Source organism: Kitasatospora phosalacinea (assembly GCF_000717185.1).
GTDB lineage: Bacteria > Actinomycetota > Actinomycetes > Streptomycetales > Streptomycetaceae > Kitasatospora > Kitasatospora phosalacinea_A.
Genome location: NZ_JNYE01000021.1, coordinates 1 through 55,716, shown reverse-complemented (window position 1 = coordinate 55,716; position 55,716 = coordinate 1). Strand labels below are relative to the sequence as shown.

Below are 55,716 nucleotides of genomic sequence, written 5' to 3'. Positions count from 1 at the left end.
ACCCGTACTGGGACGAGCACGGCGTCACCGTGCGCGACCCGGACGGCTACCGCCTGGTGCTGTGCTCGCGCAGCTGGGCATGACCGGAGGAACGAGGAACGGGAACGACATGGACGACGTGAAGACGCACGCCAACTCCTTCGGCCCGGTGGCCGCGCAGTACCAGGCCGCCCGGCCGTCCTACCCGGCGGAGCTGTTCGACGAGCTGGAGCGGCTGTCCGGCCGCCCGCTGGACGGCGCCGACGTGCTGGACGTGGGCGCGGGCACCGGCATCGCGACCAGGCTGCTGGCCGGGCGCGGCGCCCGGGTGGTCGCGGTCGAGCCGAGCGGGGGGATGGCGGCGGTGCTGCGCGAGGTCAGCCCCGAGCTGCCGGTGGTGAAGGCCACCGGCGACGAACTGCCCTTCCACGACGCCTCGGTGGACTTCGTGACGTACGCCCAGGCGTTCCACTGGACCGAGCCGGGGCGCTCGATCCCGGAGGCGCTGCGGGTGCTGCGCCCGGGCGGCGCGCTCGCGGTGTGGTGGAACGTGAAGGACTACGAGGTGCCGTGGCTGGCCGCGCAGCAGGCGCGGATGGTCGCGGCCCTGCCGACCTACCACCACTACGGCGGGGTGAACGTCCGGCACCGGGACCTGACGGAGTCGGGCCTGGAGGTGCGCACCGCGCAGCTGCGCTGGGAGCGGTGCGTCCCGGTGGAACAGGTGATCGACGACCTGACCTCCCGCTCGTACTTCGCGGTGCTGGAACCCGAGCAGCGGGCCCCGGTGCTGGCCGCGGAGCGGGAGGCGCTGCTCGCGGAGTTCCCGGACGGGCAGGTGGTCGAGCCGTACCGGCTGGACGTCCTCGTGGCGCCGAAACCGTAGCCGGGGCGTCCGCCGGACGCGCCCGCACTGACCGCATCGCGGACACCGGGTCCGGAAGCGGCCGGTGCGGGCGTAGGCTCGACGGATCCCGAAAGTCTCCTGAAGGAGCGGCAACGATGCCCCAGCTGAGGTCCAACACGGTCACCCAGGGTCGCAACATGGCGGGCGCGCGCGCCCTTCTGCGCGCCGCGGGCGTAGCCCGCGAGGACTTCGGCAAGCCGATCGTCGCGGTCGCCAACTCCTTCACCGAGTTCGTCCCGGGCCACACCCACCTGCAGCCGGTCGGCCGGATCGTCTCCGAGGCGATCAAGCAGGCGGGCGGCATCCCGCGCGAGTTCAACACCATCGCGGTCGACGACGGCATCGCGATGGGCCACGACGGCATGCTGTACTCGCTGCCCTCGCGCGACCTGATCGCCGACTCGGTCGAGTACATGGTCAACGCGCACTGCGCCGACGCGCTGATCTGCATCTCCAACTGCGACAAGATCACCCCCGGCATGCTGATGGCCGCGCTGCGCCTGAACATCCCGACGGTCTTCGTCTCCGGCGGCCCGATGGAGGCCGGCAAGGCCACCCTGGTCGACGGCACCGTCCGCAAGCTGGACCTGGTCGACGCGATCTCCCAGGCGGTGAACGAGAACGTCTCCGACGCGGACATCTCGATCATCGAGGAGAACGCCTGTCCGACCTGCGGCTCCTGCTCCGGCATGTTCACCGCCAACTCGATGAACTGCCTGACCGAGGCGATCGGCCTCTCGCTGCCCGGCAACGGCTCGCTGCTGGCCACCCACACCGGCCGCCGCGCCCTGTACGAGCAGGCCGGGCGCACCGTCGTCGACATCACCAACCGCTACTACGGCGGCGACGACGACTCGGTGCTGCCGCGCAACATCGCCACCCGGGCCGCGTTCGAGAACGCCATGGCGCTGGACATCGCGATGGGCGGCTCCACCAACACGATCCTGCACCTGCTGGCCGCCGCCCAGGAGGCCGAGGTCGACTTCGACATGCGGGTGATCGACAGCATCTCCCGCAAGGTCCCCTGCCTGTCCAAGGTCGCCCCGAACGGCTCCTACTACATGGAGGACGTGCACCGGGCCGGCGGCATCCCCGCCATCCTCGGCGAGCTGTACCGCGGCGGCCTGCTGCACGAGGACGTGCACACCGTGCACTCCGACTCGCTCGCCGAGTGGATGAAGACCTGGGACGTGCGCGGCGGCTCGGCCTCCGAGGAGGCCGTCGACCTCTGGTACGCCGCCCCCGGCTGCGTCCGCTCCGCCGAGGCGTTCAGCCAGTCCGAGCGCTGGGACACCCTGGACACCGACGCCGCGGGCGGCTGCATCCGCAGCGTCGAGCACGCCTACTCGGTCGAGGGCGGCCTCGCGGTGCTCTACGGCAACATCGCCGAGGACGGCTGCGTGGTGAAGACCGCGGGCGTGGACGAGTCGATCTGGCGCTTCCAGGGCAAGGCCGTGGTCTGCGAGTCCCAGGACGAGGCCGTCGACAAGATCCTCCGCAAGGAGATCACCGAGGGCGACGTGGTGGTCATCCGCTACGAGGGCCCCAAGGGCGGCCCGGGCATGCAGGAGATGCTCTACCCGACCTCGTTCCTGAAGGGCCGCGGCCTGGGCAAGGCCTGCGCGCTGATCACCGACGGCCGCTTCTCCGGCGGCACCTCCGGCCTCTCCATCGGCCACGTCTCCCCGGAGGCGGCCTCCGGCGGCGCCATCGCCCTGGTCGAGGACGGCGACTCGATCACCATCGACATCCCGGCCCGCACCATCAACTTGGACGTCTCCTTCGAGGAGCTGCACGAGCGCCGGCTCAAGCTGGAGTCCGAGGGCGGCTACCGCCCGAAGAACCGCGACCGCCAGGTCTCGGCCGCGCTCCGGGCGTACGCGGCGATGGCCACCTCCGCCGACAAGGGCGCCGTCCGGGACGTCTCCAAGCTCGGCTGAGGCGCGTGGCACCCGGGGGAGGGCCCCCGTTCGTGGTGATAATCGGACCGTGAGCACGACGAGCACGACGAGCGCGACCACCACCGCGGACGGGGCCCCCGTCCCCCCGCCGATCCGCTGGTTCGGCACCACCTGGGTCGACCGCGGCACCGCCTACTGGCTGCGCCGCGCCGTCGTCCCGCTCGGCGCCCTCGCGGCCACCGCCGCGGGGGCGTTCGCGCTGCGCCTGGGCGTCTCCGGCGTCCGGCTCTCCGGCGCCGCCCCGCTCACCCTGCTGCTGACCCTCGCCCTCGGCCTCTGCTCCGCCATGGCGGGGCTGCGGAACTGGAAGATCCTCACCGAGGGCAAGGAGTCGCTGACCGGCTGGGCGGCCGAGGAGAAGCAGCTCGCCGGGGTCTGGCTGGTCGGCTTCGTCGGCGCCCTGGCCGTCTACTTCGCCCGCAGCCTGGTCGAGGCCCCCGGCGAGGGCCTCAAGCGCGCCGCCTACGACCAGGAGAACGCCACCTGGCACCGCCGCCGGGCCGCCCGGGCGGAGCGCGAGGCCCGCAGGGCGGCCCGGCGGCGGGCCTGAGCGTCCGTCAGCTGCGGCTGATCTGCCCGCACTCCCCGTCCGTCCGCATCGGCTTGGTCCGGTCGTACGGGTCGGACTCCGGGCCGCTCGGGGCCGGGCCGGTGGGGGTGGCTCGCATGAAGTCGAACTCCGGTTCCAGGTAGCCGGAGCCCATCTCGCATCGGTTGTTGCCGAACTCGCTGCTGCTGTGGCTGAGCACCGGCTTGCCGGGCGTCACCTTGTAGTGCTTCGGGTCGTAGAACCGGAAGTCCTGCGAGCGCCTGACGATCTCCCGGGTCACCTCCCGGCTGTGGTCGGCCTGCACCCAGGAGGCCGGACGCGCACTGTCGGTGGTCTTCCCGGCGTCCGGGCCGGGGCGCAGCGCGTACACGTAGGTCACGTCGGTGTGCACCAGCATGCCGTTCTCGCCGTCGTCCTTGAAGCTGATCGAGCCCTGCACCTTGACCTGGTCGGTGACCGGTACCGCCCAGGCCGGGTTGAAACGGCTCAGCCAGTCGGTCGGGTTGTCCTCGACGGTCGGGTGGGCCACCGCCTTGGCGAGGTCGGCCGCGTCCCGCTCGTCCAGCAGGTCCAGGACGGGCTGGGCGCTCCTGCCCGACAGCACCTGCGGATCGAGGTTGCCGGCGACCAGGTACGCCTTCACCGCGTCCACGTTCGCGGCCACCTGCTTCGCGCTGAACACGCCCGTCGCGGGCATGCTGTCGGGCATCCCGATGCCGTCCGCGCCGTTCGGCCAGGCCTCGGCGGGCGAACCCGCCCAGGGGCGCTCCGGGGTCGGCACGTCCGGGTCCACGGCGGGCGGGGCGCTGCTCGGCGGGGCGGTCTCCGCGCCCAGGGTGGGCAGCGCGGAGGACTTCGGCGGGAGCGTCGAACCGTCGCCGAGGGACGCCAGCCCGATCAGCACCAGCACCGGCACCGTCAGCAGCGCCAGCGCGCTGCCCACGCCCGGCCGCCACCGCGCCCTCGGGTAGCGCCCCACCGGGCGGGCCCGGCGGCGCCACCGGGAGCGGCGGATCTGCGTGACGGGGCGGACCTCCGTCGTCGGGCGCCACGGCTCGTTCTCCGGCGGCGGGTTCTTCTTCCACCGCTCGGTCAGCATCCGGGCCCGCCCGGACGCCTCCTTGTTCGTCGCGGACCGGACGAACTCCTCGTCCAGCACCAGCCCCTCGAAGGGGTCGTCGGGTCTGCCGGGGCCGCCGTCGTCCGGCCTCGGCTCATCTATCGTCGGCACGGCCGGAAGTATGCCGACCACCGCCGACAGCCCGACGACGGGGGTCGGACATGACGCGCCGTCAGCCCTTGCGGGCCGCCTTCACCGCCCCCGCCACGCCCGCCACCGCGAGCAGCGCCCCGGCCGGGAGCAGCGAGGTGAACAGCGCCCCGAACAGGCTGTGGTCGCCCAGCAGCCACAGCACCAGGGTGTCCAGGGCCAGCAGCGCCCCGGCGGCGGGCAGCGCGGACTGCCACGGGTGCTCGTCCGCCCAGCGGCGCAGCCGCCGGTCGCCGCCGCCGCGCAGCCGGCCGCCGACCGTGCCGACCAGGAAGAAGAAGAACAGCCCCAAGCTCACCGGCCAGGACAGGATGTCCAACGACCAGTCGAGGGTGACCACTTCCACCGCGAGCGCGGCCCCGCCGACCACCGTGCCCACCGCCGCCGCCGTCCGCCACGGCCCGAGCGTCGCGGCGGCGACGGCGACCTGGCGGTTCTCACGTCCTGACAACTCTCCGTGTCCCATGCCTCCACGGTGCTCCCGCCCGGCCCCGGAATCCAGAGCCCGCACCCCTGAGATTCCCCCTACTGGGGTGCCGCCCGCAGGGTGGACACCTCCGCCGGGGCGGCCGGTCCCGGGGCAAGATGGCGGACAGCAACCGCAGCGCACGGAGGTACGCACCATGAGCGACAGCCCCACCGTCGACCAGAAGATCGCCTTCCTCGGGACGGGCAAGATCGGCGAGGCCCTGCTCTCCGGCCTGCTGCGGGCCGGTGCGTCGCCCGCCGACGTCCTGGTCACCGCCCGCCGCGCCGAGCGCGCCACCGAGCTCGCCGACCGCTACGGCGTCACCACCGTCACCAACGCCGAGGCCGCCAAGCTCGCCGACACCCTGATCCTCGCGGTCAAGCCGCAGGACATGGGCACCCTGCTGGAGGAGCTGGCCGAGCACGTCGCCGCCGACAAGCTGGTCGTCTCGGCCGCCGCGGGCATCCCCACCGCCTGGTTCGAGGAGCGCCTCGCCCCCGGCACCCCGGTCGTCCGGGTGATGCCCAACACGCCCGTCCTGGTCGACGAGGGCATGAGCGTCATCTCGGGCGGCTCGCACGCCACCGAGGCGCACCTGGCCCGCACCGAGGCGATCTTCCGCTCGGTCGGCAAGGCGCTGCGCGTCCCGGAGGGGCAGCAGGACGCCGCCACCGCGCTGTCCGGCTCCGGCCCCGCGTACTTCTACTTCCTGGTCGAGGCGATGATCGACGCGGGCATCCTGCTCGGCCTGCCCCGGCAGGTCGCGCACGAGCTGATCGTGCAGTCCGCGATCGGCGCCTCGGTGATGCTGCGCGACTCCGGCGAGCACCCCGTGAAGCTCCGCGAGGCCGTCACCTCCCCGGCCGGGACGACCATCGCCGCCATCCGCGAGCTGGAGAACCACGGCGTCCGGGCCGCCCTGCTCGGCGCCCTGGAGGCCGCCCGGGACCGCTCCCGGGAGCTGGCCGGCGGCGGCAAGTAGGCTCGGACCCCGTGAGCGACGACACGGGCTACGACCTGCTGATCCTGGACAACGACGGCGTGCTGGTGGACAGCGAGCCGATCTCCAACCGGGTGCTCGCCGAGTACCTGACCGAGCTCGGCCACCCCACCACCATCGAGGACTCCTACCGGGACTTCATGGGCACCGCCGCGCACACCGTGCACGACGTCGTCGCCGAGCGGTACGGCGCGCGCCTCCCGGAGGGCTTCGACGACCTGTTCCACGACCGGGTGTTCGCCGCCTTCGCGGACGAGCTGAAGCCGGTCGCCGGGGCGGAGCAGCTGCTCGGGCACCTCCGGGAGCACGGCGTCCGCTACTGCGTCGCCTCCTCCGCCCACCACTCCTGGATCCGCACCGCGCACCGCCTCACCGGCCTGTCCGGGTACTTCACCGACGAGCTGCTGTTCTCCGCCCAGGACGTCGGCGTCGGCAAGCCCGCCCCCGACCTGTTCCTGCACGCCGCCCGCACCATGGGCGTCGACCCGGCCCGCTGCCTCGTCCTGGAGGACAGCCGCAACGGCGTCCTGGCCGCCCGCGCCGCCGGGATGGACGTGTACGGCTACGCGGCGCTCACCGACCCGGCCAAGCTCACCTCGGCGGGCGCGACCGGGCTGCTCACCGCGCTGGACGAGGCGATCGCGCTGCTGCCGAACTGATCCCTCCGCCCCCCTCCCGCGGGCGCCGCCGACCGCCTACGCTCTGCCCAACAGTTGCGTACCGGCCGGTAGCGTCGGTGGTGAGCGAGGTCCCGATGCAGGTCACGGCCCCGGCCGAACCCACTCCCCGGCTCCGGCAGGCCCGGGCCGCGCTGGCCGTCTCCTTCTTCCTCCAGGGCACCACCTTCGCCCTGCTGGTCACCTGCATCACCGAACTGCAGAAACGTTACGGCCTCAGCGACGGCCTGCTCCCCGTCTTCCTCGCCGCCGTCCCGATCCTGGCCGGCGTCGGCTCGATCGCCTCCGAGCGGCTGGTCGAACGCACCACCGCCCGCGGCGTCCTGCGCGTCGTCCAACCCGCGCTCTGCCTCACCCTCGCCCTCACCGGCCTCGGCTCCCGGCTGTGGCAACTCGCGGTCGCCCTCGGCCTGTTCGGCCTCCTGGTCGGCGCCCTCGACGCCTCCATGAACATGCTCGGCGTCGGCCTCCAGCACCGCTACGGCCGCAGCATCATGATCGGCTTCCACGCCGCGTTCAGCCTCGGCGGCATCGTCGGCGCCGCGATCGCCGCGGTCGGCGCCCACCGGGACGCCGGACTGCCCCTGCTGTTCGGCGGTGCCGCGGCCGTCCTCGTCCCCGCCGCGATCGTCGCCGGACGCCGGTTCGCGGGCCCCGCCGAACTCGGCGACGCCGTCCGCGAGGCCGCCGCCCTCGCCGCCCGCCGCATCCCCTGGAAGCCGCTGCTCCCGCTGTGCGCCGTGATGGCCTTCGCGTACATCGCCGACGCCTCGGTCTCCAACTACAGCGTCAAGTACCTCACCGACGGCCTGCACAGCCCCGAGGACCTCGCCAAGTTCTCCTACCTCGGCTACATGGTCGCCATGCTGCTCGGCCGCGCCGTCGGCGACCGCGCCGTCCAGCGCTTCACCGTCCTCCCCGTCGTCCGCACCGGCACCGCCGTCGCCGCCGCGGGCTTCCTGATCGCCGTCCTCGCCCCCGGCACCTGGACCGGCGTCCTCGGCTTCACCGTCCTCGGCTTCGGCATCTGCGCGATCATCCCCCAGGTCTTCGCCGCGGGCGGCCGCCTCTTCCCGCACGCCAGCGACGCCGCCGTCGCCCGCCTCAACCTCTTCAACTACGTCGGCTTCCTGATCGGCTCCCCCCTGGTCGGAGCCCTCGCCGAACTCTCCGACTACCGCTGGGCCTTCTGCGCCCCCATGCTCCTCGTCCTGGCCGTCCTCCCGCTCGCCCCGCACTTCGCCCCGGCCCCGGCCGACGACCGGCCCGACCTGGCGAAGGCCCCGGCCTGAGCCCGGAGCGGTCAGGAGGCGGCCGCCCGGGCGCGGCGGAGGGCCTCGCGGGCCAGGGCGGGGCCGGTGCCGGGGGTGATCGGGGCGGGGGGCGGGGTCTGGGCGCAGGGCGCGCAGAGGCCCGGGCGGGGGACGGGGTTGCGGCAGGAGTCGCAGACGGGGACGGGGGCCTGTGGGGCGAAGGTGGCGGGGAGTTTGTCGGTCAGGCGGCGGTGGAGGAACCCGGTGGGGGAGTGGACGTGCTCGGGGAGGCCGGGCAGCAGGGCGGCGGCCAGGTCGGAGGCGCTGCTGCCGCGGTCGATCCAGCCCATGACCAGCGGCGCGAGGCGGGCCGCCTCGGCCTCGCCGATCCGCAGCCGGGGCTCGGAGCGGACGACGCGCAGCAGCGTGTCGGCGGCGGCCCTGGCCCGCCCGTCCAGGACGGGCGCGGGGCGGCGGGGCGCGGGCGGTTTCGGCGCCGCCGGTGGCGGCGTTTCGGTTCGCGGGCGCGGAACCACGGGAGGTTCGGGCAGGAGGGGCGGGAGGGGGGTTTCTTTGCTTGGTTTCTTTGTCTTGGAGGGTGCACGAGAACCGGGTGCCGGAAAGCCGTCACCCGGTCCGAACTGGTGCGGAGTGTCCGTGACGTGCTGCACGGAGTTGAACCGGCCGTTGGGCAGCTTGATCCTGACGACGATGTAGTAACCGGCGGCGGTGAGCTCCCGCAGCGAGCGGCGGGTCGAGTAGAGGCTGTCGCCCGTCGTCCGCGCCATCTGCTTGGCGGTCATCCGGCACTCGTCGGGGAGGGAGAGCAGGAAGGTGAGCAGCCCCCGCGGCGCGTTGCGCAACCCGACCTGTTGCAGCATTTCGTTCGGGAAGACGGTGAAGCGGGAACGGTGGGCGGTACGATGAACTCGCATGGGAGTGTTGGCTCCTGTGTCGTGCCCCGGGGTGTTCGAGCACCGCCGGGGCGAATCTTTTCGCTGAGGTGCTGCGGAACGTAACACCATGACTACGCTCCGCGCCAAGCGGTCGACGGACGGTCACGATCCGGTCGGTTAACGCCTGATCGGGCATCAGATCCTGAGCGGAGAAGTCGGATTGCTTCGCCCCCGGATCACGTCCGGACCGGCGCGCCGGGAGCCGGGGCCGTCCCCGATACGGTGTCGGTCATGGCGGACACCACCTGCGGACTGCACCTGTTCTGGGACGAGGCAGAGACCGGATACGACTTCGGGCCCGGGCACCCGATGGACCCGACGCGACTCGCGCTGACGATGCGGCTGGTCGAGTCGCTGGGGCTGACGGGGCAGCCGTCGGTGACGGTGCGTTCGGCGCCGCCCGCCGGGGACTCCACGCTGCGGCTGGTGCACACCGCCGCGTACGTGGCGGCGGTGAAGCGGGCCGCCGCCGACCCGTCCGCCGTGGACGCCGCGCACGGGCTGGGGACGGACGACAACTGGGCGTTCCCGGGGCTGCACACCGCCTCCGCGCTGATCGCCGGGCAGTCGGTGGCCGCCGCCGAGGCGGTGTGGCGCGGGGAGACCCCGCACGCGGTGAACTTCGCGGGCGGGCTGCACCACGCGATGCCCGGGCAGGCGTCCGGGTTCTGCATCTACAACGACCCGGCGCTGGCCATCGCCCGGCTGCTCGAACTCGGCGCCGAGCGGGTCGCCTACGTGGACGTGGACGTCCACCACGGCGACGGCGTGCAGCAGGCGTTCTGGAACGACCCCCGGGTGCTGACCGTCTCGCTGCACGAGAGCCCCACCACGCTGTTCCCGCAGACCGGTTGGGCCACCGAGACCGGCGGGCCGGACGCCGCGGGCACCGCCGCCAACCTCGCGCTGCCCGCCGGGACGGGCGACGCCGGGTGGCTGCGCGCCTTCCACGCCCTGGTGCCGGAGCTGCTGGCCGCGTTCCGCCCGCAGGTGATCGTCAGCCAGCACGGCGCCGACACCCACGTCGAGGACCCGCTGGCCCACCTCGCCGTCACCGTCGACGCCCAGCGGATCGTCGCCGAGGCGGTCCACCGCCTCGCCCACGAGCACGCCGACGGCCGCTGGATCGCCACCGGCGGCGGCGGGTACGCGGTGGTCGACGTGGTGCCCCGCACCTGGACGCACCTGGTCGCCACCGCCGCCGGCCACCCCGTCGACCCGGCCACCGAGACCCCCGAGGAGTGGCGCGCCGAGGTGTACCGGCTGACCCGGCGCCCCGCCCCGCTGCGGATGACCGACGGCGCGACCCCGCACTGGTCCGACTTCCACGACGGCGGCTACGACCCCGCCGACCGCCTCGACCAGGCCGTCCTGGCCACCCGCCGGGCCGTCCTCCCGCAGCACGGGCTGATCCCGTGACCGCCCGCGACGAGCTGCGCGCCTACCTGGTCAAGCACCGCCTGGCCGGGCCCGAGGTCCCGACGCCCCGGCAGAACAACCTGCGGCACTACCGGCTGTTCGCCCAGGCCGACCCCAAGGCCCTGATGGGGCTGGACCCGGAGCCCCGCCGGGACGATGACGCCGTGCTGCGGCTGATGGTCGAACGCGTCGGCGTGAACCCCGACCCGCGCCACACCCGGGGCCCGGACTCCATCGACCCCGACCGCACCCTCGACGCCCTGGACCGCCTCGCCCGGCTGCTGCGCCGCACCGCCGACCGGCGCGGCAGCGTCCTCGCGGGCACCGGCCACCCGACCAAGCTCGCGGGCTTCCACCGCGCGCTGGCCGAGGCGCTCGAAGCGGCCGGCTGCACCGTGCACACCCCCGCGCGGGGCGTGCGCTTCCGCGAGCCCACCCCCGAGGGGGAGCGCCCCCGCTACCTCGACGTGCTCGACGGCGTCCTGGTGGTGCGCGCCCTGGACGGCCCCGACGGGCCCGGCCGCCCCGGCCCCGGCGACCTCGCGCACACCCACTCCCCGCTGCCCGTCCGGCTGGCCCTGGCCGCCCTCGTCGACGCCGGGCACCGCCCGCCCGACCTGGTGCTGGGCGACCACGGCTGGCTGTGCGGCGCGGGCCGCCTCGGCATCCCGGCCGGGGGCGTCGCCGACTGCAACGACGTCGCCCCGTTCGCGGCCGAGGCGGACGGCCTCGTCGAGGTGGTCGTACCGCTGGAGGACGGCTCGGCCCCGAGCTGCTACGTTCCGCTGAGCGACTACGTACTGCAACGGGCGGATCTCGCACCGTACAACAGGTGAGGGCCCCCCTCTTCCCACCCGTACCACGCATAACTACTCTGGGGATACACGTGTGCCGGTGGAGTCACCGGAGGGGAAGCCGGTGCCTTGCACACGGGTAAGGGTCGGGTGATGGGTCATGAGTTCCGGCGAGCGTCCCCTGCAGGATGTCGTCTTCCTGACCGTGGCCGAGGTCGCCTCGGTGATGCGGGTGTCGAAGATGACGGTCTACCGCCTCGTGCACAGCGGCGAGCTTCCGGCCATCCGGGTCGGACGCTCCTTCCGGGTGCCCGAGCAGAAGGTGCACGAATACCTCCAGGAGTCCTACGTGCGCTTGGAGAGCGCGTAGCCCGGAACCCCGCGAGGGGGACCGATTACGGCAAACGCGACGTGGACGGTAGGCTAGGCCCTCCGTCAGTCGTATGGACTCCCGTCTCTCACGGGCGCGGGTCCGAGTGAGCGAGGAAATTCCGTGGGCTCTGTCATCAAGAAGCGTCGCAAGCGTATGGCCAAGAAGAAGCACCGCAAGCTTCTGAAGCGGACTCGCGTCCAGCGTCGCAACAAGAAGTAACACCGTTCGGCGCCATCCTCGCTCTCGCGGGGACGATCCCCCGCACACGCGTTCAGCTACGCAGGTAGAACTGGCGCCGACGGTGTGCCGCTGCCCGTCCCAGGGAGAAATCCCCGGGGCGGGCAGTGGCGTTTCAGCCCCCGTGACCTCCGCGCGGTACGGTGCACACCAGGGTGGGCGTCCAGGGAGGTCGGGGCAGCGTGGGCAAGGTCGTGCTCGTCACCGGGGTGGCGCGCCCGCTCGGCGCGCGGTTCGCCGGGCGGATCGCCGGGCAGCCCGGGGTGGACCGGGTGGTCGGCGTCGACGCCGCCCCGCCGCCGTCCGACCTGCCGCCCGGCGTCCGGTACGCCCAGGTCGACCCGCGGCGCCCGGCGGTCGCCCGGGTGATCGCCGAGCACGGCGTCGACACCGTCGTGCACCTCAACGTCACCGCGCTCGGCCACGGCGGCCGGGCCGCGGTGAAGGAGAGCAACGTCATCGGCAGCATGCAGCTGCTCGGCGCCTGCCAGCAGGCCCCGGGGGTGCGCCGCCTGGTCGTGAAGTCCACCACCGCCGTGTACGGTTCGGCACCCCGCGACCCGGCCGTGTTCGGCGAGCGGACGCAGCCCAAGGCCCTGCCCCCCGGCGGCTTCGCCCGGGACGCCGCCGAGGTCGAGGGCTACGTCCGCGGCTTCGCCCGCCGCCGCCCCGACGTCGACGTCACCGTGCTGCGCTTCGCCAACATCCTCGGCCCGGACGGCGACACCCCGCTCGCCGCGTACTTCCGCCTCCCCGTGCTGCCCACCGCGTTCGGGCACGACCCCCGGCTGCAGTTCGTCCACGAGGACGACGCCCTGGAGGTGCTCCGGCTGGCCGCGCTCGGCGCCGCCCCCGGCACCTACAACGTCGCCGGGGACGGCGTCCTGCTGCTCTCCCAGTGCGCCCGCCGCCTCGGCCGCCCCACCGTCCCGCTGCTGCGCCCCGCGCTCGGCCTGGTCGGCCGCCTCGCCCGGCAGCTGTCCGCCCCCGCGGACCGGGCCTTCTCCCAGGAGCAGCTCCAACTCCTCACCCACGGACGGGTGGTGGACACCGCCCAGCTCCGCGACCGGTTCGGCTACGCCCCGCGCTGGACCACCGCCGAGGCCTTCGCCGACTTCGTCGCCCACACCTCTGCCGGGCCGCTCCCGCCCGAGCGGCTCACCGCCGTCACCGACCGCGTCGCCGCCCGGCTCGCCGGGATGCCCGGCGACCACCACCCCACCCCGCACCAGGAAACGAGGCCGCGATGACAGCCGCCCGGGAACCCGCCGACCCGGCGGCCAAGGTCATCCCGATCGAGTCCGCCCCCAGCTGGAACGGCCCCGACCCCCGGCCCGGCCTCGCCGACCGGATCGCCGACAGCCTCGGCACCGCCCTCGCCGGACAGTTCGGCGCCGCCGCCACCCGCGTCCTGGGCAAGGGCTGGGAGGAGCGCGCCACCAACGGCCTCGGCTTCCTGCGCCGCCGCCTCACCGGCGACTACGAGGTCGACGACTTCGGCTTCGACCGGGAGCTCACCGAGGAGGTCTTCCTCGCCCTGCTCCGGCCGCTCGCCGAGAAGTACTTCCGGATCGACGTCCGCGGCACCGAGCACATCCCCGCCGAGGGCGGCGTCCTCATCGTCGCCAACCACTCCGGCACCATCCCGCTGGACGCCCTGATGACCCAGGTCGCCGTCCACGACCACGCCGACCGGCACCTGCGGATGCTCGCCGCCGACCTGGTCTTCGTCCTCCCCGTGGTCAACGAACTCGCCCGCAAGGCCGGACACACCCTGGCCTGCAACGAGGACGCCCAGACCCTGCTGGAGCGCGGCGAGGTCGTCGGCGTCTGGCCCGAGGGCTTCAAGGGCATCGGCAAGCCCTTCGCCGACCGCTACAAGCTCCAGCGCTTCGGCCGCGGCGGCTTCGTCGCCTCCGCGCTGCGGGCCGGCGTCCCGATCGTGCCCTGCTCGATCGTCGGCGCCGAGGAGACCTACCCGATGATCGGCAACTTCAAGACGCTGGCCCGGCTGCTCGGCCTGCCCTACGTGCCGATCACGCCGACCTTCCCCTGGCTCGGGCCGCTCGGGGCGATCCCGCTCCCCACCAAGTGGACCATCCAGTTCGGCGAGCCCATCCCCACCGACAGCTACCCGAAGGACGCGGCCGAGGACCCGATGCTGGTCTTCAACCTCACCGACCAGGTCCGCGAGACCATCCAGCACACGCTGTACAAGCTGCTGGTGCAACGGCGTTCCGTCTTCGGCTGATCCGGCTGATCCGGCTGAGGCGAGCGAGGGCGACGACGGGGGTGCGGGGAGAACTGCTGCGCCCCGCACCCCCGTCGGTGCGCGTGCTGTCGTCGCGCCCGCCCTACTGGAGCGTCAGCCCCGGCAGCAGGCCCGGGATGAGCGGCGGGATGGTGATGCCCTGGCCGGTGTCCGCCGGGGGTGCGGCGGGGGAGCCGGAGGGGGCGGGGGTGGCGCCCGCCGCGGGGGCCGCGGAGCCGGTCGCGGCAGGGGTGGCGCCGGTGCCGGTGAGACCGCCGAGGAGGTCGCCGAGGCCGCCCGCGGTGGGGGCGGTGGGCGCCGGGGTGGACCGGCCGGTGGGGGCGGCGGCCGGGTCGTGGCCGCCGCTCGCGCCGCCGGAACCGCCGATGCCGGGGAGCAGGGGCTGCCGGTCGGTGCCCGTGCCGGTGCCGCCGCTCTCGCCGCCCGAGCCGCCGGTGGCCGCCCCGCTGCCGTCGCTGCCGCCCTGGCCGGGGAGTTGCTCCAGCCGCAGCGGCGCGACGTCCTCGCTTATGTCGTCGAAGAGCTGGTCGACCTTGGAGGCCTGGGTGCTGAGCCCGGACGGCAGCTTGGACTGCAGGGCCGTCCAGCGCTGGTCCTCCCCGGCGAAGCCGGCGAGCTGGCGCATCGGGGTGAGCGAGCCGTTGGTGCGGTAGACGGCGCGCAGCAGGTCGCGGCCGCGCAGCGCCTCGGCGTGCATGTCGTCGAGCGCGCGGCGGACCTGGTCGACGGTGGCGGGGCTGAGCGCGGCCGGGCCGTTGGCGCGGTCGAGCAGGGTCTGCGCCTCGTCGAGGCGGGTGGAGGCCTGCTGGAGCAGCAGCGCGCCGCGCTCGGTGTCGTCGTCGGCCCAGTCGAGGCGGAGCCCTTCGAGGCCGCGCTTCATGCCGTACAGCGCGTCCCCGGGGAGGGCGTTGGTGGAGGCGGCGGCGGCTCCGGCGAGGGAGCCGACGGCGACGCCGGCGACCAGGCCGCCGATGGCGAGGCGGCGGCCCCAGCGGGTGCCGCGCAGGCGCCGGCTGCGCTGGGCGGGGAGGACCGCGGTGGGGGCGCCGCCGGCCCACGCCTGCTCGAACGCGGCCATCAGCTGGGCGCGTTGGACCGTCCGCGTCTCGGCGGCGAGCTCGGGGGCGGGGACCGCACCGAGCGCGTCGGCCGTGGCGAGGAGCTCGGTCATGGCGGCGGAGCCTGCCCGGTGCGAGCCGCTGCTCCGGTGGTCACTCTGGTGGGCCTCCAGCGCCTCGGCGAAGGACTTCGCCCGCCGGTGCTCCAGCACGTTTGCCGTCACGGGCCACACCTCCCTTCGTCGTTTTCGACACCGTGGCCCGCCGGTTGGTTGTCCCGGCAGGCCGAAACCACACCATCGGGTGACAGGTCCAGTTCCCACTTGACTGCGAGCCCGGTGGAGGATTGCACGCTGGCCAACGAGCGGTGTCGGGAGTCGGTTACGCACGACCCCCCTGGCGTATTAAGCAGAGCAGATGACCGCCCCGTCACCCGGACGTGCAAGCGGCCGGGGCGGGTTGACGGTCCGCCGGTCGCCGCGGGCGGCGACGGCGGTCTGTGGGCTATCGCGTCCACGGTCGGCGGCTCACCTGGCGTCCGGCGGCAGCAGGCGGGCCAGCGTGCGCACCGCCCGGTACTGCAGCGTCTTGATGGCGCCCTCGTTCTTGCCCATGATCCGGGCCGTCTCGGCCACCGAGAGGCCCTGCAGGAAGCGCAGCGTGACGCACTCCTGCTGCTGCGGGTTGAGCCGGCGCACCGCGTCCAGCAGGGCGGCGTTGGAGAGCGACTCCAGCACCGACTCCTCGGGGCTGCGCTCGCACTCGTTGGAGTCCAGCATCTCGCCGGTGGTGACCTCCAGCCGGAACCGGCTGGACTTGAAGTGGTCGGCCACCAGGTTGCGGGCGATGGTCACCAGCCAGGCGCCGAAGTCGCGGCCCTGCCAGGTGAAGGTGCCGATCCGGCGCAGCGCGCGCAGGAAGGTCTCGCTGGTCAGGTCCTCGGCGGTGGCCCGGCTGCCGACCCGGTAGTAGATGTACCGGTAGACGGTGTCGGCGTAGTGGTCGTAGAGCCGCCCGAAGGCCTCGCTCTCGCCGTTCTGGGCCCGTTCGACCAGCTCCACCACCGGGTTGTGCTCGGTGTCGTAGCCGGGCCCGGCGGGCGCGCTGCGGGAGCGGCCGCGGGTGCCGGGGGCGGGCACGGTGCGGCCGCGCGGGCCGGCGGCCGGGGCGCCGCCGGAGGTGCCGCCCGCGGCGGCGGGGCCGGTGGCGGAGCCGGTGGTGGTCGAGCGCAGCAGCGGCCCGGTGAACGCGGCGGGGGCGGGCGCGGCGAACGCGGCACCGGCCACCGCGGGCTGCGGCACGGGGACGATCAGTTCGAACTCGCGGATCGCGGCCCACAGCCGTTCCAGGCGCACACCGCGGCGCAGAGTGGCGGTCGACGGGCGGGAGGTGGCTGGCGCGTCGTTCCGGACGGGTGGGTACACGGGACTCCCAGAGGCAGAACTGTGGACGGATCACCTCCGCCTGTGCGGAGAGCACGCCGCACTGGCCACCCGTCACGGGGACGTTCGGGTGGGGTGCATCCAGGAGAGAATAACGCTTTGTGCAATGACAGCTACACCGCGTGGTCGAAGTGGTCGGATGAGGTCCACTTCTTGCGCATATTCACCTGTCAGTGACCGGAGTTGGCGCCATCCATCCGGCTCAAAGTGACCAGTTGTGCACATCAGGTGACCGAACACCGGGGCGCGGGCCGGGTTTCCCCGCCATCCGCGGTCCCAACCCATGACTTTGGCCGACTGTCGAACGATCAGTTCCGGTCAGGGCCGGACGTTCTCGAACCGTCGGACGCCCGGGGCGGGTTCACCCCCGCTGACCTGCCGCGACCACCCTTGGGAGGGCGTGTCGGCGGCGTGGGGTTGACGGCCCGGCCGGGGCGGGCGTCAGGCCCGCTGCCGCCGGTGCACCGCGACCGCCGCCGCGGCCGCCCCGGCCAGCACGCCGAGCCCGGCCGCCGCCGGGACGCCGATCCGGGCCGCCTTCCGCCCGGTCCGGAAGTCGCGCACCCGCCAGCCCATCGCCCGCGCGTGCCGCCGCAGCGCCCCGTCCGGGTTGATCACGTACGGGTGGCCGACCAGGCTCAGCATCGGGATGTCGTTGGCGGAGTCGCTGAACGCCGCGCAGCGCGCCAGGTCCAGCTGCTCGCGGCGGGCCAGCGCCTGCACCGCGGCGGCCTTCGCCGGGCCGTGCAGCATCCCGCCGACCAGGCGGCCGGTGTACTCGCCGTCCCGGGTCTCCGCGACGGTGCCGAGCGCGCCGGTCATGCCCAGGCGGCGGGCGATCAGCCGGGCCACCTCCTGCGGCGCGGCGGTGACCAGCCAGACCCGCTGCCCGGCGTCCAGGTGCATCTGCACCAGCGCCCGGGTGCCGGGCCAGACCTTCTCGGCCAGCACCGGTTCGAAGATCTCCTCGCAGATCTGCTCCAGGTCCGCGGTGCGCTTGCCCGCGACCAGGCCGAGCGCGCTGTCCCGGGCGTCGGCGATGTGGTCGGGGTTCTCGGCGCCGCGCAGCCGGAACGCGGCCTGCTGCCAGGCGAAGCGGGCCAGGTCGCGGCGGGAGAAGAAGCGCCGCCGGTACAGGCCGACCCCGAGGTAGAAGATCGCGGCGCCGCGCAGGATGGTGTTGTCGCAGTCGAAGAACGCGGCCGCCCGGACGTCCCCGGGCACCGGCGTGTGGTCGCCCTCCGGCGCCCCCGGGCCGTTCGGGCCCGCCGGGGCCCCCGTGCCGTCCGGCGCGAGCCGGCCCTCGGCGGCGTCGGCCGCGGCCTCGCCCGCCAGGGCGGTCCGGTCGTCGGTGGAACGCCTTGACTGGGTGAGCCTTCGCAGCGCGGCCATGCGACGAGCATAGTCAGCGCGGCCGACCGACCCCGTGTCCGCGCAGTGCCGGGGCGGTGAACGCGCGGCGGCACAATGAACCCGTGAGCCTGCTGCGACGCGCGAAGAAGAACCCCGCCGACACCACCGTGACCCTGATCGGCAAGCCCGGCTGCCACCTGTGCGAGGACGCCCGGGAGGTCATCCTCCGGGTCACCGCCGACCTGGGCGCCGCCTTCGAGGAGAAGGACGTCCTGGCGGACCCGGCCCTGTACGAGCAGTACGCCGAGCAGATCCCGGTGACCCTGGTCGACGGCCGCCAGCACGACTTCTGGCGGGTCGACGAGGCCCGGCTGCGCAAGGCGCTGGGCGGCTGACCCGGCCCCCGCGCCACCGGTGCTTCGTGAACGTTCGATCAAGATCGCCCTAGGAATCCGCTGACTTCTCGGCTTACGATCGAACGGTTTCCGTGTCCGCCGGGGGCTGTGCAAGAGGAGGGCGCGATGAACGGCTACGCCGTCGTCGACGTCGAGGCCACCGGTCGTAGCCCCTGGCGCCACCGGGTGGTCGAGGTCGCCGTGGTGCAGCTGGACGCCGGGCTGCGGGTCGAGCGCGAGTTCGCCACCCTGGTGGACCCGGGCGGCCCGGTCGGGCCGACGCACGTGCACGGGATAGCGCAGGGCGACGTCCTCGGGGCGCCGCGGTTCCGGCAGATCGCGCCCTGGCTGCTGGAGCTGCTGGCCGGCCGGGTGCTGGTCGGCCACCACGTGACCTGCGACCGGGCGTTCCTGGAGCGGGAGTTCGCGCGCATCGGGGTGGCGCTGCCGCCGGTGCCGCTGCTGTGCACGATGCGGATGGCCCGCCGGATGCTGCCGGAGGCGGGCGGCTTCGGCCTGTCCGCGTGCGTGGACGCGGCCGGCCTGGGCTGGTTCCCGGCGCACACCGCGCTGGGGGACGCGCTGGCGACGGTGGAGCTGCTGCGGCACTGCCGCCGGACGGGCTGCACCGAGGTGCCGCCGCCCGCGCAGCCGGTGGTGCCGTGGCCGCGGCTGGGCCCGGCCCGCTCGGAGCGCTCCAGGGAGGACGTCCCGCTGCTGCGCCGGGTGGCGCCGCTGGGGCCGTGGCCGGCCGGGGTGGAGGGCCCGCGGGTGCTGATCGGTTCGGCGGGTTACGAGTGATGCGTGTCACTGTTCGGGGACAAATCGGACACCATCTTTGTGCACACGTTCACAAACGCATAGCCTGGCGGTCCAAGCCCAGCTTCACCCGCAGGAGCAACGTGGCAATCGGCCGACCCTCACCCAGCAGTTCGCAGACGCCCGACCCCGGCGCCGCGCGCCGACCCTCGCGCGCGCGGGGCATCCCCGAGGCGACCGTCGCCCGCCTCCCGCTCTACCTGCGGGCGCTCACCGCGCTCTCCGAGCGCTCCGTCCCGACCGTCTCCTCCGAGGAGCTGGCCGCCGCCGCCGGGGTGAACTCCGCGAAGCTCCGCAAGGACTTCTCCTACCTGGGCTCCTACGGCACCCGCGGCGTCGGGTACGACGTGGAGTACCTCGTCTACCAGATCTCCCGCGAGCTGGGCCTCACCCAGGACTGGCCGGTCGTCATCGTCGGCATCGGCAACCTGGGCCACGCCCTCGCCAACTACGGCGGTTTCGCCTCCCGGGGCTTCCGGGTAGCCGCGCTGCTGGACGCCGACCCGAACGTGGTCGGCAGTACCGCAGCGGGCCTGCCCGTGCGGCACATGGACGAGCTGGAGGAGATCGTCGCCACCCAGCACGTCTCCATCGGCGTGATCACCACCCCGCCCGGTGCCGCCCAGCAGGTCTGCGACCGGCTGGTGGAGGCGGGCGTGACCAGCATCCTGAACTTCGCCCCGACCGTGCTGACCGTGCCGGACGGGGTGGACGTGCGCAAGGTCGACCTGTCGATAGAGCTGCAGATCCTCGCCTTCCACGAGCAGCGCAAGGCCGGCGACGAGCCGTCCGCGGGCGACTCGGTGCTCGACCGCGCCCCCGGGCCGGTCCGCGCCGCCGCCGCCAAGCTGCGCCGGGCCGCCGGCGGCGGCAAGGCCGAGCAGGCGAAGACCGCCCAGCCGAAGGCCGCGCAGCCGAAGGCCGCGCCCGCCGCCCAGGGCGGCCCGGACGACGACCTGTCCGCGGTGATGCCGGCGTGAGCACGAACATCCGTCACGACGAGGTGGGGGCATGAGTCTTCTGGTAGTCGGTCTGAGCCACCGGACCGCGCCGGTCGGCGTGCTGGAGCGCGCCGCGCTCACCGGCGACAGCCCGACCCGGGTGCTGCACGAGGCGGCCGCCTCGGCGACCGTCGGCGAGGCCGCGCTGGTCAACACCTGCAACCGGATCGAGCTGTACGCCGACGTGGACAAGTTCCACGCGGGCGTCGCCGAGCTGTCCCAGCTGCTCGCCGGGCACAGCGGCGTCGACCTGGACGAGCTCACCCCCCACCTGTACGTGCACTACGAGGACCGCGCCGTCCACCACCTGTTCTCGGTGGCCTGCGGCCTGGACTCGATGGTCGTCGGCGAGGGCCAGATCCTCGGCCAGCTGCGCGACGCCCTGGCCAAGGCGCAGGAGGAGCACACCGCGGGCCGCGGCCTGAACGAGCTGTTCCAGCAGGCCCTGCGGGTCGGCAAGCGCGCGCACAGCGAGACCGGCATCGACAGGGCCGGGCAGTCGCTGGTCACCTTCGGCCTGGAGCAGGTCGCCGCCGGGGCCGGCCCGATCGCGGGCAAGCGCGCCCTGGTGGTCGGCGCGGGCTCGATGAGCTCGCTGGCCGCCGCCACCCTGGCCCGCTCCGGCGTCACCGACCTGCTGGTCGCCAACCGCACCCCGGCCCGCGCCGAGCGGCTGGTGGAGATCCTCGGCGGCGCCGCCCGCACCCTGGAACTCGCGAAGGTCCCGCAGGCGCTCGCCGACGTCGACCTGGTGATCTCCTGCACCGGCGCGGCCGGCACCGTGATCGACGCCCCCGAGGTCGCCGCCGCCGTCGCCGCCCGGACCGCTGAAGAACCCCTCGCCTTCCTCGACCTGGCCATGCCCCGGGACGTCGACCACGCCGTCCGCGAGCTCGACGGCGCCCTGCTGGTCGACCTGGAGAGCCTGTCGCACGCGCACGCCGCCACCCCCGGCGCGGGCGACGTGGACGCCGTCGCCACCATCGTCGCGGACGAGGTCACCGCCTTCGGCCAGGCGCAGCGCGCCGCCCGGATCGCCCCGACCGTGGTCGCCCTGCGCGCCATGGCCTCCGAGGTGGTCAGCAGCGAGCTCGCCCGCCTCGCATCCCGGCTGCCCGACCTGGACGAGCGCTCCAGCGCGGAGATCTCGCAGACCGTGCGCCGGGTGGTCGACAAACTGCTGCACGCCCCGACCGTCAAGGTCAAGCAGCTCGCCGCCGAACCCGGCGGGGCCTCCTACGCGGAGGCCCTGCGCGAACTGTTCGACTTGGACCCCGCGGCAGTGCACGCTGTCTCCGGCACCCCGATCGGTGCCCAGGCGGGGTCCTCGATCCCGCCGGGCGGCGTCCCCGCCGCCCAGGCCGCCCTCGCCCCGCCCGCCGGAGCCACCGCCCCGCCCGCCGGAGCCACCAGATGAACACCCCGTCAGCCCCCCAGCACGACCAGGACGATCACCTCATGAATGGTCCAGAGACAGTGACGCCGCTGCGCCTCGGCACCCGCCGCAGCGCCCTCGCCACGGCCCAGTCGGGCATGGTCGCGGAGGAGGTGGCCAAGGTCACCGGCCGCCGGGTGGAGCTGGTCGAGATCACCACCTACGGGGACGTCTCCCGCGAGTCGCTGGCCCAGATCGGCGGCACCGGGGTGTTCGTCTCCGCGCTGCGCGACGCCCTGCTGGAGGGCCGCATCGACCTGGCCGTCCACTCGCTCAAGGACCTGCCCACCGCCGCCCCCGCCGGGCTGCTGCTGGCCGCCGTCCCCGAGCGCGAGGACGTCCGGGACGCGCTGGTCGCCCGCGACGGCCTGACGTTGGCCGAGCTGGTCGCCAGGAGCGCCGGCCGCACCGTCCGGGTCGGCACCGGCTCCCCGCGCCGGATGGCCCAGCTGAACGCCTGGGCCCGGGCCCGCGGCGCCGACCTGGAGACCGTGCCGATCCGCGGCAACGTCGACACTCGGATCCACTACGTCACCTCCGGCGAGCTCGACGCCGTGGTGCTGGCCACCGCCGGACTCAACCGGCTCGGCCGCTCCGCCGAGATCACCGAGCACCTCGACCCCGGGCTGATGCTGCCCGCCCCCGGGCAGGGCGCGCTTGCCGTCGAGTGCGTCGACCCGACCCTGGCCGCCGTCCTGGCCCGGCTCGACCACCGCCCCACCCGGGCCGCCGTGGTCGCCGAACGCGCCCTGCTCGCCACCCTGGAGGCCGGCTGCTCCGCCCCGGTCGCCGCACTGGCGACCTGGGCGGGCACCGAACTGCGCCTGGACGGCGTGGTCGGCACCACCGACGGCGCCGAACTGCTCAAGATGTCCGCCAACGGCCCGCTCGTCCCCGACGAGACCGCCGAGGAGCAGGCCGCGGCCCTGGGCCGCGCCCTGGCCACCCGGCTGCTCGACACCGGAGCGGCCGACCTGATGGGGGAGCGCGCCCGATGACCGCCGCCGGATTCCACCCGCCCGCAGGGCGCTGCACCTTCCTCGGCGCCGGCCCCGGCGACCCCGGGCTGCTCACCCTGCGCGCCGTCGACGTGCTCGGCACCGCCGACGTGCTGATCGCCGACCCGCTGACCGCCGCCGCGGTCCGCACCCACTGCCCCAGCGGCGTCCAGGTCATCGACCCGGCCGACGCGGGCAGGGAGCTCGCCGACCTGGCCGCCGACGCGGTCAAGGCCGGGCGCCACCTGGTCCGCACCGTGGACGGCGACCCCGGCCTGGACGGCTGCGCCGCCCAGGAGATGCTGTACTGCGCCAAGGCCGGCGTGCCGTTCGAGGTCGTCCCGGGCGTCGCCCAGTCGGTGGGCGTGCCCGCCTACGCGGGCGTCCCGCTGCGCGGCGGCCAGGGCGCGGACGTCCGCTTCGTGGACGCCGAGGCGCTGCTGGCCGGGCAGGTCGTCGACCTGGGCGCGCCGGAGACCACCCTGGTGGTGCGCACCACCCTGGGCCAGCTGCCCGCGACCGCCAACTCCCTGGTGGCGCACGGCCGCAAGCCCGACGCGGCGCTCTCCGCGACGCTGTCGGGCACCACCACCCGGCAGCGCACCTTCACCTCCACGCTGGCCGCCATCGCCGCCGACCTGAAGGCCGCCCGGGTGCTGCCCTCGCCGGTCTCCGCCCCGGTGGACCCGGCGACCTCGGTGATAGCCGTGGTGGGCGAGCAGGTCGCCCACCGCGCCTCGCACTCGTGGTTCGAGACCAAGCCGCTGTTCGGCTGGAACGTCCTCGTCCCGCGCACCAAGGAGCAGGCCCACGGCCTGTCCGAGCAGCTGCGCTCGTACGGCGCGGTGCCGCAGGAGGTGCCGACCATCGCGGTCGAGCCGCCGCGCACCCCGCAGCAGATGGAGCGGGCCATCAAGGGCCTGGTCACCGGACGCTACGAGTGGATCGCCTTCACCTCGGTCAACGCCGTCAAGGCCGTCCGGGAGAAGTTCGAGGAGTACGGCCTGGACGCCCGGGCGTTCGCGGGCATCAAGGTCGCGGCGGTCGGCGAGACCACCGCGCAGGCGCTGGTCGACTTCGGCGTCAAGCCCGACCTGGTGCCCTCCGGCGAGCAGTCCGCGGCCGGGCTGCTGGAGGACTGGCCGCCGTACGACCCGGTGTTCGACCCGATCGACCGGGTGCTGCTGCCGCGCGCCGACATCGCCACCGAGACCCTGGTGGCGGGCCTGGTCGAGCTCGGCTGGGAGGTCGACGACGTGACCGCGTACCGCACGGTGCGCGCCTCGCCGCCGCCGGCCGAGACCCGGGAGGCGATCAAGGGCGGCGGTTTCGACGCGGTGCTGTTCACCTCGTCCTCGACCGTCCGCAACCTGGTCGGCATCGCGGGCAAGCCGCACAACGTGACCGTCATCGCCTGCATCGGCCCGGCCACCGCCAAGACGGCGGAGGAGCACGGCCTGCGGGTCGACGTGATGGCCCCGGCCCCGTCCGCGTCGGCGCTCGCCCAGGCGCTCGCCGACTTCGGGGCCAACCGCCGGGACGCCGCCACCGCGGCGGGCGAGCCGGTCTACCGGCCGAGCGAACGCCGCCCCGGCTCGCGCCGCAAGGCGCGCTGACCCGCACGCCGGGGGGAGGCCGACGGGCCTCCCCCCGGCGCGTTCTTCCGTGACTCAGGGAGCCTTCGAAGTGTCCGCCGAATTCCCGTCCGTCCGTCCGCGCCGCCTGCGCACCACCCCGGCGATGCGCCGCCTGGTCGCCGAGACCCGGCTGCACCCGGCCGAGCTGATCCTGCCCGCCTTCGTCCGCGAGGGCATCACCGAGCCCCGGCCGATCGGCTCGATGCCGGGCGTCGTCCAGCACACCCGCGACACCCTGCGCCGGGCCGCCGTCGAGGCCGCCGAGGCCGGGATCGGCGGCATCATGCTGTTCGGCGTCCCCGCGGTGCAGGACGCCACCGGCACCGCGGGCACCGACCCCGAGGGCATCCTGCAGCTCGCCGTCCGCGACGTGGTCTCCGAGGTCGGCGACGAGCTGGTGGTGATGTCCGACCTGTGCCTGGACGAGTTCACCGACCACGGCCACTGCGGCGTGCTCGCCGCCGACGGCTCGGTCGACAACGACGCCACCCTGGAGCGCTACGCCGAGATGGCCGTGGTCCAGGCCGACGCGGGCGTCCACCTGGTCGGCCCGTCCGGGATGATGGACGGCCAGGTCGCGGTGATCCGCGCGGCGCTGGACGCCGCCGGGCACCAGGACACCGGCATCCTCGCCTACACCGCCAAGTACGCCTCCGCGTTCTTCGGCCCGTTCCGGGAGGCCGTCGGCTCCTCCCTCAAGGGCGACCGCAAGACCTACCAGCAGGACCCGGCCAACGCCCGCGAGTCGCTGCGCGAGCTGGCCCAGGACGTCGCCGAGGGCGCCGACCTGGTGATGGTCAAGCCCGCGATGTCCTACCTGGACATCGTCCGCCAGATCGCCGACGCCTCCCCGGTGCCGGTCGCCGCGTACCAGGTCTCCGGCGAGTACGCGATGGTCGAGGCCGCCGCGGCCAACGGCTGGATCGAGCGCGAGCGCACCATCCTGGAGACCCTCACCTCGATCCGCCGGGCCGGCGCCGAGCAGATCCTCACCTACTGGGCGGTCGAGGCCGCGGGCATGCTGCGCTGACGGGTCGTCAGGCGCGCCGGGGTCGGGCGGACTCGGGGAAGTCCTTCCGCTTGATCTTGGCGCGCCGCCCGTCCGGGTGGTGGAAGACGATGCCCTCGGCGAGCGCGCCCGGCGCGAACCGGCTCTCCAGCTCCGCCAGGTGCTCCCGCAGGCCCCGGTAGCTGCGCGGGACCTCCTCGTACACCGGCGCCTCGCGGTCGAACGGCAGGCACAGGTGGGCGTCCAGCCCCAGCGGGTTGCCCTGGATCCGCGGCCCCAGCGCCTCGCACGGGTGCTCCCCGTCCGGCCAGCCGTCCACGTCGGTGCCCCGCGCGGCGGCCAGGATCCACTTGTCCTCGGCGGCGTCCTCCGCGGTGTCGACGTACCAGCCGTCGACGATGCCCAGCTTCTTCTGCGCGGCGCTCGGGTTGCGGCGCTTCTCCACCCGCACCAGCCGCCCCGAGCGGACGGTCAGCCGGACGTTCGTGCCGTCCAGCTTCTCGGTCGCCGTGCCCTCACCGGCGAACACCCAGGCGCACTCGGCGCGCGGGCGGTCCACCACCCGGAAGCCGGCGTCCCGCTCGAACAGCGTCGGGATCTTCTCCATGGTCGCCATCCCCCTCCGTACCTGACCGACGAGCTCCTCCGGCGTGACCGTCCCCGCGGCCAGACCGGCGGCCAGCGCGCGGACCAGGTCCGCGACCGACACCTCCGCCTCCACGGCGACCCGCTTCAGCGCCTTCTTCTCCTCCGGCGACACCCAGGCCACCAGCCGGGACCAGCCCTCCGGCGGTACCCAGCGGGCCAGCTTCTCCGGGTCCTTCCTGGGCCTGCCGCGGCCGCGCTTCTCCTCCACGGGCGTTGACGGTAGGTCAGGTTTTCCACTGGTGTCAATTGGCATAACGGAAAATCGAGGCGGGCAGCACGAAGGGCGTGGCGGCCGCGAACGGCCACCACGCCCTCCGTCGTCGGTGAGGCGTCAGTCGATCGCGACGATGCCGCCCTCGCCGCCGCCGACGGCGGTGTCGGTGGCCCAGCCGTAGCCGCCGCCCGCGGTGAAGATGTGGGAGGTCTCGGCGAAGCCCGCCCAGTGGCCGGCGACGAAGGGCTCGTCGGCGGTGGCCACGCCCTCGAAGCCGCCGCCGACGGCGACGTGCGCGTAGGCGGGGGCGGCGATGCCGGCCAGGGCGAGCGCGGCGACCGAGGTGATGACGGCCTTGCCCAGCTTGCTCTTCATGGGGAAGTTCCTCTCTGCGTCAGGTGGTACGTCTCTACGTCAACACAGGGGTGCGGCTGGTTCGGCGCTGCACGCGCCCACCGGTGCTCCGATCACCCGATCGCGCCGCAGACGAACGGGTTTCCGGGAGCGGCCGGAGACGTGGAACCGCCGGGCCCGCGGGGATCGCTCCCCCCGGACCCGGCGGCCGGTTGCGACCGGAGGTCAGCCGATCAGGTGGGAGACGCCACCGTCGCCGCTGCCCACGGTGTTCTGGCCCACGACGCAGGTCTGCGACGGCTCGTTGTCCAGGACGTCGGCCTCGATCGGCACCGCGACGCCGATGACGGCGACGGCGATGTTGTGGACCTCGGGGAGGCAGAGGTTCGGGTTGTCCAGGGTGTGGAAGTTCGGGCTGTGGTTGCCCGAGGTGCCAGTGGCGTTGGTGCCGCCGTTGCCCTGGACCGAGGTGGCGGCGCCGTCCGCGTCGCCGATGGCCATCGCCGGGGAGGCGATCGTGGCGAGACCGGCGGCGGCGACACCGGCGGCGGCGAGAGCCTTCTTGATCATTGGGTTTTCCTTTTCGGATCTGATGGAGTGGAGCAGTGGGCCGGGGCGTGGCTCACGCCCGGCCCCACCGCCGGCCCGGGGGAGCGGAACCGGCGGGTCGTGCCGCGCGGAGCGTGGGGCTCCGCGCCGGGGGCAGTGACGGTGGGTCAGCCGACCAGGTGGGAGACGCCGCCGTCGCCGCTGCCGAGGGTGCCCTGGCCGACCACGCAGGTCTGCTTGGGCTGGTTGTTGAGCGCGTCGACCTCGACCGGAACGGCCACGCCGAGCACCGCGACGCCGATGTTGTGGATCTCCGGGAGGCACAGGTTCGGGTTGTCGGCGAAGTGGAAGTTCGGGCTGTTGTTGCCCCAGGTGCCGGTGGCGTTGGTGCCGCCGTTGCCCTGGATCGACCCGGCCGAACCGTCCGCGTTGCCGATGGCGACGGCGGGGGTGGACACCGCGGCCAGCGCGGCGGCGGCCAGGCCGACGGTAGCGAAAGTCTTCTTGAGCATGGTGGAGATACCTCTCTGAAATGCCGTTCGAGGGGTGCTGCCCCGTCGTCGTCGGGATCAAAGAATGGCGACTCGGAAAGTTACGGGGTCTGCCGGAAATTCGTCAGCGATCACCGGTTTCCCCGCGCGCCGGTCGGATTGTCGACGATGCGGAGATCGGATTATTCAGCCGTTCCGGTTAACTCCCGCTATCCGCGGGGGAACTGGATCGTTCGCCAGGGTGCCCACCAAGTACTCGAACCAGTTTCCCGAACGAACGGCGAACACGATGAAGCTCTCCAAGCGGGCGACCGGCGCCCTGCTGCTGGCGGTCGGTGCCGGCGTGGCGGCGACCCAGGGCGTGGCCCAGGCGGCCCCGAAGACCCCGGCCGAGGTGGCCGCGATCGAGAACGGCCTGGCCACCCAGGAGGTGCCGTTCAGCATTCCGCTCAGCGCCGCGACCGCCCCGCTCCCGCTGCTGCCGGACGGCGGCGAGGTCCACGGCGGGATCCCGACCTCGCCGCTGATGCCGCCCACCGAGACCGGGCAGAGCCCCACCCGGCCGATCCCGGACCACGTGCTGCCCGCGATCAACGGCGGCAAGGCGGGCCCCTCGCTGGGCGCCGCGCTGCCGCTGCCCCAGGTCGACCGCGGCGCCGAGCTGGGCACCCTCGGCCTGGACGCCCCGGCCGCCCCGCTCAACCTGGCCGGCCCGGCGGTCGGCCTCGGCCAGCCGGTCTCCTTCGTGGAGGGCCAGAGCGGCCAGCTCACCGAAGCCGCGCTGACCCTGGACAAGGTCGACCCGCACCTGGTCACCGCGCCGGTGCAGGCCGTCCCCGGGGCGAGCGCCTCGCTCGGCGGCGAGCAGGACCAGATCTCGGTCACCGACTCGCTGCGGAACCTGACCGCCACCACCACCGCCACCACCGGCGAGATGCTCGACCAGGCCGACCCGGTGGGCACCCTCACCGGCTCGCTGGACCAGGCCCGGGTCTGACGGCAGCCCGACGCGCGTACGGCCCGGGCCCCCTCGCGGGGGGCCCGGGCCGTACGCGCGTCCGGTCTCAGCCCGGCAGCACGCCGAGCAGCGGTCCGGCCAGCGGGAGGTCCTCCGCGCCGCCGCCGCCGGACAGCGGGGCGGTCAGCGGGGCGGTGCCGACCGGCGCGACGCCGTTGTCGGGCACGACCGCGACGCCGTTGTTGAGCACGTCCGCGCCGGAGCCGGCCCACGGGTCGAGCCGCAGTTCCTTCACCGGGGCGATCGCGTAGCCCAGCGCGCTGGTGGTGCCGCCGACGGCCTGCTGGGCGTCGGTGTCCTGCAGGTGGGTGGTGGGCGCGGGGAGCCCGCCGAGCGTTTCGGTCTCGGCGTGCGCGGCCTGGGCGGTGACGCCGCCGAGCAGCATCGCGGCGCCGAGCGCGGCCACGGCGCCGGTGGTCTTCCGGGACATCGGCCAATCCTTACGGGGTGAGTGGAGCGGGGCTCCGGGGCGGAACGCGAGCGGCCCCCCGGCCGCTGGGCCGGGGGGCGGTCTGCACGGGGGTGCCGATCAGCCGGGGGCTGTTCAGCAGTCGTCGCCGACCGGCGGCGCCGGGGGCTCCTCGACGACCGGGGCGTCGATGTTGGCGCAGGAGTTGCCGAACGCGGGGTTCAGCAGGCCGATCACGTTGATCGAGTTGCCGCAGACGTTCACCGGGACGTGCACCGGCACCTGCACGGCGTTGCCGGAGAGCACGCCGGGGGAGTTGGCGGCGACGCCCTCGGCGCCGGCCGAGGCGTTGGCCAGACCGGCCGAGCCGAGCACCAGGCCGGCGGCGGCGGCCGACAGGACGGCGGCCTTCTTCACGTTCTGCATGGGGGTTGATCTCCTAGATCACACAGGGAGTTGGTGCGCCGCACCGCACGACGGGCGTGCGGTGCGGCGCGGGCGCTGCGTCAGGCAGTTCAGCCGACGTTGGCGCAGTGGTTGCCGAACGCCGGGTTCAGCAGGCCGATGACGTTGACGGTGTTGCCGCAGACGTTGACCGGGACGTGCACCGGCACCTGGATCAGGTTGCCGGAGAGCACGCCGGGGGAGCCGGCGGCGACGCCCTCGGCGCCCGCGGAGGCGTTGGCCAGACCGGCCGAGCCGAGGACCAGGCCGGCGGCGGCGACGGACAGGACCGCGGCCTTCTTGAAGTTGCGCATAGCTTTCTTCCTCACGTTCTGCCCGACTGTGGATGGTCGGGTGCCGGGCGATTGGCATCATCGCCCGCGGTTTTCCGGATGCGCCGTGAATGTCACTCACGCGGCCCAACACCCTCGTGTCGCCCGTGGCTTGGGCGACACGCGCCGCGTCGGGGTGCGCCCGCGACTGCTCACTCACGGCGGGGAGCGGTCGCTTCGCGGCGCGTCCAGGGCGGCACGGGGCTGCCTGTGGAGCGGTGTTCGTGAGGAAGAACGAGCCGGCGCAGCCGGGGAAACGGGCGGATCCGCCGATCACCCGAATGCGGCGTATTACGCCGAGTGGGTGATTGTTCGGGCGCGTGCGCAACTGTGCCCGGGCGGCTTCGTTGGCCTGGTGCACGTCCCGTGTGCTTCCTACCGGCAGCCCCCGGCGCGGCAATTGGAAGATCTGATTTATCGAGGAGACTCAATGAGCATCAAGAAGGCCGCCGCCGTCGGCGCCGCTGTCGTGGGCATCGTCGCCGCCGGTGCGGGCTCCGCCATGGCGAGCAGCGGCGCCGAGGGTGTCGCCGCCGGTTCCCCCGGTGTCGCCTCCGGCAACGAGATCCAGGTCCCGGTGCACATCCCGGTCAACCTGTGCGGCAACTCGGTGGACGTCATCGGCGCCCTGAACCCCGCGTTCGGCAACTCCTGCGCCAACGTCGGCTGACGCGAGCCCCCTGGTCGACCGAGCCGCCGTCCGCACCCTCCTGACGAGGTGCGGGCGGCGGCTCGGTCGCGTCGGCCGGTCAGGACAGCCCGAGCCGGGCGGCCGCGCCCGCGGGCACCGGGTACGGCCGCTCCGGCGGCAGCAGCCCGGGCTCCCGCGAGGCGTGCAGCGCGCGGGCCAGCGGCGTCAGGTCCTCGATCCGCACCAGCCACTCCTCCGCGTAGCGCCGCACCAGCTCCCCGCCCAGGCCCAGCTGCAGCGAACGGTGCGCCAGCGGCCGCAACTGCAGGTCGCGCTCCGGGTCCCACTGCACCCGGGCCGCACTGCGCCGCAACTCCCGCTGCCACTGCGCCCGCGAGGCGTGCACCCCGCGCTCGTACGCACTCAGCACCGCCGCCCCCAGCGCGGCGTCGAACCCCTCCCGCCGGACCACCACCCCCAGCACCCGCTCCTGCCCCTCGCTCCGGGCCCAGTCGCTGCGGTGCATCAGCCAGCGGAACGAGGGCTTCACCCACGTCATCCGCTCCAGCGAGAACGCCGCCGGGAACCGGCCCTCCGCGACGGCGGGCTCCGCGATCTCCGGCCGGAACGCCTGGTAGACCGTCACCGTCTCGTCGTCGTAGCGGGCCCTGATCTGCTTCTTCGGCACGTCTTCCACCCCGTCATGCTGACTCGTCGGACGCCCGGGCGGTAGCGAATTCGGGGGCGCTCCGGGCCCTCGGCCGCCCCCGGCAGGTGGGAGCATGGGGCCCGGAGGTGTGTGGTGACCGGTGCGGACTTGGTGCTCGGGCTGGACGTCGGGGGCACCAGTACGCGTGTCCTGGTCGCGGGGCTGGACGGGCGGGTGGTCGGGCGGGCGCGCGGCGGCGGGGGGAACCCGGTCGCGCACGGGGCGGAGGCCGCGGCGAAGGAGATCGGGGACGCGGTGCGGGCCGCGCTGGCCGGGGTGGACCCGGGGCGGGTGGTGGCGGGGGTGCTCGGGCTCGCGGGCGGGCTGGTGGTGCAGCCGGACTTCGGGCCGCTCTGGGACGGTCTCGGGCTGGGCGCGCCCCCGGTGCTGGTGAGCGACGTCCTGCTGGCGCACGCCGCGGGCAGCTCCGCGGCGGACGGCCACGTGGTGCTCAGCGGGACGGGCGGGATGGCCGCCGAGGTCCTCGGCCACGAGCTGCGCCGCACCGCGGACGGGCACGGCTGGCTGCTGGGCGACCGCGGCTCGGGTGTCTGGCTCGGTCGGGAGGCCGTCTCCGGCGTCCTCACCGCCATCGACCGGGAGGTGCCGCTGACCGGCCTGGACGCGGCGGTCGCCGCGGCGCTGGCCGGCCCGGACGGCCCGGGCGAGGACCCCCGTTCGACGCTGATCGCGGCCGTCCACGCGCAGGCCCCGGCCCGGCTGGCCCGGCTCGCCCCCGTCGTCCTGGAGCAGGCCGGGCTCGGCGACCCCGCGGCGCTCGCCCTGGTCGCCCGGGCCGCCGACCACCTGCTCGACACGCTCTCGTTGCTCCGCCCGCGCGGTTCCGCGCTGCCGGTCGTGCTGGCCGGCGGTCTGCTCAGCTCCCCGACCCCGCTCGCCGCCCGGCTGCGCCCGCTGCTCGCGGCCCGCTGGCCCGACGCCCCGCTCCGCCCGGCCGGGGACGGCGCGGGCGCGGCGGCCTGGCTGGCGGCGCGGTCGCTGGGGCGCGGCACGGCGGAGCTGCACCGGGTGCTGACGGCCTGACCGCCCCGTTCAGTGGCAGGTCATCGCCCAGGGCGCGACCCCGCCGTGCGGGGCCCCGTGCGGCGGGGGGTCGTCGGCGGTGCCCCCGGCCGGGCGGGACGCGGTGCCCTCGGCCGGGCGGGCGGCGGCGCCGGGGAGGGCGATCTCGGCCCAGACCCACTTGCCGCCGCGCTTGCGCACCACGCCGTGGGCGAGGGCGAGTTCGGCGATCAGGAGCAGGCCGCGGCCGGACTCCTCGTCGTCGGCGGGGCGGCCGGGGACGGGGACGGCGGGGGAGGAGTCGTAGACCTCGATGACGGCGCGGTGGTGCAGCGGGTCGGCGTGGACGCCGACGGTGACGGCGTCCCCGGTGGCGTGGCGGACGGCGTTGCCGAGGAGTTCGGAGGTGACGAGGTCGAGGGCGAAGCGGGTGTCCTCGTCCAGGGGGGTGTTCCAGGCGGTGAGGAGGTCGCGGACCCGGCGGCGTCCGGCGGCGACGGTGGCGGGCTCGCGGGGCAGTGAGAACCATCGACGGTGGACGGACATGGCGGGCTCCTCACGCGGTTTCGCCCGATGGGCGGAGACTCGGCAGCCGATATGAGGGTATGTCAGATCCCAACATCTCTAGACAAGCTGAAATCTCTAGAGATGTCAATGCGTCAGGGACCGCCCCTGCGTAGGATGTCTAGAGAAGAGGGGAAGGAAGTCCGCCGCCATGACCAGTCACCCACGCGCCACGCAGCCCAAGTACCAGCGGATCGCCGAGGACCTCAAGCGCGAGATCGACGCCGGCCGCTACCGCCCCGGCGACCGGCTCCCCGGCGAGAACGACCTGATGGCGACGTACGGCGTGGCCAGGATGACGGCCCGTCAGGCGCTCGGGGTGCTGCAGGGCGAGGGGATAGCGGAGGCCCGCCGGGGCGTGGGCGTGTTCGTCCGGGAGTTCCGGCCGATACGGCGCCGCGGCATCCAGCGGCTGTCCGGCCGGACGTGGGGCGGCGGCGCCTCGGTCTGGTCGGCCGACATAGCCTCCCGCGAGCTGGCGGTGGACCAGCTGAGCGTCGCCGAGCGGGAGGCGCCCGAGCAGATCGCCGCCGTGCTGGGCCTCAAGGCGGGCGAGCCCGCCTGCGTGCGCAGCCGCCGCTTCGTGCTGGACGGCAAGCCGGTGCTGCTCTCCGACTCGTACCTGCCGGCCGCGCTGGTCGCGGGCAGCCGGATCACCGACCCGGACACCGGCCCCGGCGGCACGTACGCCCGGCTCGCCGAACTGGGCCACAAGCCGGTGCACTTCCAGGAGCAGATCCGCTCCCGGATGCCGCTGGGGGACGAGGCGGAGCGGCTGGCGCTGGCACCCGGGACGCCGGTGTTCCTGGTGCACCGGATCGCGTTCGCCGAGGACGGGCAGGCGGTGGAGGTCAACGAGATGGTGCTCGACTCGGCCTCGTACATCCTGGAGTACGACTTCGACGCCTGAGCGGGGCGCCCGGGTTGTCCACAGGCCTGTGGACAACCCGGGCGCGGCCCGTTCACCGGTTCGGAGCAGCAGCCCGGGCCGGGGCGGGGTGCGGCGGCGGAGGCTGGGGGAGGGTCCGCCCGCGAGCGGCGCGGGTGCGGCCCGCGATCCGGGAGGCGCCACGGTGACCCACCACGACCAGCTGGACTACTCCGACCGCACCGACTTCGAGGACGCCGACCGCGGACTGGTCGCCCCGCCCGACACCGACACCGTCACCACCGCGGACGGGCGGGTCGCGTGGGACTTCCGGGCCACCGACTTCCTGGCCGGGGAGTGCCCCGACACCGTCCACCCCAGCCTCTGGCGGCAGTCCCAACTGACCGCCCGCGCCGGGCTGTTCGAGGTCACCGAGGGCGTCTACCAGATCCGCGGCTTCGACCTGTCGAACATGACGCTGATCGAGGGCGAGCGCGGGCTGGTGGTGGTCGACCCGCTGGTGTCCGCCGAGTGCGCGGCGGCCGGCCTGGCGCTCTACCGGAAGCACCGCGGCGAACGCCCGGTCACCGCCGTGCTGTTCACCCACTCGCACATCGACCACTTCGGCGGCGTGGACGGCGTCCTGGCCGAGGGCGCGGACGTCCCGATCGTCGCCCCGTCCGGGTTCCTGGAGCACTCGGTCGCCGAGAACGTGTACGCGGGCACCGCGATGCTGCGGCGCGGCGACTACTACTCCGGCGGCGACCTCCCGGCCGGTCCGACCGGGCTGGTCGGCATGGGCCTCGGCCACACCGCCTCGCACGGCACCCCGAGCCTGCGGCCCGCCACCCTCGACGTCACGCGCACCGGGCAGGAGGAGCGGCTCGACGGGGTGCTGTTCCGCTTCCAGCTGACGCCCGGCACCGAGGCGCCGTCCGAGCTGAACTTCTTCCTGCCCGAGCGCCGCGCCCTGTGCATGGCCGAGAACGCCACCCACAACCTGCACAACATCCTGACCCTGCGCGGCGCGGTGGTCCGCGACGCCCGGATCTGGTCGCGCTACCTCACCGAGGCGATCGACCTGTTCGCCGCCGACTCCGACGTGGTGTTCGCCTCGCACCACTGGCCGACCTGGGGCACCGAGCGGCTCACCCGCTTCCTCTCCGAGCAGCGCGACCTGTACGGCTACCTGCACGACCAGACCCTGCGGCTGCTCAACCAGGGCCTCACCGGCCCGGAGATCGCCGAGCAGCTGGAACTCCCGCCCGCGCTGGCCTCCGCCTGGCACGCCCGCGGCTACTACGGCTCGGTCAGCCACAACGTGAAGGCCGTCTACCAGCGCTACATGGGCTGGTACGACGGCAACCCGGCCTCGCTGTGGGAGCACCCGCCGACCGCGAGCGCCAAGCGCTACGTCGACTGCATCGGCGGCCAGGACGCCGTCCTCGCCAAGGCCCGGGAGTACGCCGACGCCGGTGACCTGCGGTTCGCCGCCCAACTGCTCAAGCACGCGGTGTTCGCCGACCCGGAGGACGGGGAGGCCAAGGAGCAGCTGGCGCAGGTCTTCGAACGGCTCGGGTACGGCGCGGAGAACGCCACCTGGCGCAACTGCTACCTGATGGGCGCGCTGGAGCTGCGCAACCCGCCGAAGGCGATGCCGTTCGGGGCGGGCAACTTCGCCGGGGCGCTCACCGTCGACCAGGTCTTCGACTCGCTGGCGATCCGGGTCAACGGCCCCGCGGCCTGGGGCGAACGGCTCAGCACCGTCTGGAAGTTCACCGACCTCGGCACCACCCACCGGGCGACGCTGCACAACGGCGTGCTGGTGCACGGCGAGGTCACCCGGGACCAGGGCCCGGCCGACCTCACCGCCACCCTCACCAAGCCGCAGCTGTTCGCCCTGCTGGCCGGAAAGGGCCGGGACGGGATCGACCTCAGCGGCGACCCGGCCGTGCTGGACCGGCTGTTCGCGGTCCTGGACGAGTCCGACCCGGCGTTCCCGGTCGTCACCCCCTGACGACCCCGCACCGGGCGGGCGGGCGGACGGCCCGGCGGCAGGCCCGTGTTCGGGCTCGCTGCCGGGGCGTCCGCCGTCGGGGCGTCCGCCCGTTCCGCGCCGGGTCAGTCCTGCGGGGCGTGGGTCTCGTACTCGACGACCAGCACGGCCCGGGCCAGGGCGAGGAAGCCCAGGGTGCCGCTGACCAGGGCCGCCGGGGTGTCCGCGGCCAGCCCGAGGGACTCCACCGGCAGGGCGTGCACCGCGAACACGTAGCGGTGCCGACCGTGCCCGGGCGGCGGGGCGGCGCCGCCGAAGTCGTTGGTGCCGAAGTCGTTGCGGCCGTGCACGGCCCCGGCGGGCAGGCCGGGGAACTCGCCGCTGCCCGCACCGGCCGGCAGCTCGGTGACGTCGGCCGGGATGTCGGTCAGCTGCCAGTGCCACCACCCGCAGCCGGTCGGCGCGTCCGGGTCGAAGCAGGTCACCGCGAAGCTCCTGGTCTCCGCCGGGAAGCCGGACCAGCTGAGCTGCGGCGAGCGGTTCTTGCCCTCGTACGCCTGCTCCTCGCCGATCTCGCCGCCGTCGACGAGGTCGGTGCTGAGCACGGTGAACGACGGGACGGGTCGCAGGAAGTCGAACGGCAGCGGCGGCCGGACGGACGTGGTCATCGGCGGGTTCCCCCCTCGGAAAGCGGTCGCTTCGGGGCGATCCTAACCAGGCCCTCCGGGATCGCCAAACAGCCTGTGGGACAAGGGAATTGGTGTTCGGGGCAGGGGTGCGGGCAGGGGCGCGGGCAGGGGTCGGGGCGGAGAAAACCGCTTGCGTCCGAACGGAATTGGTAGAGACCTTTGGGGGTCGTCGTCCGATTCCGCCGAGGGGGCCCGCGCCGTGGAGGGGATGTTCTCCCGGAAGTACCGGGCGGCCACCGCCTGTTTCGCCGCCGTCGCCTTCCCGACCGCCTTCGCGCTGCTCGCCGTTCCGGCGCTGCTCCTGGTGGCGCTGGCGGTCCGGACGAGAGCGTGAGCAACGGGGGGAGGCACCATCAGGGGCCCCCGGCTCGTTCCCCTTCGCCTGTCGAAGGGTTCTCCGAGCCCTACCCCGCCGCCGTCGCGAGGTCGAGCTCGGCGCGGGCGGGGTCGGCGCACAGGGGGGCCAGGGCGGCGAGGGCGGCGGTGAAGACGGGGCCGCCGTCGGCGAGGGCGAGGTCCTTGGCGGCGAGGCGGACCGGGAAGTCCGCGTCGGTGCTGTCGATCCGGGCCATCACGCCCGCCAGCGGGCCCGCGGCCAGGGCGTGGCGGGCCCGGGCGGCGGGGACGCCGAGGCGGTCGGCGACGGCCAGGGCCTCGCCGACCGCGGTCACGGCGGTGACGATCGCGCCCATCATGACGAGCTTGAGCGCCGCGCCCGCGCCGGGCCCGCCGCAGCGGACCACCCGGCCGAAGTGCGCCAGCAGGGGTTCCGCCCGGTCCAGGGCCTGGTCCGCGCCGCCCGCGTAGACGACCAGCGAGCCGGTGGCGGCCGCGGTGACGCTGCCGAGCACCGGGGCGTCCACCAGGTCGACGCCGTACGGGAGTTGCGCGTGCTGCTCGGCGACGGCCGCCGGGCCGATCGAGGACATGTCGATCCACAGGGTGCCCGGGGCGAGCGCGGGGCGGAACCGGTCCGCGACCTCGGCGACCGCCGCCGGGTCGGACAGCATGGTCACCACCACGCCCGCGCCGCGCACCGCTTCTTCCGGTGAGGCCGCCCCGGTGAGGCCCGCCGCCCGGCCGGAGGTCCGGTTCCAGACCACCAACTCCTTTGCCGCACCGCTCAGTCGGCGGGCCAGCGGAAGTCCCATCCGGCCCAGCCCCAGCACTGCCACCCGCTCCGTGATCTCCATGCCGACCACGCTAGGCGCGGACCAGGCAGGCGACAAGCGAATGTCCGGCATGGTAGCCATGCGGGATGGACATGGTTTGGCTGGAGGTCTTCCGCACCGCGGCCCGGCTCGGCTCGTTCACCGCGGCGGGCGGGCAGCTGGGGTGGACGCAGTCCGCGATCTCCCGCCAGATCGCCGCGCTGGAGGGCGAGTTGGGCGTCCAGCTGTTCGACCGGCTGCCCCGCGGGGTGGCCCTGACCGAGCACGGGCGGACGCTGCTGCCGCACGCCGAGGCGCTGCTGGACCGGCTCGACGGCACCCGGCGCGACCTCGCCGCGCTGACCGGGCTGGCCGCCGGGCGGCTCCGGCTGGGGGCCTTCGACAGCGCCAACGCCGCACTCGTCCCGGCCGCGCTGGCCGCCTTCCGGTCCGCCCACCCGGCGGTCGCGCCGACCCTCACCGAGGGGCTCTCCGGGGCGCTGCTCGACCTGCTCGCGGACGGGGCGATCGACCTCGCGCTGGTCACCGCCTACCCGGAACACCCGTACGACACCGAGCGGTTCGAGCTGCACCGGCTGGTCGACGACCCCGTCCTGGTGGCCGTCCCGCGCACCCACCCGCTGGCCCGGCGCCGCCGCCTGCGGCTGGCCGAGCTGGCCGGGGAGCCGTGGATCGCCGCCAGCCGCCACCCCGGGGCGACCCTGCTGGCGGCCTGCGTGCGCAACGGCTTCCAGCCGCGGGTGGAGTACGAGGTGGCGGGCTGGACGGCCAAACTGGGCCTGGTGGCGGCCGGGTTGGGCATCACGCTGATCCCCTCGCTGGCCGCCCGGGCGGCCCGGCCCGACCTGGCGCTCGTCCCGCTGCACCCGGAGGACACCCCCGTCCGCCACGTCCACACCGCGACCCGTCGCGGCCACCTGCCCGCCCCGGCCGTGGCCGCCTTCCTGCCCTTCCTGCGCGCGGCGGCCGGGGGAGGGACGGCAGCGGCCGCCGGGTGAAACTTCCACGCGGCGGCCGGGGGAGCGGCGGAGGTCAGGGCCAGACCAGGCAGTACAGCTGGTGGCCGGCCTCGTGCAGGCGGTTGGCGAAGTCCTGCCACTCGTGCAGCATCTGGTAGATGACGAAGGCGTCCCGCGGGCCGCGGCGGTCGGGGACGGTGGACCAGATGAAGGCGGCGGCGCCGAGCTCGGTCTCGTCGGCCTTGCGGAGCGGTTCGACGACGGTGTGCGGGAGCTGGACGACCGCGTAGTCGGGGTGCAGGACGACCAGTTCGAGCGGGGGGACGTGGTGCAGCGGGACGCCCTGGATGCCGGTGAGGACCATCGCGCTCATCGTCTCGGGCTTGATCTTGGTGGAGAGGTGGCCGCCCGCGGAGCCGCTGGTCTCCATCAGGTCGCCGAGCCGGCCGAGGGCGCCGAGCTCCCCGGCGTCGAGGCCGAGGCCGCCGGGACCGAGTGCGGTGGGAACCCTGGCGGCGGTCGCGCGGTCCGGAGCGCCGAAGTACTTGTAGGTGACCCCCACTCTGCCCTCGCCCCTCCTTCCCCTGCCGGTTCCCGTACCCCCGCCGGTCTCGCCGGGCCGGCGGCTGCGCCCCCCGGCCTCGTCGAAACCGTCCTGCCTCTCGGACACTGGACCATCCTCACCGGAACTCGCCGGAATCGACAGACCTTCGCACGTGCGGGGTCCCTCCCGAACATGCCCCTTACCCGCCTGTCGGCGTGCTACACGAGCGCGCGTCACCCGACCTTACCTTTGGCACAGCCAGTGAGGGGAGCAGCACACGGATCATCGTTCCAGATGATCGGGCCCGACATGCAGAACGCCAGGACACGATTTGAGACCATGTGCGGGTAAGAGCGGTTCCCGGCCGCTCCCAGCACCCAACGGATGAGCGAGCAGATGAGCTACCCGTACGAAGCCCCCCAGTCCCAGTCGCTGTTCGACCGCGCGCTGGCCGTCACCCCCGGCGGTGTCAACTCGCCGGTGCGCGCCTTCCGCGCGGTCGGCGGCACGCCCCGCTTCATGGTGTCCGGCACCGGCCCGTACCTGACCGACGCGGACGGCCGCGAGTACGTGGACCTGGTCTGCTCCTGGGGCCCGATGCTGCTCGGCCACGCCCACCCGGCGGTGGTCGAGGCGGTGCAGCGGGCGGTGGCCCTCGGCACCTCGTTCGGGACGCCCGGGCAGGGCGAGGTGGAGCTGGCCGAGGAGATCGTCGCCCGGATCGCGCCGGTCGAGCAGGTCCGCCTGGTGTCCAGCGGCACCGAGGCGACCATGTCGGCGATCCGGCTGGCCCGCGGCTTCACCGGCCGCGCGAAGGTGGTGAAGTTCGCCGGCTGCTACCACGGCCACGTGGACGCGCTGCTGGCCGCCGCCGGTTCCGGCGTCGCCACCTTCGGCCTGCCGGACACCCCGGGCGTGACCGGCGCCCAGGCCGGCGACACCATCGTGCTCCCGTACAACGACCTGGACGCGGTGCGCGCCGCGTTCGCCGCCCACCCCGGCGAGATCGCCTGCGTGATCACCGAGGCCTCGCCCGGCAACATGGGCGTCGTCCCGCCGCTGCCCGGCTTCAACCGCGGCCTGGCCGAGCTCTGCCGGGCCGACGGCGCGCTGTTCGTCTCCGACGAGGTGATGACCGGCTTCCGGGTCTCCAAGGCGGGCTGGTACGGCCTGGAGGCGGCGCAGGAGGGCTGGGCGCCGGACCTGCTGACCTTCGGCAAGGTGATGGGCGGCGGCTTCCCCGCCGCGGCCTTCGGCGGCCGCGCCGACGTGATGGCGCAGCTGGCCCCGGCCGGCCCGGTCTACCAGGCGGGCACCCTCTCCGGGAACCCGATCGCCACCGCCGCGGGCCTGGCCCAGCTGCGGCACTGCACCGACGAGGCGTACGCGGCCGTGGACCGGGCCGCCGCCGAGGTGTCCGGACTGGTCACCGCGGCGCTCGCCAAGGAGGGCGTGGCGCACCGGCTGCAGACCGCGGGCAACATGTTCTCGGTCTTCTTCACCGAGCAGCAGGTCACCAACTACGACGAGGCGCGCACCCAGCAGGCGTTCCGCTTCAACTCCTTCTTCCACTCGATGCTGAGCCAGGGCGTCTACCTGCCGCCGTCGGCCTACGAGTCCTGGTTCGTCTCGGCCGCGCACGACGAGCGCGCGGTCGAGCGGATCGCCGCCGCCCTGCCCGCCGCCGCCCGCGCCGCCGCCGAGGCCACCGAGGAGACCGCCAAGTGAGCGAGAACACCAGCGAGAACAGCAAGGACGTCACCGTCGTCCACGTGATGCGGCACGGCGAGGTGCACAACCCGGAGGGCGTGCTCTACGGCCGCCTCCCGGACTACCACCTCTCCGAGCTGGGCCGACAGATGGCCGAGCGGGTGGCCGAGCACCTCCAGGACCGGGACGTCACGTACGTGGTGGCCTCGCCGCTGGAGCGGGCGCAGGAGACCGCCGAGCCGATCGCCAAGGCGCACGGCCTGCAGGTGGCGGCCGACCCGCGGCTGATCGAGGCGGAGAACGTCTTCGAGGGCAAGACCTTCGGCGTCGGCGACGGCTCGCTGCGCAACCCCGGGTACTGGAAGCACCTGACCAACCCGTTCAAGCCGTCCTGGGGCGAGCCGTACATCGACCAGGTGGTGCGGATGATGGGCGCGATCGCGGCGGCCAGGGACGCGGCGCGCGGGCACGAGGCGGTGTGCGTCAGCCACCAGCTGCCGATCTGGATCCTGCGCTCGTTCGCGGAGCGGCGCCGGCTGTGGCACGACCCGCGCCGCCGGCAGTGCTCGCTGGCCTCGCTGACCAGCTTCACCTACGAGGGCGACCGGATCGTCTCGATCGGCTACCGCGAGCCGGCCCGGGACCTGCTGCCCGCGCACCTGGTGGGCGGGGGCAAGAAGGGCGACAAGCCGGTCGGGAAGAGCTTCGGGGCGTAGCTCACACCCGGCCCCTCCCGGGTAAGCCCGGCGGGCGGCGGTATGCCCGAATTAAGACGATCATAAGAGATAAACGCGCAGGTCAAGGGGGGTCCGTCCGACAAGGCCGGACCCCCCTAAAACGGGCCGAAGAGCCATGCGAAACTTTTCACATGTCACGGACGTCCAGCCGCCGCATCCGCTTCACCGCCGCTCTCGGCGCGGCCTCCGCCCTGGCTCTCGCCGGGTGCTCCAGCTCCGCCTCCGGCGGCGGCGACAGCGGTGTCGGCTTCGTCACCGGCAAGGGCGGCTTCGCCACCGCCGGCCCCGCCGAGCGGGTCGCCGCCCCCGACATCACCGGCACCTCGCTGGACGGCAGCGGCACCCTCAAGCTCTCCGACTACCGCGGCAAGGTGGTCGTCCTCAACATCTGGGGCTCCTGGTGCAGCCCCTGCCGGGCCGAGGCCAAGGGCCTCCAGGAGGCCAGCGAGAAGTACGGCGACCGGGTGCAGTTCCTCGGCATCAACACCCGGGACACCGACCCGGCCAACGCCGTCGCGTTCGAGCGGAACTTCGGGGTGACCTACCCGAGCATCTACGACCCGGACGGCGCCGAGATCCTCAAGTTCCCCAAGGGCAGCCTCAACCCGCAGTCCATCCCGACCACCATCGTGGTCGACCAGGACGGGAAGCTGGCCGCCCGGGCGATGCGCGCGATGTCCACCGAGGACCTGCAGAAGATGGTCGACCCGGTGCTGGCGGAGTCGAAGTGAGCACCCTGCTGGCGGCCGCCGACGTCGGGTACAACGAGACGGTCGGCAGCGGCGCGCTGGTGCTCGCGCTGCCGATCGCGCTGGCCGCCGGGCTGGTCTCGTTCTTCTCGCCGTGCGTGCTGCCACTGGTGCCCGGCTACCTCAGCTACGTCACCGGCTTCTCCGCCGCCGACCTCTCCGACGCCAAGGGCGCCCGGCGCGGCCGGATGCTGCTCGGCTCGCTGCTGTTCGTGCTCGGCTTCGCCGCCGTGTTCGTCTCCGGCGGCGCCCTGTTCGGCTCCTTCGGCAGCAGCCTGCTGGAGCACCGGCGGTTCATCTCGGTCGTGATGGGCCTGCTCACCGTGCTGATGGGCCTGGCCTTCATGGGCCTGCTGCCCGGCTTCACCGTGCGCGAGCTGCGCTCGCACCGCCGCCCCGCGATCGGCCTGGCCGGTGCCCCGCTGCTCGGCCTGGTGTTCGGCCTCGGCTGGACGCCGTGCATCGGCCCGACCATGGCCGCGATCCAGGGACTGGCCATCGACCAGGCCAGCGCCGGGCGTGGCGCGCTGTTGATGGCCGTCTACTGCCTGGGCCTCGGCGTACCGTTCGTCCTGGCCGCCCTGGCGTTCCGCAAGGCGCTGGGCGCCTTCGGCTGGGTCAAGCAGCACTACCAGTGGGTGATGCGGATCGGCGGCGGCATGCTCGTCGCGGTCGGCCTGGCCCTGGTGACGGGGGTGTGGGACTCGATGGTCAACCAGCTCCAGTACCTCACCCAGAACTTCTCGATCGGAATCTGACCGTGAGCGACACGAAGACCAGCCCCCAGCCGGCCGACGCCGCGGAAGGCCCCGACGCCGAACGGCTCGGCGACGTCGAACGGCTCAGCACCGCACCCGAGGAGAACGACGCCGTCCCGGCCGGGATAGGCGTGCTCGGCTGGCTGCGCTGGTTCTGGCGGCAGCTCACCTCGATGCGGGTCGCGCTGCTGCTGCTGTTCCTGCTCTCGCTGGCGGCGATCCCCGGCTCGCTGGTGCCGCAGGACACCAACGCGTTCAAGGTCGCGGAGTGGAAGAACGCCCACAAGGGCGTCGTCCCGCTCTTCGAGAAGCTCCAACTCTTCGACGTGTACGGCTCGGTGTGGTTCTCCGCGATCTACATCCTGCTGTTCGTCTCGCTGGCGGGCTGCATCCTGCCGCGCACCTGGCAGTTCGTCGGCGTGCTGCGCGCGCAGCCCCCGGCGGCCCCGCGCAACCTGACCCGGATGCCGGTCTACGCGGCCTGGCACACCGACGCCGACCCCGCGGCGGTCAACGCCGCCGCGCACCGGCTGCTGAAGAAGCGCGGCTTCCGGGCCGCGGCCGGCTCCGGCTCGGTGGCCGCCGAGAGGGGCTACCTGCGCGAGGTCGGCAACCTGCTGTTCCACTTCGCGCTGTTCGCCCTGCTGGCCGGCTTCGCCTGGGCCAGCCTGTTCAGCGGCTCCGGCACCAAGATCGTGCTGGAGGGCCAGGGCTACTCCAACACCACCACCCAGCTCGACGACTTCACCGGCTCCGCGTTCTACGGCGTCGACGACCTGGACGCCTTCGGCTTCAAGCTGGACGGCTTCACCGCCGACTTCCAGACCACGGGCCCGGCGGCCGGCACCGCCAAGGAGTTCGTCGCCAACGTCCGCTACTGGGAGGGCGCCGACACCAGCAAGCAGAAGCACGCCCAGATCGAGGTCAACCACCCGCTGGAGGTGGGCGGCACCAAGGTCTTCCTGACCGCGCACGGCTTCGCCCCGGTGGTGACCGTCCGCAACGCCGAGGACGAGGTCGTCTACCGCGGCCCGACGGTGTTCCTGCCGCAGGACTCCAACGTCACCTCGCCCGGCGTGATCAAGGTCAACGACTACGGCACCGGCCCCGACGGCCGGAAGACCCAGCTCGCCCTCAGCGGCATGTTCCTGCCCACCGCCCCGGACGACTTCAACGAGACCGGCCGCCCGGTCTCGGTCTTCCCCGCCGCCGCCAACCCGCGCCTGGTGATCACCGCCTACGTCGGCGACCTGCGCACCGACAGCGGCCTGCCGCAGAACGTGTACGAGCTCGACGACAAGGCGATGACGCAGCTGAAGGTCAACGGCCAGCCCGCCTCCGTCCCGCTCCAGGTCGGCCAGGGCTGGCAGCTGCCCGACGGCTACGGCAGCGTCACCTTCGACGGCTACCAGCAGTGGGCCAACTTCACCGTCTCGCACCGCCCCGGCAACGCGGTCGCGCTGACCGGCGCGGTCTGCGCGATCCTCGGCCTGATCGGCTCGCTGTTCGTCCAACGCCGCCGGATCTGGGTCCGGGCCACCGCCGGGGCCGACGGCCGCACCCTGGTCGAGGTGGCCGGGCTGGGCCGCAGCGAGTCCGCCCGCACCGCCGAGGAGCTCGCCGAGGTCGCCGTCGAGCTGCAGGACGACGCCCCGGCCGCCGCCGACGCCCCGGCCACCGACGGACCCCAGGCCGCCGCCGACGCCCCGGCCACCGACGGACCCCAGGCCGCCGCCGACGCCCCGGCCACCGACGAACCCCCGGGGCCCGACGGCCCCGCCGACGACGCACCCGCCGCAGCCGACTCCCCGGCCGCTGCCGTCCCCACCGCCCCGGAAACCAAGGAGTAGACGGTGCTGCTCGCGCAGGTCGACACCCAGTTGGCCAACCTCTCCAACTACCTCATCTACTCGACGATGACCGTCTACACCCTGGCGATGTTCGCCCAGATCTTCGAGTGGACGTTCGGCGCCAAGGGCGGCGTCGCCGTCCGCTCCGCGCAGCAGAGCACCCTGGCCGAGTCGGTCGCCGAGTCCGCGGCCGCGGCCAAGGGCGTCCGCAAGGTCACCGTCACCGTCGCCTCGCAGGGCGGCGGCACCACGACGCTGACCCGCACCGCCCTCGCCGACGCCGGTGCCACCACCGTCACCAGCGGCCGCGGCGACGGCGGCCCGGCCGACGGCGCCGGCCCGGCCGGGACGAGCGAGAAGGCCGACATGGCCGGCCGCATCGCGGTCTCGCTGACCGTGCTCGGCCTGCTGCTGCACGCCGCCAGCGTGGCCACCCGCGGCCTGTCGGTGATGCGCTGGCCGTGGGGCAACATGTACGAGTTCTCGTGCGCGTTCGCCCTGATGATGGTCGGCGCGTACGTGATCCTGCTCGCCACCAAGAAGAACGTGCGCTGGCTCGGCCTGCCGGTGACGGTGGTCGCGCTGCTGATCCTCGGCGTCGCCGTCGCGGTCCTCTACACCGACTCCGAGCAGCTCGTCCCGGCCCTGCACTCCTACTGGCTCGGCATCCACGTCTCCGCCGCGACCGTCTGCGGCGGCGCCTTCTTCGCGGCGTTCGTCGCCACCGTGGCCTACCTGCTCAAGGACCGCTACGAGCACCGCGTCGCGGCGGGCCTGACCGTCCGCGCCGCCAACCTGATGGAGCGCCTGCCCGCCTCCGGCACGCTGGACAAGCTCTCCTACCGGATCAACGCGATCATCTTCCCGCTCTGGACGTTCACCATCATCGCGGGCGCGATCTGGGCCGAGGTCGCCTGGGGCAAGTACTGGGAGTGGGACCCGAAGGAGACCTGGTCCTTCATCACCTGGGTCGCCTACGCCGCCTACCTGCACGCCCGGGCCACCGCGGGCTGGCGCGGCCGCAAGGCCGCCTACCTGGCGCTGCTCGCCTTCGCCTGCTGGCTGTTCAACTTCTACGGCGTCAACATCTTCATCACCGGCAAGCACTCCTACGCCGGCGTCTGACGCCTCCCCCCGAACCGCCCCGCACCACCCCCACCACCCACGCACCACGAAGCCGCGAGGAGGGCCGCACCATGGAGTGCGACGAGGTCATCATGACCGTCCGAATCACCGCAGCGGAACGCACGCTGCTGCGACGGCTCGCCCAGGGCCATCACAGCGACGTCTCCGAAGTCGTCGCCGACGGGCTGCTGGACGTCCTGCCCACCCTGCACTGCCCGGCCGACGCCCACCGGCTGCTGGCCGCCATCACCACGCCCGCGCCCTGCGCGCTCACCGTCTGGCTCCCCACCGAGCTGGCCGACCTGCTCACCATCGCCACCGCGCGGATCGCCCAGTCCACCGGCGTCCGGCTCGGCTCCTCCTGCATCATGCTCGGGGCCGCGGTGCGCCTGTGGCTGGCCCAGGACCCGCAGCGCCTGGCCGCCAACCTCACCACCATGCACGCCGGCCGTCCGACCGCGCTGGCGGCCGCGTAACGGCCCGGAGAGCCGCGAGGGGCCCGGGACGTCGTCCCGGGCCCCTCGCGCGCGTTCTCAGGCCGCCTGCTGCCAGCTGACCGGCGAGAAGTACGCCGGGCGGCGCTCGATGCGCGACCAGGTCGCGACGGGCTCGACGGCCGGTGCGGCGCCGCCGCAGGCGGCCACCGCGGCCCGCGCGGCCAGGACCGCGGTCAGCGCGGCCAGCTCCTCGGCGCTCAGCGAGCCGCGGACGATGCGGACGAGAGGTTCGCTCATGGTTCCTGTTCTCCCCCAGGCTTGGTACGGAAGGGTTTCGGCGCGGTCGACGGCCGGTTACATCGGCGGGTTGCCGTGCTTGCGGCTGGGCAGGTCGGCGTGCTTGGTGCGGAGCATGGCGAGCGAGGAGGCGAGCACGGCGCGGGTCTCGGCCGGGTCGATGACGTCGTCCACGAGGCCGCGCTCGGCCGCGTAGTACGGGTGCATCAGTTCGCTCTTGTACTCCTTGATCTTCTGCGCGCGGGTCGCCTCGGGGTCCTCGGAGGCGTTGATGTCCCGGCGGAAGATGACGTTCGCGGCGCCCTCGGCGCCCATCACGGCGATCTCGTTGGTCGGCCAGGCGAAGGACAGGTCCGCGCCGATCGAGCGGGAGTCCATCACGATGTACGCGCCGCCGTACGCCTTGCGCAGGATCAGCTGGATCCGCGGCACGGTGGCGTTGCAGTACGCGTACAGCAGCTTCGCGCCGTGCCGGATGATGCCGTCGTGCTCCTGGTCGACACCGGGCAGGAAGCCGGGCACGTCCAGCATGGTGACCAGCGGGATGTTGAAGGCGTCGCACATCTGCACGAAGCGGGCGGCCTTCTCGGAGGCGTTGATGTCCAGCACGCCGGCCAGCGACTGCGGCTGGTTGGCGATGATGCCGACCACGTGGCCGTCGATCCGGGCCAGCGCGCAGATCACGTTGGTGGCCCAGCGCTCGTGGACCTCCAGGAACTCGCCGTGGTCGACGACCTCCTCGATGACCTTGCGCATGTCGTACGGGCGGTTGCCGTCGGCCGGGACGAGGTCGAGCAGCGAGTCGTTGCGCCGCTCCACCGGGTCGTCCGCGGCCACCGAGGGCGGCATCTCCCGGTTGTTCTGCGGCAGCAGCGACAGCAGGTAGCGGACCTCCTCGATGCAGGACTGCTCGTCGTCGTAGACGAAGTGCGAGACGCCGGAGACCGAGGAGTGGACGTCCGCGCCGCCCAGGCCGTTCTGGGTGATCTTCTCGCCGGTGACCGCCTGCACCACGTCCGGGCCGGTGATGAACATCTGCGAGGTCTCGCGGACCATGAACACGAAGTCGGTCAGCGCCGGGCTGTAGGCCGCGCCGCCCGCGCACGGGCCGAGCATCACCGAGATCTGCGGGATCACGCCGGAGGCCCGGGTGTTGCGCTGGAAGATGCCGCCGTAGCCGGCCAGCGCGGTCACGCCCTCCTGGATCCGGGCGCCCGCACCGTCGTTCAGCGAGACCAGCGGCGCACCGGCCGCGATGGCCATGTCCATGATCTTGTGGATCTTCTGCGCGTGGGCCTCGCCCAGCGCACCGCCGAAGATCCGGAAGTCGTGCGCGTAGGTGAACACCGTCCGCCCGTGCACGGTGCCCCAGCCGACGATGACGCCGTCGGTGTGCGGCTTCTTCGCCTCCAGGCCGAAACCCTGGGCCCGGTGCCGCCGCAGCGGCTCCACCTCGCGGAAGGAGCCCTCGTCCAGCAGCAGCTCGATCCGCTCCCGCGCGGTCAGCTTGCCCTTGGCGTGCTGCGCCTCGGTGGCCTTCTCGCTCGGTCCGCGGCGGACCTGCTCGCGCAGCTCGTGCAACTCGGCAACCCGGCTACGGGCATCGGCCTGGGCCTCGCCGCCGACCGGCGCATCGTGCAGGACCGTCATCTCGAACCACTCCAAGCTCGCGTGGGGCAGCGAACACCTCTACTGCTACGACAGTACGAGCCGGGGCGCCCCGCTTTCGGCGTCGAATCCGTACAAGGTCGGGAGCCGATCGCTGTACAGGCTCGACATAGGGGGGCGCACACCCCTACCGCCGGGTCGTTTCCGGCGGGGCAGGGGGAACCCCCCTGCCGGGGGGTGGCGGAGAGGCCGAAAGGGCAGGTCAGCGGCGAGACGGCGGGTGCTCGGAGGCCGCCGGCCCGTCGCGCGCCGACAGGGGCGCACGCGGGCCGACGGCCGGGTGTTCGAGGGCCGGATCAGGTCCGGATGGTAGGGATGCGCCAAAAGGCGGGATCAGGCCCCGGGACGGCCGCCGTCCTCGGGGTGCCCGCCGTCCCGGCGCAGCTCCTCCTCGCGGCGGCGCAGGTCCGCCTCCCACTGCTTGAGCATGTCCTCGTGCTGCTCGTTGCCGCGCTTCAGCGAGGCGAGGAACTCCGGGTCGTCGTCCGGGGCGAGCGGGCGCCGCGGGCGCTCGTGCTCGGGGTACCCGGCGGTCGGACCGGACGGCCAGGGCGCCCGGCCGCGGCGCGCCCCGGTGCGGTCGCGCCCGGCCACCAGCCAGGCGATCGAGCCGACCAGGGGGAAGAACAGCACGATGATCACCCAGACCACCTTGGGCAGGTGGCGGACCTCGTCCTCCGGGGTGGTCAGGCAGTCGATGAACGCCCACACCCACAGGGCCAGCAGCGCCACCACGGGCACGACTCTCAGCACAGCGCAGAACTCCCGGGAAGGTTCGAACAGGACCCTTGGCGGGCTCAGGGTAGCCCGTACCGGATACTGACAGGTATGGCATACGACGATCTCCGTTCCTTCCTCCGGGCGCTGGAGCGGGAGGGCGACCTCAAACGGATCAAGGTCGAGGTCGACCCCTACCTGGAGGTCGGCGAGATCGTCGACCGGGTGCAGAAGGCCAAGGGCCCCGCGCTGCTCTTCGAGAACGTCAAGGGCTCGGCGATGCCGCTGGCCATGAACGTCTTCGGCACCGAGCGGCGGCTGTCCAAGGCGCTCGGCCTCAAGTCGCCCGACGACATCGCCGAGAAGATCGGCGGCCTGCTCAGGCCCGAACTGCCGCAGGGCTTCACCGGCTTCCGGGAGGCGTTCGGCAAGCTCGCCTCGATGGCGCACGTCCCGCCGCGGAACGTGAAGTCCGCCGACGCGCCCGTCCACGAGGTGGTGCTCACCGGCGAGGACGTCGACCTGGAGCAGCTGCCCGCGCTGTTCACCTGGCCGCTGGACGGCGGCTCCTTCTTCAACCTCGGGCTCACCCACACCAAGGACCCGGACTCCGGCGTCCGCAACCTCGGCCTGTACCGGCTGCAGCGGCACGACCGGCGCACCATCGGCATGCACTGGCAGATCCACAAGGACAGCCGCAACCACGCCGCGGTCGCCGCCAAGCGGGGAGAGAGGCTGCCCGTCGCGATCGCCTTCGGCTGCCCGCCCGCCGTCACCTACGCCGCCACCGCGCCGCTGCCCGGCGACATCGACGAGTACCTGTTCGCCGGGTTCGTCGCGGGGGAGCGGGTCCGGATGGTCGACTGCAGGACCGTCCCGCTGCAGGTGCCCGCGGACGCCGAGGTGGTGCTGGAGGGCTGGCTGGAGCCCGGGGAGATGCTCCCCGAGGGCCCGTTCGGCGACCACACCGGCTTCTACACCCCGCAGGAGCCCTTCCCGGCGCTGACCGTCGACTGCGTGACGATGCGCCGCCGCCCGCTGCTGCAGTCCATCGTGGTCGGCCGCCCGCCCACCGAGGACGGGCCGCTCGGCAAGTTCACCGAGCGCTTCTTCCTGCCGCTGCTCAAGGTGATCATCCCGGACATCGTCGACTACGACCTGCCCGAGGCCGGCGGCTTCCACAACTGCGTGATCGTCTCGATCGACAAGAAGTACCCCAAGCACGCGCAGAAGGTCATGCACGCCATCTGGGGCGCCCACATGATGTCGCTGACCAAGCTGATCGTGGTGGTGGACGCCGACTGCGACGTCCACGACTACCAGGAGGTCGCCTGGCGGGCCCTGGGCAACGTCGACTACAGCCGGGACCTCTCGGTCGTCGAAGGCCCGGTCGACCACCTCGACCACGCCTCCTACCAGCAGTTCTGGGGCGGCAAGGCGGGCATCGACGCCACCCGCAAGCTCCCCGAGGAGGGCTACACCCGCGACGGCGGCTGGCCCGAGATGGTCGCCTCCGACCCGGAGACCGCGGCCCGGGTCACCCGCCGCTGGAAGGAGTACGGCCTGTGATGACCACCGCGGACGCGTTCGAGGCCCCGCCGAGCCGGACCAGGGCCTTCCTGCGCCTGGTCGCGATCGAGCACTCGGTCTTCGCGCTGCCCTTCGCCTACACCGCCGCGCTGACCGCGATGTTCCTCGCCGACGGGTCGGTGCACTGGCGCGAACTGCTGCTGGTCACGGTCTGCATGGTCGGCCTGCGCACCTTCGCGATGGCCGCCAACCGGATCATCGACCGCGAGATCGACGCCCGGAACCCGCGCACCGCGGGCCGCGAACTCGTCACCGGCGCCGTCTCGCTGCGCACCGCGTACCTCGGCTCGGCGATCGCGCTGGTGGTCTTCCTCGGCTCGGCGGCGCTGCTCAACCCGCTCTGCCTGCTGCTGGCGCCGGTGGCCGTCGTCCCGATGGTGGTCTACCCGTACGGCAAGCGGTTCACCGACTTCCCGCAGGCGATCCTGGGCCTGGCCCAGGCGATGGGGCCGATCGGCGCCTGGCTGGCCGTCACCGGCAGCTGGTCCTGGGACGCGGTGGTGCTGGGCCTGGCGGTCGGCATCTGGATCGGCGGCTTCGACCTGATCTACGCCTGCCAGGACGTCGCGGCCGACCGCGGCACGGGCGTGCGCTCCGTCCCGGCCCGGTTCGGGGTGCCCGCCGCGATCACCGGCGCCCGGGTCTGCCACGCGGTCACCACCGCGCTGCTGGCCTGGTACGCGGTGCTGACCGACGCGGGCGGCTTCTTCTGGTGCGGGCTGGCGGTGGTGGCGGGCGCGTTCGTCTACGAGCACACCATCGTCAAGCCGCACGACCTGTCGCGGCTGAACCGGGCGTTCTTCTCCACCAACGGGTTCGTGGGCATCTCGCTGTTCGCCTTCGCCCTGATCGACCTGATCAGCCGCGGTCTGACGGTCTGACGGTCCGACTCCCGCACCGACGGGGCCCTGTCCGGCAAGACCGGCCGGACAGGGCCTAATTCGTTGGCCGGGCGGACCGGCCCGTCCCTAGGGTGGCCCGCATGCGCGTCCACTACCCCCGGACCCCGCACCTCCCGTGGTCCCCGGGGGCGGCGGCCGACGACATCCGCAACCGGGACGCCTCCGGCCTGGCCGGCACCGACGTGGTCGTCACCGAGAAGCTCGACGGCGAGAACACCACGCTCTACCCCGACGGCCTGCACGCCCGCTCGCTGGACTCCGCGCACCACCCCTCCCGCGCCTGGGTGAAGGGCCTCCAGGGCCGGATCGGCCCGCGCATCCCGCCCGGCTGGCGGATCTGCGGGGAGAACCTGTACGCCCGGCACTCGCTCGCCTACACCGACCTGGACAGCTGGTTCCACGGCTTCTCGGTCTGGACCGACCGCGACCGCTGCCTCGACTGGGACGCCACCGTCCGCTTCCTGCGCCGCCTCGGCGTGCCCACCCCCCGGGTGCTGTGGCGCGGCCGCTACGACGAGCGGGCGATCCGCGCGCTCGAGCTCGACCCGGACCGCCAGGAGGGCTACGTGGTGCGGACGGCCGCGGGCTTCGACCGGGCCGAGTTCGGCCGCCGGGTCGCCAAGTGGGTGCGCCCGCAGCACGTGCGGACCGACACCCACTGGATGCACGCCGCCGTGGTCGAGAACGGCCTCGGCCCGAACGCCGCGCTCTGGCACGTCCGTTCCGGCGGCGCCCCCGACCCGGCCGCCCTCGCCGCCGCCCTCGGCCCCGGCTTCGACCTCGACCCCGGACTCGACGGCATCACCGCCCGGTTGGACACCCTCGGCCGCACCGGCGACGCCCGGCTCGACGGCGTCCTCGCCCACGCGCTGCGCGCCGCCCGCCGCGAACGGCTGCTGCCCGCCCTCGCCGCACCGCTCGGCCTCCCGCAGGCCCGCCGGGTCGCCGACCTGGTCGGCCTGCACCCGCAGCTCGCCCGGCCGTACCCCGACGAGCAGCGCCGGGCCGGGCTGACCGGCCTCGCCGCCGCCGCCGACCTCGGCGTCCTGCACGCCGTCGCCGCCGAGGCCCACCCCGCCGCCGAGCCGGAGGTCGCCTGGTCCGCCCTGCACGCCGAGGACGCCGGACTGCTCGGCCCCGACCCGTTCGGCCCGCTCCGCACCGGCCTGCGCGAAGCCCTCGCCGACCTCCCGCCGGACGTCCGCGACCGGTGCTGGGCGCAGGCCCGCGAGGCGTACGGCCGCGGCCGGATCAGCACCGCCGAGGAGGCCGTCGCCGCCACCTGGGCCCGGCGCGACGGCCGCTTCCCCCGGCTGCTCCACCTCTGCGGCCCCTCCGGCAGCGGCAAGTCCACGTACGCCGCGACCCGGCCCGGCACCCGGATCAGCCTGGACGAGCTGCGCGCCGCCCGCGGCTCGCGCGCCGAGCAGCGCGACAACCCCGAACTGCTGCGCCGGGGCCTGGCGGCGCTGGAGGCCGCACTCGCGGACGGCGGCACCGCCCTCTGGGACGCCACCTCGCTCAACCGCCACCAGCGCGGCCACGTCCAGGCGGTCGCCGAGCGCCGCGACGCGCTGCTCACCCACGTCGTCACCGTCGTCGACCAGGCCGAACTGCACCGCCGCAACGCCGTCCGCCCGCACCCCGTCCCCGCCGAGGTGCTGACCGCCCAGCTGCACCGCTGGCACCCGCCCTACCCCGGCCAGGCCCACCGCACCTGGTACCTGGACGCCGACGGCACGGTGGCGGCCACCGCCGGGGCCCTGGACGAGGAGGACTGATGCGCCCCATCGAGCAGGTCTGCCAGCGCGTCCGCTGGGACGAGCGCTTCGACCCGGCCCGCTTCACCCTCGGCGTCCGGCAGCGCGACGACCGCACCGAGCGCGTCCCGCTGGAGAGCTTCACCGCCGCCGGGGACGTGCCCTGGCACCGCGTCCGGTACGTCGAGGCCGACGGGCAGGTGGTGTGGGACCGCGACACCGGCACCGACCTGCTCGACACCACCACCGCCGGGCGGCGCACCGACCCGGCCGTGCTGCCCGCGCCGTTCTTCACCCCGAGCACCCCGCACGACTGGCAGCCCGAGCGCGGCTGGCGGCCCGCCGGGGCCCGGCCCGCCCACGGCACCGGGCCGCTGCGCGTCGTCACCTGGAACACCCTGTGGGACCGCTACGACCCCGGGCTGATCCACACCGCCCGCCGCCGCCCGCTGCTGCTCGCCGAACTCGAAGCCGCCGACGCCGACCTGATCGCCCTCCAGGAGGTCGAACCGGCCCTGGTCAAGCTGCTGCTGGCGCAGCGGTGGGTCCAGCGCGGCGGCTACACCCTGGGCGCCGACCCGTTCGGCCGGGAGATCGACGAGCACGGGCTGCTGCTGCTCAGCCGCCTCCCCGTCCAGGAGGCCGGACGGCACGCCCTCGGCCCGCACAAGGCCGTCACCGCCGTCACCGTCCGCACCGGCACCGGCCCGCTCACCGTCGCCGCCATCCACCTCAGCAGCGACCACTCGCCCGACGGCGCCGCCCGCCGCACCGCCGAACTCGCCGCCCTCGCCGAGGGTTTCGCCGCCGTCGAGGGCGACCTGCTGGTGCTCGGCGACTTCAACGACGGCACCGGGGCGCCCGCCACCGCCCTCGGCCTGCGCGACACCTGGACCGAGGTGCACGGCCCCGGGGACCGCACCCCCACCTTCGACCCCGCCGCCAACCCGCTCGCCGCCGTCTCCTCGCTCACCGGCCGGTCCGGCCGCCTCGACCGCGTCCTGCTCCGCCCCGGCCGGGCCCGCACCACGGCCGCCCGCCTGCTCGGCCACCGCCCCGACCCCGACGGCCTGCACCCCTCCGACCACTACGGCCTCGCCGTCGACCTCGACCTCGCCCCCGCCGACGGCCTGCTCGACGCCCCCACCACCGCCCGCACCGCCGTCGCCTGGCTGCCGCCCGCCCACCTGTGGCCGCCGATCCAGCGCCTGCGCGCCCGGCACGACCCGGCGTACGACCGCTGGCCGCCGCACGTCACCCTGCTGCCCGCCTTCGTCGCCGAGCACGAGTTCGACCGGGCGCTGCCGCTGCTCGCCGAAGCCGCCGCCGAAGTCCCGCCCTTCCGCACGGAGTTGGCGGGCGTACGGACCTTCGGGCAGCCCGGCGCCGACACCCGCTGGCTCGACCCGGCCGTGGGGGCCACCGCCCGCTGGACGGTCCTCCACCAGGCCCTGCAACGCCGCTTCCCGCAGTGCCGCACCCGCGAGGGCGGCTACCGGCCGCACCTCACCCTCGGCCGCGGCGACTTCCCGGCCGGCGACTTCCCGACCGGCGAGCCGGCGCCGGTGACGGCCGAGGTCGGCGAACTCGTGCTGCTCTCCCGGCGCGGCGACGGGCCGATGACCCCGCGCGCCCTCGTCGCCCTCGGCACCGGCGCGGTCCGCGAGCTCCCCGAGCCGTCCGCGCCCGCCGTCCGCGCCGAACCCTCCGGCGACGCCGCCGAGTTGACCGCCCGGATCGTCGCCGTCCTGCCCGGCGAGACCCACCTCGTCGGCTCCCGCCGGATGCGCTGCCACGCGCCCGGCGCCGACCTCGACCTGGTGGCGCTGCTCCCCGGCCCCGTCCGACCGGCCGTGATCGCCCGGCAGTTGACGGACGCCCTGCCCGCGGCCCGGAACGTCCGGGAAGTCCACGGCGCCCGCGTCCCCGGCCTGCGGCTGGACGTCGCGGGCCTCGCCGTCGACCTGGTGCTCGCCCCCGCCGACGACTGCGCGGTCGCGTACAGCGCCGTCACCGACGCCGAGGCGGTGCTGGCCGCCGTCGGCCCCCGCCACGCGGCCTTCGCCGCCCTCGCCCGCCGGGTCAGGGCCTGGGCGTCCGCCCGCGGCCTGGTCTCCGCACCCTTCGGCCAACTCCCGTCCCTCGCCTGGACGGTGCTCGCCGCCCGGACCGTCACCGAGACCACCGACGAGGACCCGGCCGCCCTGTTCCGGCACTTCACCGAGACCTGGGCCGCCTGGGACTGGCGCCACCCCGTCACCCTGCACGGCGGCCCCGCCGCCCCGCACCCCGACCCCGTCACCGTCCTCACCCCTACCGCCCCCGTCCGCAGCTGCACCGCCCAGGTCGGCCCCGGCACCTGCGACCTGCTCACCGAAGAGCTCTACCGCGCCTGGGAACTCGGCCCCGACCACCCCGAACTGCTCGCCCCGCCCCCGCTGCACCGCCGCCACGCCGCCTGGCTCCTGCTCACCCCCGCCCCCGACCGGCTCGGCCCCACCCGCGGCCGCCTGCGCACCCTCCTCACCGCCCTCGAAC

59 protein-coding genes (1 of these 59 only partly in view) are annotated in these 55,716 nt (G+C 74.1%); 38 read left to right on the top strand and 21 right to left on the bottom strand.

The window, feature by feature from the left end; all coding sequences use genetic code 11:
- The 4 genes from OO57_RS11715 to OO57_RS11700 form a co-directional block, all read left to right on the top strand.
- Positions 1-83, top strand: partial view of a VOC family protein gene (locus tag OO57_RS11715; RefSeq protein WP_033252314.1) — the final stretch only. It extends 316 nt beyond the left edge of the window; the window shows 83 of its 399 coding nt (coding positions 317-399); its start codon lies off the left edge, out of view; its stop codon occupies positions 81-83.
- A 26-nt stretch (positions 84-109) separates the two neighbouring features.
- Positions 110-865 carry a class I SAM-dependent methyltransferase gene (locus OO57_RS11710; protein WP_033252313.1) on the top strand — a complete coding sequence of 252 codons (756 nt, stop codon included), beginning with the start codon at positions 110-112 and terminating at the stop codon, positions 863-865.
- Positions 866-981: 116 nt separating this feature from the next.
- Positions 982-2,826, top strand: a complete 1,845-nt coding sequence (gene ilvD / locus OO57_RS11705) for a dihydroxy-acid dehydratase (RefSeq protein ID WP_033252312.1) — start codon at positions 982-984, stop codon at positions 2,824-2,826.
- Positions 2,827-2,875: 49 nt separating this feature from the next.
- A complete protein-coding gene (locus tag OO57_RS11700; RefSeq protein WP_033252311.1) occupies positions 2,876-3,397 on the top strand; it encodes a hypothetical protein in 522 nt (173 codons plus the stop codon).
- A gap of 7 nt (positions 3,398-3,404) precedes the next feature.
- Here OO57_RS11700 and OO57_RS11695 read toward each other — a convergent pair whose 3' ends face one another.
- Together OO57_RS11695 and OO57_RS11690 are read right to left on the bottom strand one after the other, a co-directional pair.
- Positions 3,405-4,628, bottom strand: a complete 1,224-nt coding sequence (locus OO57_RS11695; RefSeq protein ID WP_158715096.1) for a hypothetical protein — start codon at positions 4,626-4,628, stop codon at positions 3,405-3,407.
- A 61-nt stretch (positions 4,629-4,689) separates the two neighbouring features.
- Positions 4,690-5,133, bottom strand: a complete 444-nt coding sequence (locus tag OO57_RS11690; protein WP_158715095.1) for a hypothetical protein — start codon at positions 5,131-5,133, stop codon at positions 4,690-4,692.
- Between the two features lie 157 nt (positions 5,134-5,290).
- Between OO57_RS11690 and proC the strand changes: the two genes are divergently transcribed.
- The 3 genes from proC to OO57_RS11675 all read left to right on the top strand — a co-directional run bounded on the left by proC (position 5,291) and on the right by OO57_RS11675 (position 8,105).
- Positions 5,291-6,118 carry a pyrroline-5-carboxylate reductase gene (gene proC, locus OO57_RS11685; RefSeq protein ID WP_033252308.1) on the top strand — a complete coding sequence of 276 codons (828 nt, stop codon included), beginning with the start codon at positions 5,291-5,293 and terminating at the stop codon, positions 6,116-6,118.
- 11 nt (positions 6,119-6,129) lie between these two features.
- Entirely contained in the window at positions 6,130-6,795 is a 666-nt protein-coding gene (locus OO57_RS11680; RefSeq protein WP_033252307.1) for an HAD family hydrolase, read from the top strand.
- A 95-nt stretch (positions 6,796-6,890) separates the two neighbouring features.
- Positions 6,891-8,105 carry an MFS transporter gene (locus OO57_RS11675; protein WP_051777303.1) on the top strand — a complete coding sequence of 405 codons (1,215 nt, stop codon included), beginning with the start codon at positions 6,891-6,893 and terminating at the stop codon, positions 8,103-8,105.
- An 11-nt stretch (positions 8,106-8,116) separates the two neighbouring features.
- Here OO57_RS11675 and OO57_RS11670 read toward each other — a convergent pair whose 3' ends face one another.
- Entirely contained in the window at positions 8,117-9,001 is an 885-nt protein-coding gene (locus tag OO57_RS11670; RefSeq protein WP_158715094.1) for a hypothetical protein, read from the bottom strand.
- Positions 9,002-9,253: 252 nt separating this feature from the next.
- Between OO57_RS11670 and OO57_RS11665 the strand changes: the two genes are divergently transcribed.
- From OO57_RS11665 to OO57_RS11645, 6 genes are all read left to right on the top strand, one after another.
- Complete coding sequence (locus tag OO57_RS11665) at positions 9,254-10,441, top strand: acetoin utilization protein AcuC (RefSeq protein WP_033252305.1); 1,188 nt, start codon at positions 9,254-9,256, stop codon at positions 10,439-10,441.
- Positions 10,438-11,277, top strand: coding sequence for a phosphatase (locus OO57_RS11660; protein ID WP_033252304.1), 840 nt, complete (start codon positions 10,438-10,440; stop codon positions 11,275-11,277). Before OO57_RS11665 ends, OO57_RS11660 begins: the two co-directional genes overlap by 4 nt.
- A gap of 118 nt (positions 11,278-11,395) precedes the next feature.
- Positions 11,396-11,605, top strand: a complete 210-nt coding sequence (locus OO57_RS11655; RefSeq protein WP_014136488.1) for a helix-turn-helix domain-containing protein — start codon at positions 11,396-11,398, stop codon at positions 11,603-11,605.
- A 123-nt stretch (positions 11,606-11,728) separates the two neighbouring features.
- Entirely contained in the window at positions 11,729-11,827 is a 99-nt protein-coding gene (locus tag OO57_RS40945; protein WP_003948845.1) for a 30S ribosomal protein bS22, read from the top strand.
- Positions 11,828-12,027: 200 nt separating this feature from the next.
- Positions 12,028-13,095, top strand: a complete 1,068-nt coding sequence (locus OO57_RS11650) for an NAD-dependent epimerase/dehydratase family protein (RefSeq protein ID WP_033252303.1) — start codon at positions 12,028-12,030, stop codon at positions 13,093-13,095.
- Positions 13,092-14,096 carry a lysophospholipid acyltransferase family protein gene (locus tag OO57_RS11645; RefSeq protein WP_033252302.1) on the top strand — a complete coding sequence of 335 codons (1,005 nt, stop codon included), beginning with the start codon at positions 13,092-13,094 and terminating at the stop codon, positions 14,094-14,096. Before OO57_RS11650 ends, OO57_RS11645 begins: the two co-directional genes overlap by 4 nt.
- Positions 14,097-14,199: 103 nt before the next feature.
- Here the strand turns inward: OO57_RS11645 and OO57_RS11640 are convergent, their stop codons facing one another.
- The 3 genes from OO57_RS11640 to OO57_RS11630 form a co-directional block, all read right to left on the bottom strand.
- Complete coding sequence (locus OO57_RS11640; protein ID WP_033252301.1) at positions 14,200-15,399, bottom strand: DUF5667 domain-containing protein; 1,200 nt, start codon at positions 15,397-15,399, stop codon at positions 14,200-14,202.
- A gap of 303 nt (positions 15,400-15,702) precedes the next feature.
- Complete coding sequence (locus OO57_RS11635; RefSeq protein WP_418909882.1) at positions 15,703-16,599, bottom strand: ECF subfamily RNA polymerase sigma factor, BldN family; 897 nt, start codon at positions 16,597-16,599, stop codon at positions 15,703-15,705.
- A gap of 459 nt (positions 16,600-17,058) precedes the next feature.
- On the bottom strand, positions 17,059-18,009 hold the full coding sequence (locus OO57_RS11630) for an HAD family hydrolase (protein WP_033252300.1): 951 nt from the start codon (positions 18,007-18,009) through the stop codon (positions 17,059-17,061).
- An 89-nt stretch (positions 18,010-18,098) separates the two neighbouring features.
- Between OO57_RS11630 and OO57_RS11625 the strand changes: the two genes are divergently transcribed.
- The 7 genes from OO57_RS11625 to hemB all read left to right on the top strand — a co-directional run bounded on the left by OO57_RS11625 (position 18,099) and on the right by hemB (position 25,285).
- Positions 18,099-18,365, top strand: coding sequence for a glutaredoxin family protein (locus OO57_RS11625; RefSeq protein ID WP_033252337.1), 267 nt, complete (start codon positions 18,099-18,101; stop codon positions 18,363-18,365).
- A gap of 126 nt (positions 18,366-18,491) precedes the next feature.
- Complete coding sequence (locus OO57_RS11620; RefSeq protein ID WP_033252299.1) at positions 18,492-19,166, top strand: 3'-5' exonuclease; 675 nt, start codon at positions 18,492-18,494, stop codon at positions 19,164-19,166.
- Between the two features lie 107 nt (positions 19,167-19,273).
- The gene (locus OO57_RS11615) at positions 19,274-20,164 is read left to right on the top strand and encodes a redox-sensing transcriptional repressor Rex (RefSeq protein ID WP_051777300.1); all 891 of its coding nucleotides are present in this window, start codon (positions 19,274-19,276) and stop codon (positions 20,162-20,164) included.
- A 31-nt stretch (positions 20,165-20,195) separates the two neighbouring features.
- The gene (locus tag OO57_RS11610; protein WP_033252297.1) at positions 20,196-21,602 is read left to right on the top strand and encodes a glutamyl-tRNA reductase; all 1,407 of its coding nucleotides are present in this window, start codon (positions 20,196-20,198) and stop codon (positions 21,600-21,602) included.
- A gap of 41 nt (positions 21,603-21,643) precedes the next feature.
- A complete protein-coding gene (hemC, locus tag OO57_RS11605) occupies positions 21,644-22,618 on the top strand; it encodes a hydroxymethylbilane synthase (protein WP_033252336.1) in 975 nt (324 codons plus the stop codon).
- A complete protein-coding gene (locus tag OO57_RS11600) occupies positions 22,615-24,234 on the top strand; it encodes a uroporphyrinogen-III synthase (protein WP_033252296.1) in 1,620 nt (539 codons plus the stop codon). The genes hemC and OO57_RS11600 overlap by 4 nt, the downstream gene beginning before the upstream one ends.
- A gap of 70 nt (positions 24,235-24,304) precedes the next feature.
- The gene (gene hemB / locus OO57_RS11595; protein ID WP_033252295.1) at positions 24,305-25,285 is read left to right on the top strand and encodes a porphobilinogen synthase; all 981 of its coding nucleotides are present in this window, start codon (positions 24,305-24,307) and stop codon (positions 25,283-25,285) included.
- A 7-nt stretch (positions 25,286-25,292) separates the two neighbouring features.
- Here the strand turns inward: hemB and OO57_RS11590 are convergent, their stop codons facing one another.
- From OO57_RS11590 to OO57_RS11575, 4 genes are all read right to left on the bottom strand, one after another.
- Positions 25,293-26,120, bottom strand: a complete 828-nt coding sequence (locus OO57_RS11590; RefSeq protein WP_234337314.1) for an RNA ligase family protein — start codon at positions 26,118-26,120, stop codon at positions 25,293-25,295.
- A 123-nt stretch (positions 26,121-26,243) separates the two neighbouring features.
- Positions 26,244-26,501: a hypothetical protein gene (locus OO57_RS11585; protein ID WP_033252294.1), complete on the bottom strand. Its 258-nt coding sequence runs from the start codon at positions 26,499-26,501 to the stop codon at positions 26,244-26,246.
- Positions 26,502-26,705: 204 nt separating this feature from the next.
- Positions 26,706-27,050 (bottom strand): hypothetical protein, encoded by a 345-nt coding sequence (locus OO57_RS11580; protein WP_033252293.1) that lies wholly within the window; start codon positions 27,048-27,050, stop codon positions 26,706-26,708.
- 146 nt (positions 27,051-27,196) lie between these two features.
- Positions 27,197-27,541 carry a hypothetical protein gene (locus OO57_RS11575; RefSeq protein WP_014136472.1) on the bottom strand — a complete coding sequence of 115 codons (345 nt, stop codon included), beginning with the start codon at positions 27,539-27,541 and terminating at the stop codon, positions 27,197-27,199.
- A 268-nt stretch (positions 27,542-27,809) separates the two neighbouring features.
- Here OO57_RS11575 and OO57_RS43750 point away from each other — a divergent pair, with 268 nt between their 5' ends.
- Entirely contained in the window at positions 27,810-28,517 is a 708-nt protein-coding gene (locus OO57_RS43750) for a hypothetical protein (RefSeq protein ID WP_051777282.1), read from the top strand.
- A 67-nt stretch (positions 28,518-28,584) separates the two neighbouring features.
- Here OO57_RS43750 and OO57_RS39360 read toward each other — a convergent pair whose 3' ends face one another.
- From OO57_RS39360 to OO57_RS11555, 3 genes are all read right to left on the bottom strand, one after another.
- A complete protein-coding gene (locus OO57_RS39360; RefSeq protein ID WP_051777281.1) occupies positions 28,585-28,968 on the bottom strand; it encodes a hypothetical protein in 384 nt (127 codons plus the stop codon).
- A 114-nt stretch (positions 28,969-29,082) separates the two neighbouring features.
- Positions 29,083-29,373 carry a chaplin gene (locus OO57_RS11560; protein WP_033252292.1) on the bottom strand — a complete coding sequence of 97 codons (291 nt, stop codon included), beginning with the start codon at positions 29,371-29,373 and terminating at the stop codon, positions 29,083-29,085.
- Positions 29,374-29,462: 89 nt separating this feature from the next.
- The gene (locus OO57_RS11555; RefSeq protein ID WP_033252291.1) at positions 29,463-29,705 is read right to left on the bottom strand and encodes a chaplin; all 243 of its coding nucleotides are present in this window, start codon (positions 29,703-29,705) and stop codon (positions 29,463-29,465) included.
- Positions 29,706-30,153: 448 nt separating this feature from the next.
- Between OO57_RS11555 and OO57_RS11550 the strand changes: the two genes are divergently transcribed.
- Entirely contained in the window at positions 30,154-30,393 is a 240-nt protein-coding gene (locus tag OO57_RS11550; protein ID WP_033252290.1) for a chaplin, read from the top strand.
- Between the two features lie 79 nt (positions 30,394-30,472).
- Here OO57_RS11550 and OO57_RS11545 read toward each other — a convergent pair whose 3' ends face one another.
- Positions 30,473-31,051 (bottom strand): DUF4291 domain-containing protein, encoded by a 579-nt coding sequence (locus OO57_RS11545; RefSeq protein ID WP_033252289.1) that lies wholly within the window; start codon positions 31,049-31,051, stop codon positions 30,473-30,475.
- A gap of 105 nt (positions 31,052-31,156) precedes the next feature.
- On the opposite strand from OO57_RS11545, the gene OO57_RS11540 reads away from it, so the two are divergent.
- Complete coding sequence (locus tag OO57_RS11540; protein ID WP_033252288.1) at positions 31,157-32,107, top strand: N-acetylglucosamine kinase; 951 nt, start codon at positions 31,157-31,159, stop codon at positions 32,105-32,107.
- Positions 32,108-32,116: 9 nt separating this feature from the next.
- On the opposite strand, the gene OO57_RS11535 is transcribed toward OO57_RS11540, so the two are convergent.
- The gene (locus OO57_RS11535; protein WP_051777278.1) at positions 32,117-32,632 is read right to left on the bottom strand and encodes an ATP-binding protein; all 516 of its coding nucleotides are present in this window, start codon (positions 32,630-32,632) and stop codon (positions 32,117-32,119) included.
- A gap of 169 nt (positions 32,633-32,801) precedes the next feature.
- Here OO57_RS11535 and OO57_RS11530 point away from each other — a divergent pair, with 169 nt between their 5' ends.
- A complete protein-coding gene (locus OO57_RS11530; protein ID WP_033252287.1) occupies positions 32,802-33,560 on the top strand; it encodes a GntR family transcriptional regulator in 759 nt (252 codons plus the stop codon).
- Positions 33,561-33,723: 163 nt separating this feature from the next.
- On the top strand, positions 33,724-35,535 hold the full coding sequence (locus OO57_RS11525; protein ID WP_033252286.1) for an alkyl/aryl-sulfatase: 1,812 nt from the start codon (positions 33,724-33,726) through the stop codon (positions 35,533-35,535).
- 104 nt (positions 35,536-35,639) lie between these two features.
- Here the strand turns inward: OO57_RS11525 and OO57_RS11520 are convergent, their stop codons facing one another.
- Positions 35,640-36,182, bottom strand: coding sequence for a YbhB/YbcL family Raf kinase inhibitor-like protein (locus OO57_RS11520; RefSeq protein WP_033252285.1), 543 nt, complete (start codon positions 36,180-36,182; stop codon positions 35,640-35,642).
- Positions 36,183-36,411: 229 nt separating this feature from the next.
- On the opposite strand from OO57_RS11520, the gene OO57_RS46750 reads away from it, so the two are divergent.
- A complete protein-coding gene (locus OO57_RS46750) occupies positions 36,412-36,537 on the top strand; it encodes a hypothetical protein (protein ID WP_267884958.1) in 126 nt (41 codons plus the stop codon).
- Between the two features lie 70 nt (positions 36,538-36,607).
- On the opposite strand, the gene OO57_RS11515 is transcribed toward OO57_RS46750, so the two are convergent.
- Entirely contained in the window at positions 36,608-37,396 is a 789-nt protein-coding gene (locus OO57_RS11515; RefSeq protein ID WP_033252331.1) for an NAD(P)-dependent oxidoreductase, read from the bottom strand.
- 65 nt (positions 37,397-37,461) lie between these two features.
- Between OO57_RS11515 and OO57_RS11510 the strand changes: the two genes are divergently transcribed.
- Positions 37,462-38,373: a LysR family transcriptional regulator gene (locus OO57_RS11510; RefSeq protein ID WP_033252284.1), complete on the top strand. Its 912-nt coding sequence runs from the start codon at positions 37,462-37,464 to the stop codon at positions 38,371-38,373.
- A gap of 34 nt (positions 38,374-38,407) precedes the next feature.
- Here the strand turns inward: OO57_RS11510 and OO57_RS11505 are convergent, their stop codons facing one another.
- On the bottom strand, positions 38,408-38,896 hold the full coding sequence (locus OO57_RS11505; RefSeq protein ID WP_030457827.1) for a hypothetical protein: 489 nt from the start codon (positions 38,894-38,896) through the stop codon (positions 38,408-38,410).
- Between the two features lie 366 nt (positions 38,897-39,262).
- On the opposite strand from OO57_RS11505, the gene hemL reads away from it, so the two are divergent.
- The 7 genes from hemL (at position 39,263) to OO57_RS11470 (ending at position 46,283) form a co-directional block, all read left to right on the top strand.
- A complete protein-coding gene (hemL, locus tag OO57_RS11500) occupies positions 39,263-40,606 on the top strand; it encodes a glutamate-1-semialdehyde 2,1-aminomutase (RefSeq protein WP_051777275.1) in 1,344 nt (447 codons plus the stop codon).
- Positions 40,603-41,304 carry a histidine phosphatase family protein gene (locus OO57_RS11495; RefSeq protein ID WP_033252282.1) on the top strand — a complete coding sequence of 234 codons (702 nt, stop codon included), beginning with the start codon at positions 40,603-40,605 and terminating at the stop codon, positions 41,302-41,304. The genes hemL and OO57_RS11495 overlap by 4 nt, the downstream gene beginning before the upstream one ends.
- A gap of 152 nt (positions 41,305-41,456) precedes the next feature.
- Positions 41,457-42,056, top strand: a complete 600-nt coding sequence (locus tag OO57_RS11490; RefSeq protein ID WP_033252281.1) for a TlpA family protein disulfide reductase — start codon at positions 41,457-41,459, stop codon at positions 42,054-42,056.
- A complete protein-coding gene (locus OO57_RS11485; protein ID WP_033252280.1) occupies positions 42,053-42,832 on the top strand; it encodes a cytochrome c biogenesis CcdA family protein in 780 nt (259 codons plus the stop codon). The genes OO57_RS11490 and OO57_RS11485 overlap by 4 nt, the downstream gene beginning before the upstream one ends.
- 2 nt (positions 42,833-42,834) lie before the next feature.
- A complete protein-coding gene (gene resB, locus OO57_RS11480) occupies positions 42,835-44,682 on the top strand; it encodes a cytochrome c biogenesis protein ResB (protein WP_033252279.1) in 1,848 nt (615 codons plus the stop codon).
- A gap of 3 nt (positions 44,683-44,685) precedes the next feature.
- Positions 44,686-45,807, top strand: a complete 1,122-nt coding sequence (ccsB, locus tag OO57_RS11475) for a c-type cytochrome biogenesis protein CcsB (protein WP_033252278.1) — start codon at positions 44,686-44,688, stop codon at positions 45,805-45,807.
- A gap of 71 nt (positions 45,808-45,878) precedes the next feature.
- Positions 45,879-46,283, top strand: coding sequence for a hypothetical protein (locus OO57_RS11470; protein WP_033252277.1), 405 nt, complete (start codon positions 45,879-45,881; stop codon positions 46,281-46,283).
- Positions 46,284-46,340: 57 nt separating this feature from the next.
- Here the strand turns inward: OO57_RS11470 and OO57_RS11465 are convergent, their stop codons facing one another.
- The 3 genes from OO57_RS11465 to OO57_RS11455 form a co-directional block, all read right to left on the bottom strand.
- The gene (locus tag OO57_RS11465) at positions 46,341-46,541 is read right to left on the bottom strand and encodes an acyl-CoA carboxylase epsilon subunit (protein ID WP_033252276.1); all 201 of its coding nucleotides are present in this window, start codon (positions 46,539-46,541) and stop codon (positions 46,341-46,343) included.
- Between the two features lie 57 nt (positions 46,542-46,598).
- Positions 46,599-48,191, bottom strand: coding sequence for an acyl-CoA carboxylase subunit beta (locus OO57_RS11460; RefSeq protein WP_033252330.1), 1,593 nt, complete (start codon positions 48,189-48,191; stop codon positions 46,599-46,601).
- A 351-nt stretch (positions 48,192-48,542) separates the two neighbouring features.
- Positions 48,543-48,962 (bottom strand): PLD nuclease N-terminal domain-containing protein, encoded by a 420-nt coding sequence (locus tag OO57_RS11455; protein WP_033252275.1) that lies wholly within the window; start codon positions 48,960-48,962, stop codon positions 48,543-48,545.
- Positions 48,963-49,037: 75 nt separating this feature from the next.
- On the opposite strand from OO57_RS11455, the gene OO57_RS11450 reads away from it, so the two are divergent.
- The 4 genes from OO57_RS11450 to OO57_RS11435 all read left to right on the top strand — a co-directional run.
- The gene (locus tag OO57_RS11450) at positions 49,038-50,495 is read left to right on the top strand and encodes a menaquinone biosynthesis decarboxylase (RefSeq protein ID WP_033252274.1); all 1,458 of its coding nucleotides are present in this window, start codon (positions 49,038-49,040) and stop codon (positions 50,493-50,495) included.
- Positions 50,495-51,397: a menaquinone biosynthesis prenyltransferase MqnP gene (gene mqnP, locus OO57_RS11445; protein WP_033252273.1), complete on the top strand. Its 903-nt coding sequence runs from the start codon at positions 50,495-50,497 to the stop codon at positions 51,395-51,397. Before OO57_RS11450 ends, mqnP begins: the two co-directional genes overlap by 1 nt.
- A gap of 101 nt (positions 51,398-51,498) precedes the next feature.
- Positions 51,499-53,199: an RNA ligase family protein gene (locus OO57_RS11440; protein ID WP_033252272.1), complete on the top strand. Its 1,701-nt coding sequence runs from the start codon at positions 51,499-51,501 to the stop codon at positions 53,197-53,199.
- Positions 53,199-55,716 (top strand): poly(A) polymerase (locus OO57_RS11435; protein WP_033252271.1); only part of this gene is annotated, 2,518 nt, incomplete at its 3' end. The genes OO57_RS11440 and OO57_RS11435, both read left to right, overlap by 1 nt.

Coding starts and splice junctions, on each gene's coding strand:
- OO57_RS11560 (WP_033252292.1), bottom strand. CDS start 29,373: ATGCAGAACGTGAAGAAGGCCGCCGTCCTGTCGGCCGCCGCCGCCGGC.
- OO57_RS11520 (WP_033252285.1), bottom strand. CDS start 36,182: ATGACCACGTCCGTCCGGCCGCCGCTGCCGTTCGACTTCCTGCGACCC.
- OO57_RS11630 (WP_033252300.1), bottom strand. CDS start 18,009: ATGGCCGCGCTGCGAAGGCTCACCCAGTCAAGGCGTTCCACCGACGAC.
- OO57_RS11585 (WP_033252294.1), bottom strand. CDS start 26,501: ATGAAGAGCAAGCTGGGCAAGGCCGTCATCACCTCGGTCGCCGCGCTC.
- OO57_RS11510 (WP_033252284.1), top strand. CDS start 37,462: ATGGACATGGTTTGGCTGGAGGTCTTCCGCACCGCGGCCCGGCTCGGC.
- OO57_RS11465 (WP_033252276.1), bottom strand. CDS start 46,541: ATGAGCGAACCTCTCGTCCGCATCGTCCGCGGCTCGCTGAGCGCCGAG.
- hemL (WP_051777275.1), top strand. CDS start 39,263: ATGAGCGAGCAGATGAGCTACCCGTACGAAGCCCCCCAGTCCCAGTCG.
- OO57_RS43750 (WP_051777282.1), top strand. CDS start 27,810: ATGAAGCTCTCCAAGCGGGCGACCGGCGCCCTGCTGCTGGCGGTCGGT.
- OO57_RS11655 (WP_014136488.1), top strand. CDS start 11,396: ATGAGTTCCGGCGAGCGTCCCCTGCAGGATGTCGTCTTCCTGACCGTG.
- OO57_RS11670 (WP_158715094.1), bottom strand. CDS start 9,001: ATGCGAGTTCATCGTACCGCCCACCGTTCCCGCTTCACCGTCTTCCCG.
- OO57_RS11440 (WP_033252272.1), top strand. CDS start 51,499: ATGCGCGTCCACTACCCCCGGACCCCGCACCTCCCGTGGTCCCCGGGG.
- OO57_RS11535 (WP_051777278.1), bottom strand. CDS start 32,632: ATGTCCGTCCACCGTCGATGGTTCTCACTGCCCCGCGAGCCCGCCACC.
- OO57_RS11600 (WP_033252296.1), top strand. CDS start 22,615: ATGACCGCCGCCGGATTCCACCCGCCCGCAGGGCGCTGCACCTTCCTC.
- OO57_RS11675 (WP_051777303.1), top strand. CDS start 6,891: ATGCAGGTCACGGCCCCGGCCGAACCCACTCCCCGGCTCCGGCAGGCC.
- mqnP (WP_033252273.1), top strand. CDS start 50,495: ATGACCACCGCGGACGCGTTCGAGGCCCCGCCGAGCCGGACCAGGGCC.
- OO57_RS39360 (WP_051777281.1), bottom strand. CDS start 28,968: ATGTCCCGGAAGACCACCGGCGCCGTGGCCGCGCTCGGCGCCGCGATG.
- OO57_RS11610 (WP_033252297.1), top strand. CDS start 20,196: ATGAGTCTTCTGGTAGTCGGTCTGAGCCACCGGACCGCGCCGGTCGGC.
- OO57_RS11515 (WP_033252331.1), bottom strand. CDS start 37,396: ATGGAGATCACGGAGCGGGTGGCAGTGCTGGGGCTGGGCCGGATGGGA.
- OO57_RS11580 (WP_033252293.1), bottom strand. CDS start 27,050: ATGATCAAGAAGGCTCTCGCCGCCGCCGGTGTCGCCGCCGCCGGTCTC.
- OO57_RS11460 (WP_033252330.1), bottom strand. CDS start 48,191: ATGACGGTCCTGCACGATGCGCCGGTCGGCGGCGAGGCCCAGGCCGAT.
- OO57_RS11710 (WP_033252313.1), top strand. CDS start 110: ATGGACGACGTGAAGACGCACGCCAACTCCTTCGGCCCGGTGGCCGCG.
- OO57_RS11645 (WP_033252302.1), top strand. CDS start 13,092: ATGACAGCCGCCCGGGAACCCGCCGACCCGGCGGCCAAGGTCATCCCG.
- OO57_RS11690 (WP_158715095.1), bottom strand. CDS start 5,133: ATGGGACACGGAGAGTTGTCAGGACGTGAGAACCGCCAGGTCGCCGTC.
- hemC (WP_033252336.1), top strand. CDS start 21,644: ATGAATGGTCCAGAGACAGTGACGCCGCTGCGCCTCGGCACCCGCCGC.
- OO57_RS46750 (WP_267884958.1), top strand. CDS start 36,412: ATGTTCTCCCGGAAGTACCGGGCGGCCACCGCCTGTTTCGCCGCCGTC.
- proC (WP_033252308.1), top strand. CDS start 5,291: ATGAGCGACAGCCCCACCGTCGACCAGAAGATCGCCTTCCTCGGGACG.
- OO57_RS11575 (WP_014136472.1), bottom strand. CDS start 27,541: ATGCTCAAGAAGACTTTCGCTACCGTCGGCCTGGCCGCCGCCGCGCTG.
- OO57_RS11530 (WP_033252287.1), top strand. CDS start 32,802: ATGACCAGTCACCCACGCGCCACGCAGCCCAAGTACCAGCGGATCGCC.
- ilvD (WP_033252312.1), top strand. CDS start 982: ATGCCCCAGCTGAGGTCCAACACGGTCACCCAGGGTCGCAACATGGCG.
- OO57_RS11450 (WP_033252274.1), top strand. CDS start 49,038: ATGGCATACGACGATCTCCGTTCCTTCCTCCGGGCGCTGGAGCGGGAG.
- OO57_RS11470 (WP_033252277.1), top strand. CDS start 45,879: ATGGAGTGCGACGAGGTCATCATGACCGTCCGAATCACCGCAGCGGAA.
- OO57_RS11620 (WP_033252299.1), top strand. CDS start 18,492: ATGAACGGCTACGCCGTCGTCGACGTCGAGGCCACCGGTCGTAGCCCC.
- OO57_RS11665 (WP_033252305.1), top strand. CDS start 9,254: ATGGCGGACACCACCTGCGGACTGCACCTGTTCTGGGACGAGGCAGAG.
- OO57_RS11550 (WP_033252290.1), top strand. CDS start 30,154: ATGAGCATCAAGAAGGCCGCCGCCGTCGGCGCCGCTGTCGTGGGCATC.
- OO57_RS11555 (WP_033252291.1), bottom strand. CDS start 29,705: ATGCGCAACTTCAAGAAGGCCGCGGTCCTGTCCGTCGCCGCCGCCGGC.
- OO57_RS11490 (WP_033252281.1), top strand. CDS start 41,457: ATGTCACGGACGTCCAGCCGCCGCATCCGCTTCACCGCCGCTCTCGGC.